Here is a 57,671-nt window from a genome sequence, read left to right as displayed (position 1 = left end):
CCTCATCCAGCGAAACCATACGCTCCGGGCGACGACGCCGGAGCTTCATCAACGCCTCATTTACGGCTATCCGAACCAGCCAGGTATAGAACTTCGACTGCCCCTGGAACTGGCCCAGATTTTCGTACGCCTTCATGAAGGCGTCTTGTACTACATCTTCCGCATCTTCCCGATTTTGCGTAATGTGCTGCGCAATCCGGAAGACATTACGATCATATCGTCTTACGAGTTCTTCGAACGCACTGATGTCACCTGCCTTGGCTGCATTGACAAGCTGCAGCTCCTCAGTAAGTGGCTCAGGGGCGTTCAACTTTTCGATGGTTGCCATCAAGCTCCCGATTCAAGAAGTTTGACTTCTCGTGCTGATCTAAGGTGACTATTGGACTCGGCCTGCCGGAGAGCGCTACCTGCTAGCATACTGGTGACGACCCTTAGACGGCAAATTGGTACTTTAGTTTTACTCCTCTTGGGCATCTTAGGGCACCTGCAGAGTCAGCCCACTGGCCGGGTCCTTGGCATATAATCCCCACCATTAGCGCGGAAAAACCGGTATTTAGGCAATTATTTCATGGCCGATCCTAAGGAAATTCAGCCAATTGTCGAGCGCGTCCTGGGCGAGGTCCTCAAGACCCATGCCACCTCCCTCCGCGAAGAGGTTGTCCAGCGCGTTCTGAAATCGATGTCCTCCCCTCAGCAGCCCAGCAATTCCGAAACCCTTAACGGCGCGATGGCCGCCGTCCAACAGGCCCATACCCAGGTCGAAATACTGGATTGCCTCATCCGGGGTGTTTCCCTCTTCTCGGGACGATGCGCCATTTGGGTGCTGCGCGCTAACAACGCCATTGGATGGCGAGCTCACGGCCTGGACGACAATGACGCAATTCGCACTGTTCCGGTGAGCTTGGGTACTGGGTTAGCAGGCAGAGCCATTCAATCCCGATCGCCGGTATTTGGCGATGCCGCGGAATTCGACCTCAATTTTGCTACCCGCTTCGGGTCTCCTGAGGACGATAAGGCGTTGGTTGTTCCGCTTATCGTTCGCGACAAACCCGTAGCCCTAATTTACGCGGATTCCCAGGGAAACTCTTTCATGGACCGCGCTGCAATCGAGGCCCTAGTCCGTACAACCGGGCTGTGGCTGGAGATCACGGCTGCCCGGAAGGCAGCTCCCGCAGCCGAAGCTTCCCAAACAGAGACATCGGAAGCCCCTTCGGCCCTTCCTGAAGCCTCAGCTGAAAAGCCCAGCACCATGCGGGCGAGTGACACTTTCCAGCCTCAGCAAAGTTCCGACGGCGGAAACCAGGCACCAGCTGCCGCCCCCCTCTCCGAAGAGGAGGTGCACAAAAAAGCCCGCCGCTTTGCTAAGCTGCTGGTGGACGAAATCAAGCTCTACAATCAAGGAAGGGTGAACGAGGGCCGCCAAAACCGCGACCTCTACGATCGCCTGAAAGACGACATCGAGAAGAGCCGCGCCAGTTATGACCGCCGCTACGGCAATACCTCTGCCGCGACTGGAAATTATTTCAATGAAGAACTAGTGCGTATCCTGGCTGATAACGATCCATCACTGCTGGGGAACAGTTTTCCGCGCTAAACTACTGGGGTGAGTATTCGGTCCCTGCTGATTGCATTCATTCTTCTGATATCTCTGGGATCTCCGCGAGGTTTCGCCCAGCAGTCCTCCTCTTCCGCCGGAACAAGCAAAACGTCCACCCATTCCAGCTCACATTCCGCCAAATCCCAGTCGCCTGCCGCTAAGAAAAAGCAACAGCAGGCTCTGGCAAGAAGGCTCCATCGCGTTAACAGAGCCTTTGTCGCCTCCGCCTCGCTGAAACCCATGGCTCGCCAGCTGCTCGAAAACCGCAGCCCCGCTGCCTACGCCGGAGTGGAAGCATACGCCAGAAACCACGCCGCCGATGATGCCGGCATGCTGGCCAATCTCGTTCTCGGCTACGCCCATATTCTGGATCGCGATTATGCCAAGGCCCTTCCCGCCCTCAAAAAGTCCCAACCACGAGCCGATGAGCTCGCCGACTACGTAGCCTATTTCACGGCCATGTCAAAGGGCGCGCAGGGTGATGCTACCGGCGTCATCTCGTCACTGCAGGATTTTGATCAGAAATATCCCAACTCCATCTTTTCCCGCGACGCTTCTGTGATCTACTCCAGTGCGCTTGTGGTCGAGCAACGCCCGGACGAAGCGGTGGCAGTCCTTCTGCAACACCGCTCTCCGCCGCGCGCCGACGTCGAACTGGCTCTGGGTCGCGCATACCTCAAGGCCGGGAATCCAGAAAAGGGATGGGAATCGCTGCGCCTGGTTTACTACACCATGCCCATAGCAGCAGAAGCGGACGCGGCCGGAACTGAGTTGCAATCTTCCGCTGCTCCCGCCGCCAGCATCGCAGACCGCAAGACGCGAGCAGATCTGCTCGCCCAGGGAAAGCGCTATCGCGACGCAGCCGCCGAATATCGCAGCCTGCAGTCCGACGCCACTACTCCCGATTTGCAATATGCTACCCAGGTAGCGCTGGGATCAGTATTGCGCCATATCGATACTCAGCAGGCTCGCTCGTATCTGGAGAGCTTGAATCTTCCGCCGGGCGAATGGAATGCTCAACGCCTGTACTTGATCGGCGATATCGCCCACAACTCTGGAGACGATGATGGATTCCTGCAATACCTCGGTCAACTGCGGCAGGCAGGGCCCACGAGTCCGTGGCTGGAACAAGCTCTGCTGACCGCCGGCAACATGTTTCTCCTGAAACGTGATTACGACCACGCCATCGACTATTACCGCGAACTGGATGAGCGCTTCCCTAAGGGCAAGGTCGCGCATTACGCCCACTGGAAATCCGCCTGGCTGAATCTTCGCCAGGGACGGAATGATGAAGCCAGCCATGCCTTCGAGCAGCAGCTTGCCAACTACCCGGACTCCGCCGAGGTACCCGCCGCTCTCTACTGGCGCGCTCGTATGGCGGAGGAGCAACAGAACGCACCCGTAGCCCGCGCTTACTACGCCAAGCTGGTAGAGCGCTTTCCCAACTACTATTACGCCGACTGCTCGCGCGATCGCCTGCGCATTCTCGGTGATGGTGATCCCACCCCCGATGTCACCCTCGTCCAGATCCCCCCGCTGCGGGTGAGCACGAACTATTTCGATTCGCCACCGGCCGACGATCTCCGCGTCGAGAAAGCCAAGTTGCTGGAGAATGGCGGCATGGTGGACTTCGCCGTTCGCGAATTGCAGGCAGCCGCTAGCGGCGGCCAGACCTGGGCGATTGGTAAGATCGCCGAGATCTATCAGGACAGCGGAGCTTACCATCGCTCACTCAATTATATGAAGCGGCAGATCCCCACTTATTTCGCCATGCAATTTGACCAGCTGCCGCGGCCCTACTGGGAGATCTTGTTTCCACGTCCTTACTGGACCGACCTGAAGCGCTATTCGGTGCAAAACGGCCTCGATCCCTTTTTGGTAGCTTCGCTCGTCAGGCAGGAATCGGAATTCAATCCTGGCGCAGTCTCACACGCCAACGCTATCGGCCTGATGCAATTGTTGCCGGGAACCGGGCGTAGCATGGCGAGGTCGATGAAGATTCGGCATTTTCGCGCGGAACAATTGCTGGTGCCACAAACCAACCTGCAGATGGGCACGCGCTACTTCAAAGACCTGGTGGATAAATTCGGAGGCCGCCTCGAGTACGCTCTCGCCGCTTATAACGCAGGCACCGATCGCGTAGAATCCTGGCTCGCCGACGGCCACTATCGCGACCCGCAGGAGTTCGTCGAGTCCATTCCCTTCACCGAAACCCGCGAATACGTGCAAGCCATCCTGCGCAACGTAACCGTCTACCGCAAGCTGTACAAAACCCCCTAACAAGTTGGGCCTTGGAATTTGGAGGTTAGAGTTTAAAACCCCTGAGCGTAGAGGCTGTGATCCTGAGCCACGCGCCCGGTGTTTTTTCTCGACCTCCGTTGTCATCACGAGGAGCACATAGTTCGACGAGAATCTGCTGTTCTGTCCGGCGCCATGCCACTCAGCATCAGGTCTTAGGCCAGTAATAATCTACCCTTAGGCGGACAACTCAAAGTCACGCTTCGCATCTTTATGCCCACTGGCGAAAGGAATTTCCGGGACCAGGCCCGGTTATTAGGTCGAAGGATATTTTGCGCCTGACTCGCGACTACGTACGCTGTCTGCTCGTGCTCTTATATTTGCTCCTGCTGTTAATATTTCTCGCCCTTCTCACCGCCTGCGGCAGTAGTCACGGAACGCTAGAGCCCGCCGACAATGCTGGCCCCTCGACCCCATCGAATCCACCGCCCGCAAGCGGTCCGGCCTCTACCACAACTTTGCAGGCAGAAACCGCCAACAACTCCAGCGCCAGCGATACATTTGCCCCGCCGCTAAACGGACTGCCGAAGCCCACCAACGTCAGCAAAGTGGACTCGCACTCGCTGCTCTACAGCGGATCAACCACCCAGATCTACGCACACCTGTTGGGTTGGTTCGGCGAATCCGGACACATGGATGTTGGCTATAAGTCCAACGATCAGGCCCAGGTGCACCGGCAGGTCGAAGACATGGTAAGTCGCGGGATCCAGGGCGCCATCCTCGATTGGTTCGGTCCCAATGAGAGCGTCGTCAACGGTACCGCTATGGCTCTGCGCACCGAAGCCGAAGCGCATTCCGGATTCCAGTTCGCCGTCACGGAAGATGCCGGCGCCCTGTTCGATGCCGCCAAGGCCAATGGCTGCGATGTCACGGCTCAGCTTCTCGACGATCTGAATTACATCAATACGCAGTTTGTCCCTTCCTCGGCATATCTGCGCGTCAACGGCCGCCCAGTGATCTTCATGTTTGGCGTAGACGCCTACTACGTCGATTGGAATCAGGTTCGCTCCAAGGTCGCCAATGACCCCATGTTGCTGTTTCGCGGCGTTGATGGCCTCACTCGGCCCATCAGCGACGGCGCATTTCAATGGGAAGATACCAACGCCGACCCGTTCCATCCCGCATCACCCAACCCATTCGATCCCGCGCTCGGGGCGCAGGACGCCTTCTATAAGACAAGTGCAGCCGGCCGCTTCGTGGTTGGTTCCGTCTATCGAGGCTTTAACGACTCGCTGGCTCCCTGGGGAATCGACCGATTCGTGCATTCGCGCTGCGGCCAGACCTGGCTCGACACCTTCGGCGAGATTGGGAAGTTCTATTCCAGCAGTTCGCAGTTGCCAGCGCTTCAGATCGTGACCTGGAATGACTATGACGAAGGCACAGCCATCGAGACCGGCATTGATAATTGTGTCTTCCTTCAGCCCAGCATCTCCGGAAATCAACTCAGCTGGAGTGTTGGCGGCGGGCCTGAAAGCACCATCGATCACTACACTGTCTTTTCCAGTGCCGACGGGCAGAACCTCGCCAAGCTCGCGGATGTACCGGTCGGCACGCACTCGCTCGACCTCAGTTCTTTCAACCTTACATCCACGACGTTGTTCATAAAGGCTGTAGGCCGTCCAAGTATTCAGAACAAAATGTCGCCCGCAATCGCGTTCCGCGCCGGTGATCAGCCGCCGGTGGTTAACATCGCGGTCTCGCAGCCGCAGCCGCTCACCATCACGGTCTCAACTGCCGGATCCACCGATCCTGACGGCTCACTCGCAAGCTCCACGATCGATTTCGGAGATGGCACCGCTGCAGCCGCGGGTCCTAGCGCGACCCATACCTACCAGAGCGTGGGCACTTACGACATCACTGCCACTGTCGTCGATAACGCTGGAGCATCCTCGGTAGCCATTCAACGCGTTTCCGCCAAAGGCACCGCGGCTGGAGTAACGATCTTCTCCCCCACTTCCGGAAGTGTTGTGAACTGGCCCACTCCCAATTTCGTGGGATCGGCCGATATGGCAAACCCCATCAAGCAAATGAATGTCCTGGTCTCCGGCACGCAGATCTATGCCAGCGACATGGACGTACTGAATACGCCGCTAAAGATCTACTCTGGCAACCAGCATGTTGAAATACAGGCGGTTGACGCGACGGGCGCCACAGCTTCGAATGCGGCCGACGCTAGCGCCGAGCCAGGAGATCCTGCGCCTGTGCCTGCAATCCAGGTAACACCGCTGCCGCAGGTCGGGGCCAATACCGTGCTGCTGTGCGGCGCGAACTGGCAAGCTCCCAATCGTTTCGTCAATGCTTATCGCTGGACGTTCTCAGATGGCAACTCGCCCGCATTCGTCCCTGGCGTGGTTCACACGTTCCCCACTTCAGGAACGTTTTCGGTGACCGAGCAGGTCATCAATGAATTCGGCGCGCCCGGCTCGATCACGCAAAGCGTTACCGTGAGCGCCGCCAGCACGGCTCGGGCCACCACCACTGTACACATCCAGGACGAGCAAACGCAGAAGCAGAACTTGCCTATCCGCCTGCCTCAGTCAAGATGATCGCTTTGCTTGTCATCATGAGCGGGTGAAGGCGCCCCGCAGTGAACTATTGAAATACAGAGATTCTTCGCTACGCGCGACCCCGGGCTGTGCCCGCGAGAAGAGCCCGTCGCGGTCGCTCAGAATGACCCCTCAAGATTTGATCAGGGCGGCGGTTGCCGCGCTGACGTTTCCACACCCTGCAATGCCTCGAGGAAACCGGCCTTCAGTACCGCGGAGATTCCTCCCGCCCTACCCCATCTTCGCCGGCTTAGGCGGAAAATCAGCGTACCCAGGAGCAACATCCTTCAGGTTGGGCGTGATGTCGGTAAAGAAAACTCTCGGATCACCTAGCACCCACTGGAACGCGCCTCCAAGCATCGCCAAAAAGAGCGGATCGGCCCAGGTCTCTTCGCGGTGCCCGAGGGACGTATAGAAAACCTTGCCGCGCGAGTATTGCTTTGCCCAAGTCGAGGGATAAGGCCGTCGCTCATAGAACGAGCCTTTCATCCCAGCCGTATCCTGGACCAGCAGAACATGAAGATCAGGAGGAAACTCCTTCATCGAGTACCATTCTTCGGTCAGCTCCCACTTGTCGGGAAAGTCCTTCATGCCGGGAAAATCTTTGTCGGGGACAATGAGCTTAGCCTTTTGTTGCTCGCCATGACCAAGAAACTCGCCCCCCAGCATCTGTATGTAGGCATCGGCATGGATCCCGTGATTCTCATAGCGTTCGGAAAGATCGGGCGGATCGGGCTGCGTGTGGAACGTATCAGCCGCCGAGTGAATTCCAATAAACCCCTTCCCATTGCGGACCGCGTCCAGAAAGACTTGCTTGCCCTCGGCAGTCATGGGCGGATTTTTGTCCGTGCCAGCCTGCGTAAGGTCGCCGCTGGTGAAAAACACAAACCCGTCAAAACTCGAAATCCGCTCTGGCGTGAAGATGCTGCCATCCTTGGAGGCGGTAAGTTCGAACTCCCCCTTGGTGGCAAGGTCAGTGAATGTGCGCTCGACCAGGCTAGTGCCCTTCGCGTCCGGTTTGACCACGGAGTGTTCGTAGCCTGACGACTTGGTGAACAGCAAGACGCGTTTCTTTCTCGGCTGCTTCGCTTTCCCTGGCGGTTTCTGGCTCCAGGCATCATCGGGCAGAGCCGATGCGAGGGCTAGGCTCAGACCGCCAAGCAGCAGGTCGCGACGATTCATCCGGCCTCCAAAAGGAATGATGGGGAGAGGACTCGATGATATTCCAGCGGCCGCGGCGCTCCAAGCCCGCTGGTTTGATCACCGTGGTGACCGAGAGAGAAGTAGGAAGTAGGCTCGGGTGAAGTAGGAAGTAAGATGAGTAGGAAATTCGATCGGGTACTTCACCCGATCACACTTCACCCGATCTGACTTCCTACTTCAGTCGTAGTATTCCAGCCCAAGATGCGTAATCAGTTCCTCGCCTTTCAAGTGGCGTAACGTATTCTTCAGTTTCATAAGCTGGATAAACAGATCGTGTTCGGGGTAAAGCCCCGGCGCGGTCATGGGTGACTTGAAGTAGAAGCTGAGCCACTCCTGAATTCCCCGCCCCCGCAGCTCCGCGCTGCGCTGCGCCAGATCGAGGAAGAGCACCAAATCAAGAACGATGGGGGCTGCGAGGATGGAGTCGCGGCACAAGAAATCCACCTTGATCTGCATCGGATAGCCCAGCCATCCGAAGATATCGATGTTGTCCCAGCCTTCTTTGTTATCCCCCCGCGGCGGATAATAGTTAATCTTCACCTTGTGGCAGATGTTCCCGTACAGCTGCGGATACAAGTCCGGCTGCAGAATGTACTCTAGCACCGACAGCTTGGACTCTTCCTTGGTCTTGAAAGAAGCTGGATCGTCCAGCACCTCGCCATCGCGGTTGCCCAGAATATTGGTGGAGAACCAGCCGCTCATCCCCAGCAGCCGAGCCTTGAATCCCGGGGCCAGGATCGTTTTCATCAGCGTCTGACCGGTCTTGTAATCCTTGCCGCAGATAGGCGCGTGCTGCTCACGCGAGAGCTCGTACAGCGCGGGAATGTCCACGGTCAGATTGGGAGCCCCATTTGCAAACGGCACGCCTTCCTGCAGGGCTGCGTACGCGTAGATCATCGAGGGTGCGATGTTCGAATCGTTCTTTTCCAGGCCCTTCTCAAATTTCGCCAGCGAACTGTGAACTTCGCTCGGCTGCAGGAAGGCTTCCGTCGACCCGCACCAGACCATCACCAACCGCTCCGCCTTGCTGGTCTTGCGAAACCTGCGGATATCGTCACGCACCTGCTCCGCCAGGTCCATCTTCGACTTTCCCCTCTTCTTGTTGGGACCATCGATGTTGCGAATGTAGTTATGGTCGAAGACCGCGGTATGCGGCTTGATCGACTCCAGAAAAGGCTTGATCTGATCAAGCAGCGTGCGCTCGAGGACGCCGGCTTTGACTGCGGCCGAGTACATGTCGTCCTCGAAGATGTCCCAGCCGGTAAAAACCAGGTCGGGAAGCGCAGCCAGTTGAACAAATTCCTTGATTTTGGGCGACTTGCCTTCGGTTCGTTTGCCCAGGCGTATTGTGCCCATCTGCGTCAGTGAGCCAATGGGTTCGGAGAGCTTCTTGCGCACCGCTTCGACACCCGCCACAAACGTCGTGGCTACCGCCCCCATGCCGGGAATCATGATTCCCAGCTTGCCCTTCGCGGGCGCGATCTCGGAGGAGTTGGTACTAGTCGCAGAGGAAAGAGTCTTGCGGCCGCTGCGCGCAGCAGACACGTGCTTCATTGCCATCGAACATCCTTATGAGTGCCAAGGTGAGGAACAAACCAATTATCTTCGCGTATCTGCAGGAGATTTGCAACGCGACCAGGAAATCACTCTGATCAATTTGCAGGACCATAAAAAGTCCATTTTTGAAACACGAAGTAGTAAGCGCACCTGAAGGAGATTCCCCATATGATCCCCAAAACTGTAAGGAGAGGCCATTTGCTGTGGGGAAATCCAAAGAGATATGGCCTTGTCGTAAGCCAAAAGTAAACTTCTAGCAGGAAAGAAAGAGCAAACGAAAATATGCAGGTGAGAGCTGTCAGCTTAATCACTAACATGGCTGGGCCGCCTCGATTGTTTTTCCGGTAATACTCTCATAGTTGGTCAAGTACTCGACACGATTCATCCTCGAAATGTGAACCTTTTAAAGCGGTTGCCGACCGCTGGTTGTGAGAACTACCATTCCCCCGAGGTGAAGCGATGATTACCGGCCTCCACGCGCTCATCTACTCCCCCGAAGCGGAGAAGGTCCGCATTTTCTTTCGTGACGTGCTCAAATTCCCTTTCGTCGATGCCGGCCATGGCTGGTTGATCTTTTCCCTGCCACCAGCCGAGTTGGGCATTCATCCAACCGAGGGTCAAGCAGCCAAAAGTGATCCGCATCACGAGCTCTACCTGATGTGCGACGACCTCCAGGCGACGATCGCCGATCTGAAACGCAAGGGAGTGAAATGCAAGCCGGTCACGGAAGCAGGATTCGGTTTGGTTACGTCGATTGAGATTCCCGGCGGCGAGCTTGGTCTTTACCAGCCCAGGCATCCCACCGCCATCGGAAAATGGGAGTAAGGCTATGGAGGTCTTGTGGCTGCGACAAACAAAGTTGGGGTAGTTACCGGATCATCCAGCGGCATCGGCTTACTGTCGGCACTGGAGTTGGCTCGCCGCGGCTATCAGGTCGTGGCGACGATGCGTGATCCCGATCGCCGCTCACGCCTGGACGAGGCGGCCAAGAACGGCCTGACACCCCGCATTGATGTGCGGCGTCTCGACATCACCGAATTTGATTCCATTCCCGAAGTTATTGCCGCTATCGTGCGCGACCATGGCCGCATTGACGTGCTGGTCAACAACGCCGGCTTTGCCCTGGGTGGATTTGCCGAAGACATTCAGCTGGAAGAGCTGCGGCAGCAGTTTGAGACCAATTTTTTCGGCCATGTAGCCACCACTAAAGCCGTGCTGCACACCATGCGTGCACAGCAATCCGGGCACATCATCATGGTTAGCTCTATTGTCGGACGGGTGGGCCAGCCGGTGATCAGCAGCTATTGCGCATCCAAGTTTGCGCTGGAGGGCTGGAGCGAATCGCTGCGCATCGAAACCCACTCACTCGGCATTCGCGTGGCTCTGGTCGAGCCCGGTTCTTTCGAGACCGACATATGGACCCGCAACACGAAAGTCGCCGAGCAAGCCACCCATCCCGATTCCCCCAATCGCGAACGTGGCCGCCGCTTTAGCGAATTCATTAAGAGCCAGGGCGGAAGCCGGCCTTCGGCTGACTGCGTTGCCAGGCTGATTGCCGATATCGCCGAGGACCCCAATCCTCGGCTCCGATACATGATTGGCAAAGACGCCAAAATCCAATGGTGGTTCCGCTCGCTGGTGCCCTGGCGGCGCTACGAAAAAATGGTGGCGAAAGCGGTGAAGATCGACTGAGCGGCACAGCCATCAGCACTCAGCAGTCAGTTAAGAACTGTCATCTTGAGCAAGGACGGGCATACCAACCCGTCCGAGTCGAAAGACCTGGTGTTTTGTTCTTCGCCAAGCTAGCGGGCCCGTTTAAGACCACGTGAATATAGCTTAGACTCGCTGTTTGTTAGCTGAATGCTGACTGCGATTACTGTGGCTGATCCATCGGCACCAGCACCTCACATAGCTGCGCGATGGCTTGGCGCTGTTCCGGCGTGATCGTCACGAATTCTACGCCGTAGCGGTTCTCTTTCCGGTGACGCACGGTGCAGTACATGCGCAGCGGCTTTTTGGCGGTGGGAAGTGAAAACTCCACTGAGATGATCTCTCCCGGTATCAGTTCCCCGGCATCAATCTCGACCGCACCTCCACCCTCGCTTAAGTCAGTGGAACGCCCACGCATGATCGTGTTAACGCCCGAGCGAAGAACATTCACCAGAATTGGCACCGAGATCGCATAGCGCTGCAGGCAACGCGTGATTGGCCACTTCAGGTTGTTACCCGGGCCAACCAGCTGCTCAATCGTAGTGGTCAGGCGGTTGTGGTTCTCTCCTTTGTGGACGAAAGCGTCCGCAAGTTCCAGTGCCCGCTCTGGAACCGTCGCCGGAAATGCCGACAGCACAATGACTCGCGCCTGCGGCTGCAGCGCCTTAATTCGCTCGATCACGGTTACAACATCGAGATCCAATACCGGGTGATCGATAATGGCAGCGTCGATGGGAATCGATTCCAGGACCTCCAGCCCTTGCTGCCCGCGCGGCGTCGTATGAACGCGATACCCAAACGCTTCCAGCAGCGAGCGCCGGCGTTCCAGTTCATGCTCCTGGTCATCGATGTAGAGCAATGATTTCTTGATGCTGCGGCCAATCTGAATGCAATGCAGTCCAATCTGGCCCTCGCGGGCCGTTCCAGGCTCACCGATCCAGACCACGCGAAACCGGCCTTGGTTATCACCGTTCTGCACTCCCAGAATGGCGCCCACCGTAACCGGATGTTGCAGCCCTCTTAGACGGGCGCCTCGGGAAGAGATGTCCAGCGTCTGCACCTGCTCCATAAAGACGTGACCATCCCCATCGATACCCCAGACAAGGGTGGTCAGACGCAGCGGTGTGCGTTCTTCGTGACGGTGGCCCATTATCGCAACCATCGTAGAACGGAGGTCACCGTACGCCAAATTACTGACGTAACACCTAAGTAAACTAGCGGAAGCCGGCGTTAATCGTAGGAAGAGACTCCGCGGCAGCGACCTGTAGAGAGCGCAGGAGGGAGAAGATCGCAATTCTCCACCTTCCGCCAAGCGCGGGCGGAAGGGTGGGCCACCCCGGCTGCTTTTCCCTGGGATCTACTGGGAATCAACAGCGGTCTTTATGGCCAGCTGGAGCGCTTCTTCTCGGGAGCGATTTGCGAACCTGGATTCGAACCTCCCGAAGCTTGTGCGAAGACGGTGTTTAAGTCCGCGGGGTTAAAAGGCTTGCTGGGATCGAGCACCGGTTGGCCGTTGGATGGATTGCGGAAGGCCTCCTCATCAAGCGGCTGTTTGATGTCGGCCACGATGGGCAGTACTACACGCAGCGCCTCAATTTCCTTCTCCAGGCGCTTAATTTCCAACTCCTTGATCCGCAGGACCTCGCGCAAGGCCTCATACACAGTCTTCATGGTTTACCTCTTTGATACGGGAACTAATGTCAATTTTGGCCAGGATCGCCGGAGAAAGGTACATTGTCACCAGATGATCTTCTAGCCCCGGGGCGTGCCGGTTTAGGTTCGCACGAAAGATAGCACGAACGGAGCTTGCAATCACAGGGCATCGTGCAAAATAATGCCATGGGCCACAACCTGATAAGCCACAGTCACTTGGACGGCTATCAGGGTCCCGAATCTTGATATCGAATGACAAGCCGAGCAGTAGTCGCGGCCTGCACCGCATACGTGTGCGCGCCTCCGGCGCCCCAGCTCCCGACTGGGACGCCCTGCAGGTCCTTCTCGCCTTCGCTTATACCATTCAACAAGAAGAGCTTCGCATTGTTCCGCAACGGCGGACTGATGCTCCTCTCCGCGCCGCCCAGTTGCTTCCCGTTCCGCCCATCGTCCACGGCGACATTGAGAGCGTGCTGCACCGTATCGCCGCCAGCGTTCAGAATTTAACTGGAGCCTCCGGTGCCGCAATCGCGCTCGGCCGCACCGATTCCATGATCTGCATTGCGCGCAGCGGTTCGCATGCGCCCGAGGTTGGCTCCTACCTCGATGCAACTCGTGGCCTTGCCGGCGAATGTGCACGTTCAGGCGAGCCTCGGATCTGTGTAAACACATCCACCGACACTCGCGTCGACCCCGTCAGTGCCCGCAAGCTGGGCATTGGATCCATGGTGTACTACCCGCTGCGCTGGCGGTCGGAGTTGATGGGCCTGCTGGGTGTTTTTTCCGAGAGAGCCTATCAGTTCCAATATCGCGACGTGCGGGCCCTGCGCTTTGCCGAAGCGCTGGTTATCGACGCGCTGAATCAGAATCCCGAAGACACAGATTTCGCACTTTCTCACGGCCCCTCCGCCACTGCAGCCGACCCCAAAGCTGCGTTTGTTCACGTCCCGCAGAGCCTCAAGACGTCAGAACTCGACCTTGGGCCGGTATTGGAGCTGCCACCCAACACCGCGCCCCCAATTACCAGCGGAGTATTCATCAACAAGCCCGTGGCCGGGACGCTGGAAGATGGCCGCTCGCCACTGGAGTCGCTGGCAAGAGTAGAGATGCCGGAGCCAGCGGAGAAACCGCCGTCACCGCCTGCGTCTGCTGCGGCATCGCCCATTCTCGAGCACGCGGAGGAAATCCTTTCCGATCCTGAACCCCAGGCAAATTGGCAAGAGGACCTGGATGACGTTAGCTGCGTGGTGCGCCATGCCCATACCGTAGGAGAAGCCGAGCCTGCCACAGCTCCAGTTCCCTACTGGACACCCAAGCCGCTCCCGGATGCCAGCGACCGCCAACTAGGCGGCCTGGCGTTTCTGCTGAGCGCTCTGGTGGCGGTGATGTTTGCTGGCGCCTGGATGTGGCGCTTGCCGATGGTCGACTGGATGCAATCGCATTTCGCTCTGCACGCAAAGAAGCCGACTGTCAATGCGAGCACCAAGACCGAAGCTGAAGGTGCCAAGCCCGACGCCGCCGCGCCCAGGCCTATGCAAACCGCGGCCGCGCTCAATCCTGAGGAGCTCACCGCCAAGGACAGCCGGCAACTGCTCGAGCATGTGCAATACTGGGCCGGGCCGGGCTATTCGCGGATGACGATCCAGCTGGAAAAATCCATCAAGTATTCGTCCAACCGGGTTCACGACCCGGAGAGAGTCTATTTCGATCTGGACACCCGGCTTCTGGACGTGCATGAAAAACAGTTCGCGGTGGACGACAGCCTAATCCGCAGCATTCGCATGGGCGAATACAAGCCCGGCATGACCCGCATTGTCTTTGATTTGAAGGTTGCTGGCTCTTACACTGCATCGCTGGCCGACAATCCCCCTCGTCTGATCATCGAATTTTTTGAGAAAGAAGCACACTCCAGGAAGACGCCGGCGCAGGTAACTTCGCCCGCCCAGGAAGTGGCGCAATGGCAAGCTTCTGCGCAGTCCATTTCCGATCCGGCGGAACATCCCGGTCGCATCAAAATCGTGGTTGATCCCGGCCACGGCGGGCACGACACCGGCTCGGTTTCCAGCGCTGGGCTGATGGAAAAGGATCTGACCTTAGACGTAGCCCAGAAACTTGGCCACCTGTTGGAGAAGGAACTGGGCGCTGAGGTGATCTACACGCGCACCGACGATCGCTTTGTGGCGCTCGATTCGCGTGTAGCCACCGCTAACGATGCTCACGCCGACTTCTTTATTTCCATTCACGCCAACAGCAGCCAATACAAAACTGTCAACGGAGTCGAGACCTTCTACTTCAACTCTTCTTCTGAAGCCATGGAAAGCGTCAAGGTCTCGCCCTTGCCCACCGGCGTGAGCGCGGCCAATTCGAGCAGTAAGGCCGCAGCCCGCCGCTTCGCGACTGATGTTCAGAAGTCTCTGCTCCGCGCTCTCTCGCGCAAGGGGAACCCGATGCGTGACCGCGGCATCAAAACCGCCCCCTTTGTGGTTTTGCGCGAAGCACAGATGCCCGCCGTGTTGGCGGAAATAGCCTTCATGACCAGCAAGACCGATGCCGTCAATCTGATGACCGATAGCTATCGGGAAAAAATTGCCGAAGCCCTCTACACCGGCATTGCCAACAACGTCCAGCGCACGCGCACCCTCGCCAAAGCCGGTCCGTCCGGCGCACAAGCAGGAATGAACTAATGCGAAGTTTGAAGTCAGAACTTAGAAGTTGGCGGGGGCATGCTGAGCCCGCCTAGCGGGCGAAGCATCTGTGTCAGCAGGCCGGGCGTCCCATTCGATCCCACTTCACCTGATCACTTGATCGCACTTCTCACTTCACCCGATCTAACTTCTTTCCTGTCCTCATTGCCGCCGTCCAGATTGCCCGATTACCATTTACTCGCTTCGGATTTCTATGACCACTCAAATTGTCCGTGAACCGCGCTGGCCCGCATTCATCGCCATGTTGGCCGATGCCCTCGTGTATCTCGCCATGCCGCCGCGACTCTCCGTTGGTCCGGATTGGCTGCTGTTGGCAATTATCTTCCTCTTGCTGATTCCCATAGTGTCTTCCTACCACCTCGGCCGCTACGATGTGACCCGGACTCTTACCTTCGTCGCCAATGCGGTGATTACAGCGGCCCTGATCACGTCTTTAGCTCTGCTGATTTCAGGCCTGCCGCAACATCGTGATCCGCCGGGCACCCTCTTACGCTCGGCAATCGCACTCTGGATCACTAATGTTCTGGTGTTCGCGCTCTGGTACTGGAAACTCGATGCCGGTGGTCCTAGCCGGCGAGAACGCAGGGATGGCGCCACGAGAAGCTCGTTCCTCTTCCCGCAGATGTTGCGGGACCCAGACTCTTCCTGGTCGCCGCATTTTGTGGACTATCTATTTCTCGCCTTCAACACCAGCACGGCCTTCTCGCCCACTGACACTGCCGTGCTCTCCCGCGGCGCCAAACTGGGCATGATGTTGCAAGCAACCATCTCGCTCATCATCGTCGTTCTGCTGGCCGCACGCGCCGTCGGCATCCTGTGAAGTACGATCTCGCTTCTCGCGATCTCACTTCGCCCGATCACCCGATCCCACTTCCTCCGATCTTACTTCCGCTGTCCGCATCCTGTGCTGCCAGCGCGACCACACGAACCACAGCAGTCCCGCGACCAACACAACCACAATCACTGCATCGAAACGATGAAACCAGGCTTTCAGCCGCGGATCGGTGTTCCACCGCTCTCCCAGCTTCAATCCGATCCAGGCCAATCCCAGGCACCACGGCCAGGATCCCACAAAGGTGTAGATGTGAAATCTCAGCTGCGGCATGCGCGCAACTCCCGCAGGCAGCGCGATAAACGTGCGAATCACCGGCAGCAGGCGGCTGATGAACACCGCGCTATTGCCGTAGCGCGCAAAGAAGCGGTCGGCCCACGCCAGTTCGCTTTCGCTGATGAGCACATACGCGCCATACTTCTCCACCAGTGGACGTCCGCCGTGGTAGCCCACCCAGTAAGCTACGGCGGACCCGAGATTACATCCCAGAGCGCCAAACGTCGCCACCCACAGCAGCTTGAAGCGCCCGACATACACCAGGTAACCGGAGAACGGCATGATCACTTCGGAGGGCAGGGGGATGCAGGCCGACTCAATAGCCATCAGCAGCATGATGCCGAGATATCCGCTTCCGGAGATGACCGCGATGATGAAGCCGCTCAGTGCGGCAATGATCTGTTCAATCATGAAAAAGTGAGGCAGGCGGTATTCAGAAGTCCTCAGAATCCTGCGTGAAGCTATAACCGGGCAAGGTTACACCCTCACCGGTCTTCTCCACTTTAATGCGAATGGTGTCTCCCGAGGCTGCAGTAGCGTCGGCGTTACGCAGAATGACATATTGTGTGAAGACTTCGTTGTAGACCTTGGTGACGAGATAGGTTCGGGAGTCAGCCTGGTTGCGCCAAACCTGTCCCAACTGAATTGCTTTGACTGCCATAGGCACTTAGAGACTAACTACCCCGAGCCGTAGAGTCAATGGAAGTGGTGGTTCCGAAGGTGCATGCCGTCGCAATCTCAGTTGCATTGAACCAAAAGCTCTGTCGTGTTTCGGAGCTCGTCCCAACTCTTTCTAGCTGCCTTCAAGTCACAGCTAACTTCTCGAAGCGCAGCGCGTCTGTGGAACAGAGAAATCTCTCACGCAGGAGGAATATGAGGAGAGTTCAGATCACCTGTACGCTCATGGCTTCCCTTCTTCTGGTGGCGATGAGCGTATTGGCTGCGGATAAGAATACGGCTAATGTCACCATCTCTGACGCGGTCACGGTTGGCAGTTCGCAGCTTGCTCCTGGCGATTACAAACTGAGCTGGGAAGGTGCTGGTCCCGAGGTGCAAGTCACCTTTACTCGTGGGAAAACCTCGGTTACCGCGCCCGCGACGATCACCGATCAAACCAACTCTTACGGCAGGACCGCCGTCATCGTTAAGCAAGAGAATGGTTCGAAGGTCCTGACCTCAATCCAACTCCCCAAACGGCAACTGATCTTGGAAGGAGAACAGACCCAGGCGGGACGCTGATCTCAAGGCTGCCAGACGCCGGATCAGCCTCTTTAGCTATGCGAAACCCGCGAGCCGCCTGAACTTTGTGCGGCTCGCTCCCTCATTTACACTGGCACCGTGTTCGCCGAGATTGTCGCCATCGGTTCGGAGCTGCTCACGCCGAACTTTCAGGACACCAATTCGCTCTATCTCACCGACAAGCTCAACTCGATTGGTGTGCAGGTGGCATTCAAGACCGTAGTCGGCGATCATCGCCAGCAAATTGCCGACGTGGCACGCGCGGCCCTGCGGCGCGCCGACATCGTTATCTTCATGGGCGGTCTGGGTCCAACCGAAGACGATCTCACTCGCGAAGCTGTGGCCGATGCGCTCGGCCGCGAACTCAATCGCGATCCGCAATTGATTACCGAACTGTACACCATGTTCGCGGCGCGCCGTCGCCGCATGCCTCCCAATAACGAAAAGCAGGCAGATCTGATCGAGGGCGCGGTAGCTTTGCGCAACCAACTTGGCACGGCGCCGGGCCAATGGCTGGAGGCCGCAGTCGAGGGCCGCAACCGCTATGTGATGCTGCTGCCCGGCCCGCCTTATGAGATCCGGCCCATGTTCGACGAGCAGTGCTTGCCGCGCCTGCGCGAAAGAATTCCGTCCCAATACATCGCCCGCCGCGTGCTGCGTATCGCCATGATCGGTGAGTCGGACGTGGATGCCCGAGTGGCCCCCATCTATAAAGCCGCCGAGGGCGTGGACACGACTATTCTTTCCTCCGGCGGCGAAATCTCTCTGCATCTCAGCACACGGGCGAGTTCGCAGGATGAAGCTGAAAGCCGCGTCGAGGACTTGGCGGTCAAGCTAGAGGATGAATTAGGCGATCACGTCTTCTCGCGCGGAGAAAGCCTGGAGCAGATTGTTGGCTATTATCTGCAACTCAAAAATGCCACTATCGCCGTCTCTGAATCCTGTACCGGCGGATTGCTGGGCGCGCGCCTGACCTCTCCCCCTGGGAGTTCGCGATATTTCCTCGGCGGCGCCATTGTTTATTCTGATGATCTCAAGACGCTGTTTGCTAATGTCCCCCCCCTGTTAATCGCGCAGCATGGGGCAGTTTCCGAGGAGGTCGCTGGGGCACTCGCCGAAGGTGTGCGTGACGAGACGGGGGCGACCATCGGTGTGGGAATCACAGGCATCGCCGGCCCAACCGGGGGCACCCCAGAAAAGCCTGTGGGCCTGGTCTTTCATGCTGTCGCAGATGATCAGGGGACAGAAGTCGTGGAACGGCGTTTCCCCGGTGACCGCGAGCGCATTCGCCGTTTTGCTACCCAGCAGGCCCTCGACATGATTCGTCGGCGGCTGATGAAAACATGATGTCTCCACTTCAAGCTGCCATTTGCGTATGCGTATCTTCATAGCTTTGGATATTCCCGAGGAGATTCGCCAGCGCATTATGCGATTCTGCGAAGGACTGCGTGCCTTCGCACCCGACGCTAACTGGGTGCGGCCGGAATCATTCCACCTCACCCTGAAGTTCGTGGGCGAGAAACCGGAGGCGGAAGTCGAAAAACTGAAGTCAGCGCTTCACGCAGTTCGAGGGCAGCCGACCACAGTGGAGTTTCAAGGTTTTGGCTTCTTTCCCAGTCCGACGTCGCCACGCGTTTTCTGGGTAGGAATCCACGGAGACGAACATCTCACTTCCCTGGCCCGCGCCATCGACGAAGCTGCTGCCTCTCTCAGAATCCCTCGCGAGGAGCATGCCTTTCATCCTCACCTCACCCTCGCCCGCGCGGGTTCAGGATCTCCACGCCCCAAGCCAGGAGAGCGCGCCAATCCCAGGCTGAAGCGGCTGGTGGACAAGCTGGCGTCGTTCCCCAGCCCTGAATTCGGCACAATGACGGCGCGGGAATTTTATCTTTATCTCAGCCAGCTCTCGCCCGGCGGAGCCAGGTACACGAAGCTCGAGAAGTTCACACTCGGCTGAGCATCTCGTTTGGTAGTTCCGCGCCCGGGAGAAAGCCCTATAATCTGCGGCTGGGCCTATCTGGCCACAGCGCCGTGATACGTATCTACCTCATCGTCGCCATCGTCTCCTACCTGCTCGGTTCCATTCCTTTTGGCTTCATCCTCGTCCGCATGTTTCGCGGCCAAGATATTCGCCAGACCGGCAGCGGAAACATTGGCGCTACTAACGTGATCCGCTCGGGAGCGAAGTGGCTGGGTGTGATCACATTGTTGCTGGACGCTGCCAAAGGGTACGCAGCCGTCATGCTTTCCCTCTGGCTCGCGTGGCAGCTGACACCACATGGTTCAATTCTCGCCACGCCCGAACAAATCGAAACCAATCAGGTCCTCGGGCAAATCGTCGCCCACAATGCGCATTTCGGATATCTGATCGCCACTGTGGCGGCCGTCTTTGCCATCCTGGGCCACATGTTCCCGATATGGCTAAAATTCAAGGGCGGGAAGGGCGTCGCCACCGGATTAGGAACGTTTCTGGCGATCGCGCCCAAGGCCGTCGGGGTAGTGATAATGATTTTTCTGGCTGTGGTTGTCGCCTCGCGCTATGTTTCGCTCGCCTCCATCATCGCCACTGCCAGCTTTCCTGTGTTTGCATGGCTGCTTTACCGCGGTAGTGCTACTCCGGCTGTGTTGGCGGCGATGTTCGTCGCGGCAGCGCTCATAATTGCCAGGCATCACCAGAATATTCGGAGACTTCTAGCCGGCACCGAACACCGCTTCGAGTTAAAGCAACGATGATGAAAGGACAGCCGTGAGCGACATAGCGGTTATCGGTGCAGGCGCCTGGGGCACCGCCCTCGCCATTGTGATGGGGCGGCAGCATGGCAAGCACAATGTTCGCCTGTGGGCCTTCGAGAAGGAAGTTTGCGATTCAATTACCCAGACCGCTGTCAATCGCCTGTTCCTGTCTGACCTCCCCATCCCTCTGTCGGTCATACCAACTAACAGCCTGGAAGAAGCACTCACCTACGCCGAAATTGTGGTGAGCGTGATGCCTTCGCATCACTGCCGCCGCCTCTTCCAACAGATGGCACCCTACTTGAAGCCTGAGATGATGTTCGTCAGCGCTACCAAGGGCGTCGAAAACGATACCTTGCTGCGGATGACGGAAGTGATCAGTCAGATCATTTGCACTCAAGGCTGGCCGAGCGCGCCCCGCATCGGCGCCCTCTCGGGTCCATCGTTTGCGCGCGAGGTGGCGCGCGGCGACCCCACTGCAATCACGGTGGCTTCGCGAAGTCCCGAATTGGCATCGCGGGTGCAATCCGAGTTCAGCGATCCCAGTTTCCGGATTTACACTAGCGATGATGTCATCGGCGTGGAGCTTGGTGGTGCGCTGAAGAACATCATTGCCATTGCCGCTGGGATCTGCGATGGCCTCGGACTGGGGCATAATACGATTGCCGCGCTCATTACTCGCGGCTTGGCCGAGATCTCGCGACTGGCGGTGGCATGTGGCGCGCGTCCGGAAACCATGTCGGGCCTGGCTGGGCTTGGAGATCTGGTTTTGACGTGTACCGGCGGGCTCTCCCGCAACCGATCCGTCGGTGTAGAGCTCGGTCAAGGGCACCAGCTCAAGCAAATTATTGCCGGCATGCACGGCATGGTGGCCGAAGGAGTGCTCACCACCAACGCCGCCATGGGCTTGGCCAAAAAGATGGGCGTAGAAATGCCCATCACCGAGCAGATGCACGCCATTCTCCATGACGGCCGCGAGCCGCGAGAAGCCATTCGCGAGCTCATGACTCGGCGTGCCACCAGTGAAGTGGCGCTCTACGTTACCTGATGCGCGATGGATTGCACGTTGTGGTGAACGCCAAAATAGAATTCGGCTTTTTGAGTTTCGCTCCATTGGTCGAAGCTAGCAATTCTTGATCTGAGGGCAGGCCCTAGTTGGTGTTCAGGTCTTGTCAGTAAGAAGGGACAAGAAAGATTTCCACGCAAGTCCAGCGTCGGCGCAGCGATCGAATCTCCATCGCCATTGCGATTGAAGTATCCGGCATTGATCTCACAGGTCAGGAGTTCGTCGAACCCGCCCGAACTGAATTCGTGAACATCGATGGTGCCAGCATCCTCATTCGCCGAACCCTCGGGCCAGGCCAGGAGATCGTGATCCGGCGTGTCGGCCACAAGCAGGAGGCTCCTTCCCGCGTCATCGGCCAAGTCGGAATCCAAAGCGAAGGGCACGTCTACGGAGTCGCCCTGCTCAATCCCAGCACCTCTTTCTGGGGGATTCATTTTCCTCCTCGCTCCGAGGCGGACAAGGCTCTGGTGCGCATTTTGCTGGGCTGCTGCGCCTGCGGCACACGGCAAGTGAGCAACCTGGATGAATTCGAGTTCGAGATCTTCGAAGCTAACCATCGTATCTCGCGTTCCTGCCCTAAGTGTGGCGGCCTCACCATCTGGAAGATGGTGGAAGCCGACGAGACCAGCGCCGAACAGACCAAAGAAACATCGCCAGAAGAGACGGCTCCGCCTGAAATTCACGTCCCGCTGCCCAGCCGCGATCGCCGACGCCAGCCTCGCACTCGGATGCGGCTGGCGGCCTGCGTGCGGCAGCCCCTTGGGGTGGAGGATGTGGTCACGGTTGCGGATATCTCTCGCGGCGGCGTGCGCTTCCGCACTTCCAAGCGATATCCCGTGGAGCAGTGGGTAGAGATCGCAGTTCCTTTTACTCCTGGTGGCGCCAATATCTTCGTTCCCGGACGTATCGTGTGGGAGAAAGACTTGGACGATAAGCTCAGGGAATATGGCATTCAGTACGTGAAGTGAATCAGTTCAGGTGAACCCTGGCCCCATCGCATGAGGTGATCTATGAAGCCGCGGAGTTTCGTCATCGCGGTAGCCACAATATTCTTCGCGCTGCACGCTTCTCTTGCCTCCGCCCAGCAGCAGTCGCCTGACGAGCAAGCCGTTTGGAAACTTGAGCAGGCATATTGGAACTACGTCAAGGCCCTCGACCTCGATAGCTACCGCAACTTGTGGCACCCGAATTTCCTGGGCTGGCCTTTGAGTAGTTCCAAGCCCGTGAAAAAGGATCACATTACAGATTGGATCTCGTTGTACACAGCCAAAGGACTGCGGCTGAAGTCCTTCACCCTGACACCCGCAGCCAGCCAGGCCGTCGAAAACCTAATTATTACTCACTATTGGCTGACCTCTCTTTGGGCGGACAACCTCGGCCACGGCGAGCCACAAACACTCAGGATTACTCATACCTGGATTCGAACCAGTGGCGGCTGGCAGATCGTCGCAGGTATGTCAGCCCCCGGCGCTCCTGCACCGTAGCCGTCCAACTCAGACTCGCTAAGCGGTCCCGAATCAGCACTCGCCCGAATCCTCTTAGCTCGCGCAATCATCGCGCTGCAACCCGGTGCTAGACTGAATTCGGAGCGAGAGGGCTCAGCCATGACTCTTTTCGCCTTACATTTCTTCTTTCCCTTCTTCGGGTTTGGTGTCTTCTTTTATTTTGTCCCCACGATCATAGCTGTGGTGCGCAGCAAGCGAGATACGTTCGGCATCTTCCTGCTCAACCTCTTTCTCGGTTGGACCATGATTGGATGGGTTGTCGCGCTCGTCTGGGCTTCCAAGCAGGACATCCCCGCACCCGCCCGCTGATGCCCTCAACAATAATCTCGAATGTCGATTTGCCGATTACAATCTACCCGATCACAAATTCCTTTCCATGGCTGACCTGACCGCATTCATCCTCGCGGGCGGACAAAGCTCGCGCATGGGCCGCGACAAGGCCTTTCTGCCCTTCAACGGCCGCACTTTGCTGGAGCACGCCATTGCGCTGGCTAAAGCAGTTGCGGAAGACGTTGTGCTGATTGGCCAGAGGGCGAAGCTCGATCCTTATGGCGTGGTGACGCAAGACATCTTTCCCGGCTGCGGACCGCTGGGCGGAATTCATGCCGCTCTGAGTTGTACCCAAACCGACCTGAACCTCATCCTCGCCCTCGATACTCCCTTTGTCCCTCCGAAGTTCCTTGCCTACGAAATCGACCACGCGCGCGCTGCCTTGTCCGCCGTGGTCACCTATCCCCGTACCTCCGACCAGTATCAGCCGCTGTGCGCAGTGTATCGCAAGCCGTTTTTGCTCACCGCGGAAGCCGCATTGCAGGCTGGGAGGTATAAAATCGAGCCGCTGCTCGAATCCGTGCCCGCCTGCATTATTGGCGATGCCGAGCTGCAGCGACTAAGCTTGTCCCCAGCGATTTTCGACAACCTGAACACCCCAGCAGACTGGGAGCGCGCCTGCCGCAATTTCGGGTTATAGTAGGCTGGGGAGCGATGGCGGACCAGCAACCCTATATCGAGTTCAAGCACGTCTCCAAGGCTTTCGGCGACAATCACGTCCTGCGCGACGTGAGCTTCCAGGTCATTCCCGGGGAGACCCTCTGCATCCTCGGCCGCAGCGGCGTTGGCAAATCAGTTTCGCTGCACCAGATTATGGGGTTCCTGAAGCCTGATTCCGGCCAAGTCATCATCGCTTACGAGGACATCACCGCCTACAGCGAAGTCGAGCTTGAGCGAATTCGCAAAAAGGTCACCATGGTCTTCCAGAACGGGGCGCTGTTCGATTCCCTCAGTGTCGGCGAAAACGTCGCCTTCCCGCTGCGTGAGCGCGGCGACCTGGAAGAAGAACAGATCTATCAGATCGTGGATGGACTGCTCGACATGACCGGCGTCAAGCACATGCGCGAGCTGTTGCCTTCCGATCTCTCCACCGGAATGAAACGATCGGTCGCCATCGCGCGGGCCCTCGCCGCCCAGCCAGAAGCCGTTCTCTACGACGAACCCACGACCAATGTCGATCCTCTAATGGCTCAATTATTAGGCGATTTGATAAAAAAATTAAAGTTTCAGTTGAAGTTGACCAGCGTCGTGGTCACGCATGATATGCGGCTCGCAGAAAAGCTCGCCGACCGCATCGTCTTCCTGCACGAAGCGCGTGTGGTGTTCTTTGGCACCGTCTCCGAGATGAAGAAATCAAACGTCGAGATCGTGCAGGAATTCCTGCGTCTTGATGAATTCGATCTCTCTCACTTCCGCATGGAACCGCCAAAACCAGGCGCTGCTGCGCCCTCCGCACCATAAGCTTTTCCACCATGAAGGGCACCAAGGGAGAAGAGACTTGAACTGCAGATCTCTCGCGGCCTACGGCCGCTCGTGATGACAATCATCGGGTGAATCCACACTTGGTGTTGTTCTTGCAGAGAAAAGGCGGTGCATCAACTACCTGGATCTTGAGTGTCCTGCATTCAGCTTACCCGCTTCCAATTTACCAGCTTACGACTCCCCTACCCATTCCCATGAATGTGCAGCGGCTCGATCTTATAGATCACTCGCACTTCCCCCGGCTGGCGGAACGGATAGATGTCTTCGCCCAGATACTTCTTGGCCATCTTATTAATGTGGTCGTCCGCGCCCTCTTCCGTGATCTCCGCCACTCGCCCACGAATTTCGATGTAGCGATACGGATTCTCCGGATCGATCACGGCGATCGCCACCCGTGGATCACGACGCACATTGCGATCCTTCTGCCGGCCCTTGGCTGAATTGAAGATTACGTACGAACCGTCATAGTCGATCCAAACCGGTGTTACCTGGGGCGACCCATCCGGCATTAGCGTGCCCAGGCTTGCGAAAGCCCTTTTGCTGAACAGGTCGGCATACTTTTCAGGGATTCTCTGAGCTACCACGGTCACCTTCTGCGCCATGAATCCAGACCTCCTTCGGATTAGAAGCCCTGGGCTACCAGACGCTCCAGAGAAATTGCGCCCTGGGCGCGGTCCCCGCCAATCAGCTTTTCCACGTACTTGGCAATGATGTCGGTTTCGATATTGACCGGATCTCCCGGCTCAAGCGAGCGCAGGTTGGTCATCTCCCAGGTATGGGGAATGATCGCCACGGTCAGGCTGTTGCCTTCGATCCGCGCTACCGTCAGGCTGATGCCCTCGATCGATACTGATCCCTTAAAGACAATGTACTTCTCCAGTTCCGCAGGCACCTCTATATGCAGCCAGTAATCCTCGGCGCCCGGAATTTTCTCCAGCCCCAGAAATTTTCCGGTGCCGTCCACGTGCCCCTGGACAATGTGTCCGCCCATGCGGCCATCGGCCTTCATCGGCAACTCCAGATTCACCAGCGCCCCTTCGCGGATGCGCGAGAATGCTGTCCTGATCCACGTCTCTTCCGCCAAGTCGCAGCCAAAGCAATCGGGAGCGACCTCCACTGCCGTCAGGCAAACCCCATTCACGGCGATGCTGTTGCCCGTCTGGAGTTCGCGGGTAACGTTCCGCGCAGCGACGGTAAGACGGCGCTTTCCTTCGACCTTGGCGATCTCCACAATCTTGCCTACTTCTTCGACTAGTCCGGTAAACATAGGCTCACCTCATTCGCGATAAGGATCTTTAAGATAGCCCTCGACTGCAAAATCTTCCCCGAAACGATGCAATTGTATGTGCCTTATAGTGGCCGCCTCGCTCACGCGCCGAAAGCCGCTGCTCGAAGCGAACGGCAGCGCTCCCATTCCCCCCAGGATCTTCGGTGCGTAGTACAAAAACACCTTGTCCACAATCCCCGATTCCAGCGCCGACCAGTTCACCAGCGAGCCCCCCTCGACTAGCAGGCTGGTGATCTCCATCTCGCCCAGCCGCTTCAGGATCACGCGCAGATCTGGCCGTCCATCGCGAATGCCCAGCGGCGTTTGCTCCACCCGCACACCGCGTGCCAGCAGTTCCTCGCGCCGCTTTTCATCGACGAAGGAACAAAAGACCAAAACATCTCTGCCTTCCGCCGCCGTCTTTACGATTCGCGACTCTACAGGCAGCCGCAGCCGCGAGTCGAGCACAATCCGTAACAGCGGCCGTCGCCGCGGACGTCCCGTGCGATCGGTGAGCAATGGATCGTCGGCCACCACCGTGCCAACCCCAGATAGAATGGCGTCGCTGGCATGACGCAGTTCTTGCACGTGAGCGCGGGCTTCTTCGCTGGTAATCCAGCCGCTAGCCGCTCCCGCTGCTCCCAAAGCGGAAACCACCCCTGATTCTCCCGGTGGTGGCGCGATTTTCCCATCCAGAGTCATGCCTGCCTTGAGCGTCACCAGTGGCGTGCCAGTTCGGATATATTTCGCGAACCACTCATTCAGCGCGCGCGCCTCCGTCTCGCACAAACCGACTTCAACCGCAATCCCGGCTGCGCGCAGCCCTTCGAAACCACGGCCACTGACTTCAGGGTTGGGATCCTGCATGGCGGCTACTACGCGAATGATTCCGGCGTGGATAATTGCTTCCACACACGGGCGAGTGCGCCCCACATGGCTGCAGGGCTCGAAGTTGACATAAAGCGACGCCCCGCGCGCCTGCGCGCCCGCCTGCTCAATCGCCAGCACCTCGGCGTGCTTTGTTCCGTCGTAGGTGTGGGAACCCCTGCCTACGACATCTCCCGCGGAACTCACTATCACAGCCCCAACACACGGGTTCGGCGAGGTCAAAGCGATTCCCTGGCGAGCCAATGCCAGGGCCCGCTGCATGAAATACAGGTCCTGTTGCGTGAAGCTCACGTCCCGCACTTCAATCTCAGTCTTGCTCATCATCCCTTGCTGCTTTTTGGAGGTGGCCGCTACCGTTTCAAACGTACAATTTCGATCTGGCATTCAATAGGGTCAAACGTTGCCAGTGCCAGACTCTACTATCCAATTGTCATCCCAATTGTCATCCCGAGCGAAGAAGATCGTTTGGGATGCGAACGGCTTTCGCAGTCGAGGGACCTGCTTCTCCGCCGTTCTGCGTAAATCGAGTCCGGCCAATACGTCTCACTCGAACAGCGAATCTACAAATTCCTCAGCATCGAAAGGAAGCAGGTCGGCGGCTTTCTCCCCCACTCCCACGTAACGGACGGGCAATCCCAATTCATTCGAAATGGCCACGCAGATGCCGCCTTTCGCGGTTCCGTCGAGTTTTGTTAGCACAATCCCAGTAACCCCGGCAGACTCCGTGAATAGCTTGGCCTGTTGCAGTCCATTCTGACCAGTCGTCGCATCCACTACCAGCAGGACCTCATGAGGCGCGCCTGTGATAATCCGCTGGGCAGTCCGCCGCATCTTTTCCAGTTCCGTCATGAGACTCGATTTGGTGTGTAACCGGCCCGCCGTATCCACGATCACGTAGTCAATATGGCGTGCTTTAGCGGCTTGGAGAGCGTCAAATAGCACCGCCGCCGGATCGCCACCGGCTTTCGTTTTGATCACTTCATTTCCCGTGCGATCGCCCCAGACTTCCAATTGTTCAATAGCAGCGGCACGGAATGTATCTGCCGCACACAGCAACACAGTTTTCCCGTCCCCACGAAACACATGCGCCAGCTTCCCGATCGTCGTGGTTTTTCCCGTGCCATTTACACCCACCACCAGGATCACCTCGGGTTCGCCATCCACAGCCGCTACCGGATCGACGTGCGCTCGCTGCAATACATTCAGAACTTCGGTTTTCAACAAACGTTTCAGCTCGGCCGCATCTGCAATCTGTTTGCGGTCCGCCTTCTCCCGCAGATTCGCAATGAGCTGAGCTGTGGTTTTGTGGCCGAGATCGGCCCCGATCAGCGTCGCTTCCAGGTCGTCCAGCGTGTCGCGGTCGATCTCCTTGCCAACCGTGACCACTTCTTCAATGCGCTCGCTCAGGTTCTCCCGGGTTCGCGAGACCGCCTGCTTCATGCGCTCGAATAAACCGGGTTTCTTGGGCGCCTCTTCCGTACTGCCAAAAAGGGTCTGGATCATAAAGCCAACCTGGCCCACAAACTGCAAAGTGTTAATGCGGAATTGTCTTGAACGGGTGTGGCTTCCAGCCGCTCTCTAAGCCAACCCCTCTAGTCCTCAACAGCCGTGCGAAGCCGGCAACAACGACGAGCGCCAGCTCGTGATGGCAAAAATCAATTATATCGGGAGGGCGGTCAGACCAGAGGAAGCGTCACAATGGTTGGAGGTGAAAGCAGTCTGCTACACCACGCTCGCGCCCGCCGCGGCTCCTTCTGCCACTGCTGGTGCTAAGGGTTGCGGAAGTTCTTGGGAGACTGTTGCCGCACGCCGGACGCGCACTTCGCCACGTTCAAACAGCTTGGCCAATGCTTCCACACAGGACACATCAAAGCGCGTCTTGGAAAGCGTCTTGATGATACGCACCGCATACTCTGGATCAAATGCCGCTTGATAGGGACGGTTGGTAGTCATGGCATCGAAGGTGTCAGCCACCGCGATAATGCGCGCCGCCAATGGAATCTGCTCCCCTTTCAGGCCGTACGGATAGCCCTTGCCGTCCAGCGACTCGTGGTGCAGCTCGATTCCGGGGATCATCTCTGCCAGCAGCTTCACCGGCCGCAGGATGTTGGCTCCCCGCACCGTGTGCGATTTCATCACATCGTATTCTTCCGGAGTCAGTGCACCCGGTTTCTTCAGAATACGATCTTCGATTCCAATCTTTCCCACATCGTGCAGCTGGGCGGCGATGCGTACCTTCTCGATTTCCTCAGCCGAAAGCCCCAGCTCTTTGGCAATCAGCACCGAGAAGCGTGTGACCCGGTCAGAGTGGCCGCGCGTGTACGGATCCTTTTCGTCGACCGCGCCCGCCAGCATCTGAATGGAGCCCAGAAACAGCTCACGGTTTTCCTCGGCGGCTTTCTTCAGATCTCGGATCAGCCGCTCCAGATCATCGCTCATGCTGTTGAAGGTCTGAGCCAATTCCCCAATCTCGGTGCGGCTCATCAGATTGACGCGCTGGCTGAAGTCGCCGCGAGCAATCGCCCGGCTCGATTCCGTCAGCACTCGCAATGGAGTGGTCAGCCGCCGCGTCGCCACGATGCCTACCAGGCAAGCCAATAGCACCGACGCCAGCGCCAGCCAGCGCGCCGTGCGCTGCATTTCGTACACTCCACGATAAGCATCATCCTGGGGTTTCTGCGCGATCACCGCCCATTCCATCGTGGGCACGGGACTGTATGTCCCCAGCATCTCGGTGCTGTGGCCGTTCTCGTTGATGGCGAAATGATAGTTAGCTGACCAGCGTGCCTTGCCCGCCGAGTCCACGAAACTCTTCACGATGTCGAAGCGGGTCATATCCTGTCCGGTGGCAAAATGAGTTGAATCCGGCGCGGCCACCAACCGTCCCTGCTGGTCCACCACGTAGGTCAGCATGTTGGCGGTGCTGACATCGTTCAGGTTGCGAATCGCAAATCCCAGATCCACTGCCGCTCCCAGCATCCCGTTGAAGCGCCCGTCCGCGACCAGAGGCGTGCTCACCAGCACCACCACATGCCGGTTCTTCCCCGACCCCAATGAAAGCGCTTGCCCCTTGTACGCGCGCCCATCGCGCGCGGCCGTAAAGGCGCGCTCCATCTCATGCTGCAGAAATTCGTCGGGAGAAATACGCCCAACCGCCTGCCCTTTGGCGTCGCTGTTCAGCAGAGTGACATAAGCCAGATCACTGGAAGAGGAAACGAATCGCTCCAGCAAGGCTCGCAGTTCGGGGGCATTCACGCTCTCCCCGCCGACATTGCCTCCACTGGTGATCTGGATCGCGGAGGACAGATTGCTCAACATGGCATCCTGGCTGTTGAGCTTTTGAGCGATTTCATTGCCCAGGGACAGGGTAATCCGGGTCTGCAGCAGCCTTTCATTGGAGATAAGCCGTTCCCGGTTAATGCCAACCACTTCGTGGGAATAGAAGTACATCGGCACCACGCTGATTGCGATCAGCACGCCTACGATCAGGTAGAGAATCGGTATGCGAACTGTCGCCAGCCGGCTGGCCAGCGTCTGTTGTCCCCTCGAAGGAGCGTCCAATTTCTGTCCTTGCCCGCTCCCGGGGAACTGCGTAGACGCAGGGGAGCAGATTGCGCGATTTTATCCCGAAGTCTCGGGGAGGGTGGCATGCTTTCCGGCTTCTGATTGTTACGGAAGTACTTAGCCTTGATCCGGGAGGGACGGCATTTGCATCACAGCAAGCTGTCCCAGCCGGCCCACCAGGAAATCATCGCTTGCGCGCTATGCTTATTCCGCTGGATCTCCTGGCACCAGCCCGCAGGCACCAAAGGCCGTGCCCCCCGGTGTGAGCCCAATGACGGATTGGAGGAAGTGCCCGCTGGCACCTAAGAGAAGACTGATTGCTGACGGCTGATTGCTTCAGCCCTAGTCCGTGTACGACCCAGGTACCCCGGCCTTACGCGCCTCCTCGCGCATGTCGTCGAGCTTCTGCTTGGTGTCCGCGAGATCCTTCTTCTTCTTTTCCAGATCCGCCTGGTATGCACGCTCATCCTCGAACCACTTCTTGGAGTCGCGCAGTTGCTGTCCGGCATCGGCATAGTACGACGCTACGCGCAGTGAGTGCTCGCGCTCCATCAGGTCTAGCTCTTTCTCCAGGTCGGCGACCGACTTCTTCTGCGCCTCTACCTTGTCTTTCCAGGCCGCCCATTCCTTCTGGTCTTTGTTCTCTTCCTTCTCCTGTTTGCCAGCAGCCTTGTCGCCGGTAGCCTGGGCGTCTGCGTTGCTGTCTGACGACTGGTCGCCACTCGCCGCCGCCGTCGCTACCGAAGGTACAGTCGAGATATTGTCCTGCGTTGGGATGTCGTCGTTCGTAACCACCTTGCCTGTGGCCGGTTTCTTCTGCTTGCGTGTTTCCCTGGCGACATCACCTAGCGACTGCGCTGCCGCCATGCTCCACAAACCGAATACCACCAGGGCTGCAATGACGAGCTGAATTTTTCTTCTCATAATCATTCCTCGACCTTGATCCAGGACGAATTCTACTCCGCTTTCGAACTCACCAAGAGTCCACGAATCAGAAGTCTAAAGTTCAAAGTACCAATGCCAAACCGAGTTGCCAAAAAATAACGACGCAATGGCCATGCTTCCCAGAAATACTCCAAATGGGATCTGATAATAGCGATAAATCATGCGCGCCGATTGCCAGGCCCGCCGCCGCGCTACCGCCGCCTGTTCATGATTGCGTTCCATGCGCCGCCGAGTGCGTTTCAACCACACAAAAAGGATCGTCCACAGTCCAAAAAGCGATCCCACCAGTGATGCCGCAAAGATCGTAGCCACTGTGAGCTTGACACCCAGAAACGCACCCACCATGGCCATCAGCTTTACATCGCCCAGCCCCATACCTTCCACGCCTCGGGCATGCAGGTAGATGACACCTACACCATAGATAAACGATGCTCCCACCGCCGCCCCTAACAGCGAATCCGCTAACGACAACAGCCGCCATGGTGCATGCCATCCCTGCGACAGCCTCAGCATGCTGGGAACGAATCTCATCAGCAAATCATGGACCGGCACTATCAGGCTGAACAGAATCCCAAGCAACAGCCCCGGCAGGGTCAGCGCATCCGGCAGCAGCTTCCATTCCGCATCGATGAAGATCAGCGCAACAACCAAAAAAGAAAACACGCAGTACTTCAGCGTTCCCAGGCTCAAACCAAATTGCGCGTAGCAAGCCAGCCACAGCAAGCCCAGCAGCAGTTCCACGGCTGGATAGCGTGGCGAAATGGGCGTGCGGCACTGCCGGCAGCGGCCTCGCAATATCAGCCAGCTGGCCAGCGGGATGTTGTCATAGGCTCGGATCGCGCTCTTGCATTTCGGACAGGCTGACCCCGGAAATACGATCGACTCCCGCCGCGGGATCCGGTGAATACAGACGTTCAGAAAACTTCCGAACGCCAATCCAAAGAGAAAGATCGCTAGCCCGAAGAACACACCCATTCCTGCCTATCCTGGTTTCTCTGGAGACCCCAGAATTATATGTCGGTTATTGGCGGCTTCATTATGCCTGCCAACGCTCCCGGGATCACGGCGGTACATGATCTTGCGTGCCAAACCGAGTCCGTTCAAATCCTCATTTGAGCGACCAGCCTTTGCCCGCTTACAATTCCGCACGCTCGATTACAATTTGCCACGGGGGTAGCACGGTGCCCAAGTTCCTGATTGCCTTCCTGCTGTTATTGCTGGCACTTCTGCCAGCGTGCACTTCCGAGCCCAGCAAGCCTGCCGAGCATCCTGCGGCGCCTAAAGCTCCTGCGCAGCCAACGCTCTACAGCGGCCGTGAAGCCATCACCAAGATGTATATCGCGGCGCGTAACTGGGCGCCTGACTGCAAGCCGTTTCGCCTGGAATCCCAGCCCACCAAAGAAGCCAATGGACAGGACGGCAAATCCGGCATCTGGCGCGCGGGCTTTGCTTCCGCCAACCGTCGCGCCCTGAAAACCTTCGTTTGGTCAGGCATCAAATCGGAAGATGCTCCCGAACCAGGAATCACCTTCAGCAGCGAAGACAGCTACAATCCTTCCAACGCTTCCACACAGATCTTCGATATCGCGTTCCTCAAGACCGACTCCGATGCGGTAGCTAAGACTGCTGACCAGCACGGCGGAGACAAGCTGCTAAAGAAAGAACCCACCTCCAACGTGAATTATGTGGTGGATTGGAACCACGCCGAGAACAAGCTTCTATGGCACGTGATTTACGGTCCCAACAGGAATGAACCCAAACTGAAGATTGCGGTGGACGCCTCTACCGGGGAGTTCCTGCGAGCGGAGAAGTAGACGAAGGCTGATTCAATTCGCTGGAATTGACAGGCGGAGCCGGCAGCCTCTTCAGCGCCTCCTTGGCCTTTGGCGCGAGTTCCCCGCTGGGGAGGATCTTCAAGTAGGTCTGATAATTCTTTCGTGCTTCTTCGTTTTTGCCGAGCTTCTCCAGCGCCTGGGCCAGTCGGAACGTAGCTAGCGCATCGTTCGGCTTCCACTCCAGCGCCTCCCGGTAGCGGCTTTCCGCGGCGTGATAATTCTTCTCTTTATAGTAGTAATCGCCTACCTCAATATCCTTCGCGGCGCGATGCGGATCCCACTTCTGCATCTCCTTGACGTCATCCGCACCGGGGCTGCTGTAGCGGTCGGGTATGGGACCCAGATCGCCCTCACCATCCTTGCTGGAGCTTTCATTCGGACCATTCTGTGGACTGGATCGCGGAACCTTCTGCCCCTCCGGCAGTGGAGGCTGTGTCTGCTTCTGTGCTTGGCCCTGATTGCTCCCACCCTGATCACCACCCGCACCGTCCTGCTGACCTTCCTTGTCCTTTCCCCAGCATCCCTGCTTGATCACCGCATTGATGCAGCCGCTCGACATCTGGTCGTGCAGATGCCGCTTCGCCCGCTTCATGGCGCCCGGCTTTTGGTCGGAATCCTGCTGGTCGTCAGCCGGTGCAGCGGGAGGATTCTGTTGCTGGGTGTTCGCTGCAGGAGGAGGACTGCTAGGCTGGGGCGCGTCGGGCAGGTCACTTCCCTGCTGTTGCGCAACCAATGAAACCGGCGCGCTAAGAACCAGGAACACCATTAGACACAACGGCCACGAGGGGCGGCACATACTCAGCTAATTCTATCCGATTATGGCTGTCCGGGTTGTGATCACAAGCCGCCATCTGGGCTGTCATCACGAGGCGGCGAAGCCGCCGAAGGATCTGCAGCGGGGTGTGTATCGCCTGATTGTTTCTGCTGACAGCTGATTGCTCGCTTACAACCTCTCAGACGATCTGCGGCGTCGCCGGAGCAGCCGAAAAGGCGTAGTCGATGGCGTCGGCCTGCTTCCTCTGATTCGACTGTGAGTCCAGCAGAATCTTCATGAAGTCTTCCCGGCTCAGCGCGCCCGACTCGCGAAACACTTGCAGCAGACGCTCCAGCACCTGAGCTGCGCGGAAATTCTCCGCCCCCGGCATGTAATAGCTGGTATCTCCGTTAACAGGCTTGGCTGGTGCCACCGCCACTATAGGCTTCAGTATTTCGACATCCTGATCGACATTGGGCTTCAGTGACTGATTTGCGAGACGAGCCAAGAATTTGTCGAGTGCCTGCCTGTGCTCTGGCTGCATGCTCGTGAACTCTATCCCCATCCCTAGACACGCATGCGAAGTACGCACAACCCCGCGCCCCTTCACATCGGAGCCGCGGTCGCGAAAAATAAACTCCACCCGCGAATCGACCACCAGCGGCGTCCGCGTGACCACGTAGCAGCCGCTCGTGCTCACGTCGTTCATCTGGCAATACATGGGACTGCCACCGCCTTCGCGGCAGACCTGGACAACCACTTCGCAACTGAAACGATCGTGCCGCCGACGCAGTTTCTTGCCACTCTTCGAGTCAGCTTCTCCGCGGCTCGGTAGCTGGCTAGTCTCCAGAGAACCATCTTCCGCCGTCCGGAAGAAATCAGTGGACGCCTCCGGCACCGATACGCTCCAACCGAACTTAGCCGGCTCCAGCGCGCGGATCGCCAGCCTGCCTGCTTTCGGCGTGTTCTTCTCTCCCACCCAGATAACTTTGAATCGGCCCTTCTTCTGGCCACACTGCACGGTCACAATCCCGCCAGACCGCGGCGCGTATCGCATGCCTTCAAGCATCGCGCCCGACTTGCTGATTTCGACCGTTTGCGCTGCTTGTGCGAACGGCAGACCACTAGCTTCCACTCCAAACACCCACACAGGGATAGAAACGGGAACACGCGGCGCGTAGCGTCGGCCCATAAAAACAAGGCTCCTCTCGAAAGCACGAAGTCCGATCGCGGGACTGAGAGCGAAAGGCGTAAAACTTCCGCTCCTTCCTTCTCACTTCACCCGATCACACTTCTGACTTTTCTTTAATCCTCAGACACGAGAGTAACCGCCGCTTCCTGGAATCAGCAAATTACGTTTGTAATCAATAGGGTGGATCGCTGGTCATTAAAAGATAAAGAGGCCATCTCAGGGATGATGGCCTCTTCCATGGGGGCCTAAACCGACGAAACTATTCGTTCTTGGCTTGCGTCGGCGGCTGGTCACTTATGTTGGTCATCAGCCGTACATCGACGCGGCGGTTCTCCGCCCGTCCTTTTGCGGTCTTATTGTCGCTCGCGGGCTTATCCTCACCCAAGCCAATCAGAAAGATCTTATGAGCAGGAACGTCGTACTTGGAGGCCATGTACTGCACCACCGCATCCGCACGCCGCTGGCTGAGCTGATAATTGTAGTCTGCCGGCCCGACCGAATCGGTATTGCCGTCAATTACCAGAATGTAATTCTTCGCACTTCCCATCTCGCCGGCCAGCTGATCTAGCGCTTCCTTCGCCTTCGACGTCAAGTTCGACTTGTCGAACCCGAAGTGCACCGCCGTCTCTGCCACGGGGCGGTAGTTGTCCAGATTCGCCACCGTGTTGGCCAGCGAATTCACGCGGTTTGAGGCTTGATTCGCTGCCGTCTGTGCCTGATCCGCAGCTTGCCCAGCTGCCAGCGCCTTCTGATCGGCCGCCGCCGCTCGCGTCTGCACGTCCTTGATGCCTGCCTGGGAACGCGCATCAACATCCTTTATCGCATTCGTATTCTTAGCCGTCAGGTCATCCAGCTCGTTGACCTTGTTGATCGTGGGCTGCACTTCCTGCCGCACATACTTCTTACTCGTGCAGCCTACCGTCGCGCTGACGCTCAGCGCGGCTACGACTGCTATCACAGAAACTCGGTTCATGGGCGCAAACTCCTTCAGTTCTCTTGCCAACGGTTATTCTCGATTCCTTTAGTTGTAAATCCCGGGCCCTTTAGGTTGCTTGATGACTACCAAGTACCCCTCCTAGCAAATAGCACGCCATCTGCCAGCTGCACTCGTTCACGTATCCCTTCACAACCGACCATAAATCAGCGACTTAGAAGCCAGCAACGATTCGCCTCCCTCCTCTGGCATTGTTTCGGCCAGGCACATCTGTAACTTGAGCGTAAAATTTTTACGCAGCAAGTGTTTTGCTAACATGAACATATCCGGATGCTCCATCTGCCGTTCTGGCCTGCCGCTGGAAGCCCCAGAAGGCAGTTTTCCATAATTCGCTGCATGGATCTCTTCGCCAAAATTCGCACCCTGCCTACCGCTCCCGGCGTGTACCTATACAAAAATGCCGCCGGTGAAGTGATCTACGTGGGCAAGGCCAAAAGCCTGCGGGCCCGGGTGCGCAACTACTTTACCGACGAAGCTGTTGCCGACTCCAAAACCGGCAGCCTCATGCGCGACGCCGTTGACATCGAGTACATCGTCGTCGCCAACAACAAGGAAGCGCTCGCTCTTGAGAACAATCTCATCAAGCAGAAGAAACCTCGTTACAACATCCTTCTGCGTGACGACAAAACCTTCCCCTACATCAAATTCACGCTCGCCGAGCGCTACCCCAGGGTCTATGTTACCCGCCGCCTTAAGAAAGATGGGAGTGAATACTACGGTCCCTACTTCCCTGCCAATCTGGCGTACCGTATTGTGGACCTGATCCACCGCCACTTCCTGATTCCGTCCTGCAACATCGATCTCAGCCGCTATCACCCGCGCCCTTGTTTGCAGTTTTACATCGGACGTTGTCTGGGTCCATGTGTGCAAGGTCTCACCACCGACGCGCGCTATCAGGAAGCCGTCCGCGACGTGAAGCTCTTGCTCGAAGGCAAGCAGACCGAGCTCTCGCGCTCGCTCCGCCATCGCATGAATGCCGCCGCCGAAGCCGAGCAGTACGAGCTCGCCGCCAAGTACCGCGACCTGATTTCCACGGTTGAGCAACTGCAGGAAAAGCAGCGCATGGCCGCCGTCGAAGGAGAAGACGCCGACGTCTTCGGATATCACTACGAAAACGGCATGCTGGCCGTAAACTTGTTTCATATGCGCGTCGGCCGTGTTCTCGACCGCCGCGAATTCTTTTGGGACAAAGTGCCCGGCATGGAGACCGGCGAATTTGACCCTGGCGAGTTCTTCTCCACTCTGCTCACCCAGCTCTACATCGATCAGAAATACGTGCCTCGAAATATCTACCTGCCGGTGGACTTCGAAGACCGCGAGGTCCTTCAGGAGCTGTTGAGCGAGACTTATGGTCACAAGATCGAAATTCAAATCCCGCAGCGCGGAGAAAAGCGCTCCTTGATCGACCTGGCTGGAAATAATGCCAAGCAGTCCTACGACCAGCGTTTCCGCGTCATGAAGCCACAGGCCAAGGTGATCCAGCAGGCGTTACAGGATGCGATGACCCTCCCCGAACTGCCCCGCCGCATCGAGTGTTTTGACATCTCGCACATCCAGGGGGCGGAAACCGTAGCTTCGATGGTGGTCTGGGAAGACGGCCAGATGAAGAAGAGCGACTATCGCAAATTCATCATTCGCAGCGTTGACGGGGTGGATGACTTCGCCTCTATGCGCGAGGTCGTAACCCGCCGCTACAAGCGCGTGCAGGACGAGAAGCAGACCATGCCCAGCCTGGTGCTGATCGATGGCGGCATCGGCCAGTTGCACGCGGCCGCGCACGCGCTGGAGTCACTCCAGATTACCAGCCAGCCGCTAGCGGCAATCGCCAAGCGCGAGGAGATTCTCTACATTTACGGGCAGGAGGACGAGCCACTCGCCCTCGATCACCATTCCCCCGTGCTGCACCTCATCCAACAGATCCGCGACGAGGCTCATCGCTTCGCTGTGACCTTCCATCGCAAACGCCGGCAGATTCGCGACCGCGAGAACGAATTGGAAGCCATCCCCGGCATCGGACACACTACCCGCAAGCGGCTGCTCGAACACTTCGGCAGCGTTCGTGCCGTGAAACAGGCCGACGCCGCCGCGCTCTCCGCGGTAGTGAACAAAAACCAGGCCGAAGCCATCCTGAACTACTTCCGGGGCCAAGAGAAGCAGATCGGCTGATCAGACGTCTCTGGGAGGTGTCACCTTGAGCCCGCAGAGCGGGCGAAGGATCTCTGGATTAGCAGTGAATGTCGAGTCGCCAGTCTGAACTTCACCCGATCGTGCTTCTTACTTACCGCTTTCTCTGCTGAATCTGCGACATCAGATGCGTTTTCACGCTCGCTGGGAGGCTCGAATTCATCAGCGCCTCGCGGGCTACCGACGCCGGCAGGCTCTGCGCGATCTCCAGCGCCAGCGCTGCAGGCGTCCTGACATTTTTGAGCAACGCTATCCGTACCTCGGTACGCAGCGACCACTTCGGATGCTTGCCCACGGCGTTGACAAATTGCGCGCTCACATCACTTCGCATCAGCGCGCGAACCACTCCGACCTCGGTCAGGTAAGGATTGGTTAGCGCAGCTTCCGAAATCCGCGGATCCTTATCGCTCAGCAACGCAGCCGCTATGCGTGTCGATCCACGGCGCGCCAGCGTAATCCGCTCCCCGGAAGTCACAGTCTCCAGGCGCGCGATGAGCGCGTCTTCCACCGCCATCTTGATATCCTGCGGTGCGAGTGGCGTCAGCGCAACATGCATCAGTTCGAAGGTGTAGAGCGAGCGGATGATCGGAATAGAAACATGTCGCGGAGTCCGCGGATGCGACACCAGCCCCACTACCACCTTCCGCAGCTTGGCCACGTTGCTGTTGCGGGAAAGGTCCTGCAGCACGCCGCCGGGCAGGTCACGCCGCGCGAGCAGCGCCACCGCCAGATCTTCGGTCAAGCCAGGACTTGCAGCCGCCCACCTCAGGTCCTGCTCGGACTGGCTGTGAATCAGCTGCTCCAGGTTGGGAAGCTCTTCCATCATCGAATCATCAGGGTGCCCAATCCTAGCCATCCTTTGGCTAGGGTAGGAGGTCGAGGCGCAGCCTCGACGAGATCCTTACCGCTTATGAGAGATCAGCGCTTCTCGTGTCATCATCCTCGCCATCTCCAGGGCGCCCAGCACCGCGTCGGCAACTGTATCGCCCACCGCCGCCTGCGGCCACTCCAGCAACAGACCCTGCTTAAACGCGCGCCTCACCTGTGGTGAATGCTCAAACACGCCGCCAACCATTCCCACATCGACCGGCTGGACTGAACTCCACAAACGGCCCATCACAACCAAAGCCAGTTGCGCCAGCTCGCCGCCAGCTCGGCTTAGAATTTCCGCCGCGACCGGATCGTTTTGCTCCCCAGCCTGCACCACGTGAGGAAAAAGCTCAGCAAAATTCGGCGGCGGGACTTGGTTGCCAAACCTGACCAATTCAACTGCATCGGGAAGTCTCCAAGTCTGCAGCAGATGATCCAAAAGTGTGGTGCTGTGGCCGGCGTCGAGCGCTCTCACCACACCCGCTACCGCCTGGCGGCCGATCCAATGACCCGATCCCTCATCTGAGATGGCGAAACCCCAACCGCCCGCCCGCGCCGTCTCTCCCCGCGAATTGCGCCCGTACCCGATCGAGCCAGTACCAGCAATCACCACGACGCCGGGCGCGCCCCGTAACGCCGCTTGCATGGCAATCACCATGTCGCCGACCACTTGAATTTCAGCCCGTGGAAGCGCGGTACTGGCCACGCGCCGCACCATCGCGTTCACATCTGGATGGACTGCTCCCGCTACTCCCAGGCATGCCGCAGTGATTTTGAGAGGGCTCACCCCGGCTTGCGTGCACGCTTCCGAGATCACCTCTTGCAAATTGTTCGCAGCTTCCGTCTCGCCCAGCCGGATCGCGTTGCTTCCCCCAGCACTCGCCCGGGCCAACACAGACATCTCATCACCCACGACACAAGTGGTCGTGGTCCCGCCGCCATCGATCCCCAAATAAAACGCCATGCCTGCGGCTAGTTCTATCATAGGTGCAACCGCAGTCAGGAGTGCTGGAGGTCCATGTCCATGCTTGGCGCAAATTTCGAGGGAATGCGCAGGATAGGCGATCTCCCCGGTCCTCGGCGAATCGGCAGCACGAGGTAGGAGCGCACGTCTCGTCCGTTCAGGTTGAACGCAGCTCGACAGCCGGATGACCGGTCGTCAGAATTGAAGGCGGAGGCCCCTCGTCCGCCAGAGGGGCCTCGCAGTCAAATTAGCGGTTAATTTTGCGGCGAACAAGACCAGCCAGGCTGACCAGGCCGGAACCCAGAAGCAGCATCGACGAAGGCTCCGGAACCGTGATGGTCGCCGAGCGGACCAGATAGTCGTTGTTCGTATTTGTCGATCCGGCCTCCCAAGCCTGCGCTATGAAAAACAGGTATTTGTCATTATTGAAGCCGGTAAGCGTCAAATCCGGCTCAAAGGCAGCCCCAGACATGGTGCAAAAAGAGCCGGGGCCTACGAGTCCCGTGGCGAATGAACAGATTTGAACTGCGCCCGTGCCGTCAGCGCTATTACCGGCGTACAGTATGCCCTGCTCATAGAGTAGAGGGTCTGTCTGGTTGTTCTTGTCGAGTGAAGACACTCCCACAGACACCCAACTCGAGCCCGTCGGCAGCGTCAACCTAATAACCTCAGACACTGCATTTCCATTTTGGTTTAACTCATTGACATCGCCTCCGCCGGTAGTGCAGGCAGGAACCCCTTCGCTGCAAACGCCCAAACCATGGTCAGCAGGATTGTCGTTCCGCCCCCACAGAAGCGCAGAGGTAGTGAGAGGGATTGCACCGTTGGCGAAGCCATCGATGACGATTCCGCCAATTGTGGTGGTGGAGCTGCCCAGCGAACCGTTGCTGGGTGGTGTGAAGTTAACGAATGTATCGGCCTGGGCCCCAATTGCAACAAGCAGGAGCATGCAGGCAAGCACACTTGCAATGCGAACCATAGTTCTCAACCTCCGTGTTTTCCCGAAAATGGGTGATAGTTCTGGCGGACTCCCATACCCGGGGGAGGCTGAGGTCCAGTTCGAGATCAACTAGAGCAATCTAATGCCCAAGTGTTTGGAAAGCATTAAGTCATTGTAAATAAATTAGTTAAATGATTTTTTCATACAGCAAATCTCCGCGGCGGTGCAATATATTTCACTGTGGAGCCAACGGATTACTACTTCTGGGGAACTAGTTAATTTAGGCTAGTAAAGTGGAGATTGCGTGCACCCGGGAGTGGGCAAACTGCCAGCATCCAAAAGGAAGCCGCCCCCCATTTCTGGTTTCGAGCTTAACCTCGAATTGGAAGTGGAAGGTTCCGGGCTGCCTTGTTTGCGACGTGGGCCAATGACGCGGTTTTCAAATTACGACTTACAACTTACCAGCTTACACTTTCCATCTCGTGGGCTCATCCGCGTTACGCTCTTCGGCCGCGAACTCGAAACAGTGCAAAGAAAAAAGGAGCCCCATACGGGACCCCTTTTTGAAAGGTTTGGATCTTTGGCCTTATCTCATTCTGCGGCGAAGACCGCCTGCCAGGCCGAGAAGACCAGTTCCAAGGAGAAGCATCGTTGCAGGCTCGGGCACAGCTTTGATTTCTCCAGAGGATAACGTGCCGCTGGTGGTGCAGACAGCCACGGCGGGCGAGCAAGTTGCAGTCGCATCAAGTGTAGGGCCCGTCAGGTCTGGTGTGAAATCGGCCGGGCTGTAATCGCCACCAACCTTAAACAACGCGGCAAATGCAATGCCAGTTTCGCCGGTTACGTGGAAAACTCCCGGGCCATCAAATTGCGGGGTCGAGGTGTTGTCCTTAACGATGGGAAACGCCCACCAGCCTGTCAGGGTTGACGCTCCCAGCGTGAATGTGGTGTTGAGTTGGTTTCCCGGCACAAACGGCATCGTGAAATTCCCACCCCCGATGGATGTCAGGTGGGGCGTTCCAGCAACCGAGAACTGATAGGTCAATGCGGTGCTGGTGGCGCCAACGACAAGGAACCCAGCGCCTGCCAGGGTATCGCTTGTGATGTTCAGGCCGCCAGATCCATCTGATGCGAAATTGATTGTTCCGCTTGTGGAGAGTGATAGCGAAATTCCATCTGCAGCGGCTGGAACGGCACTCAAAGTAGCCAGTACGGCTAGGCCGATAAAAACCAACATCTTGCGGTACATCACTTACGCCTCCTCTTTCATTTGTTGGGGGTTGTGGGTTAACTTCTGTGGATAGGGGCGTACATATCGTGTTGAACAGTTGAGCAAGTGACGGGCCAGCTTGCTTGGAAATAACCCCGCTTGTGAGTCAACAAGTTGGCTATTGGTGCTCGTAAAACACTACGCCCAGGAGCGCAGAAAATTGCACATCGGAGGGAACCGTTTGGGCACCTCGGGACGCACTCTTTAGGGCCCATGCTCGTGATCGTTGAGTCGGTAAGGCAGAATTACTCGGCAACGTAAACTTGAGGGGAGTATGCAAGTGAGGGAAATGCCGGGTTGACTCCGGTTTAGATCAGGTCCTCCTTATTCCGGTTTTCCATCTCGCGGGCTCATCCGCGTTACGCTCTTCGGCCGCGAACTCGGCAACCCGCATTCCCGGATCTTGTACAGCAGCGCCCGATAGCTGATACCCAGGCCGCGCGCCGCTTTCTTGCGATTCCAGTTGTTCGCCTCCAGCACGCGCAGGATCACCTTGCGCTCGAGTTCCCGCGTTGCCTTGCGCGTAATTTTCTTCAGCGAAACCGGACCATCGATGGGGATGTCCGCATCCCAGGTCTCCTGCTTGCGGGCCATCATCTCGCCGGTGATCGCGTCCTCGCTTCCGAGAATCACGTATCGCCGAATCAGATTCTCCAACTCACGAATATTTCCCGGCCAGTGGTAACGCTGCATCTCTTCCACTAAACCGGGCGAAATTGGTTTGGCGCGGCAGTTGTATTTTTCGTTGTAGATTTCCAGGAAGTAATTGACCAGGATCGGCACGTCCGCCGCCCGCTCCCGCAATGGCGGCACCTGAATGTTCACTACGTTGATGCGATAGAAAAGATCCTGGCGGAAATTCCCCGCTTCGATCTCGTGTTCCAGGTGACGGTTGGTGGCGCACACCACCCGTGCTTCCACCCGCTTGTCATCCTGCGCACCGATCCGACAGAACTGGCCGTCCTGCAACAACTGCAGCAACTTGGATTGCAAGCTGGAGTCCAGTTCGGAAATTTCATCGAGAAATAGAGTGCCGCGATGTGCCAGCTCCACCCGGCCCGGCTTGGAACCGATAGCCCCGGTGAATGCCCCCTTTTCATAACCGAACAGCTCGCTTTCCAGAAGCGTACCCGGGATAGCCGGACAGTTCACCTTGACAAAAGGTCCTGACTCCCAGGGTGACAGTTTATGGACCAGGCGGGCAATGATGTCCTTGCCCGTACCGCTTTCTCCCTGGATCAGCACTGGAACGTTGGCGGTGGCGATCTTTTCAATGCGTTGACGCACGGCCTGCATCGGGTGAGAGCGGCCGAAGATCACTAATTCTGGCGGGAGCGAGCCTAGCGCACGGCTCAGGCTCGAATTGGCTGCGGCTGGTGCTGCCATTCCTAGATTTCCCAGGAGACTGGATTTCGGGGGAAACGCTGGAGTTCGTTGCATCCGAAGCACCAAAGATTGCACACCCTATGAGAGGCTGTAAAGACAATCGTCTCAGCCACACCCTCTTAGGTCTCTTGTACTGCTGATACAAGGACTTACGTGCAGCAAGCTGCAGCACACCCGCCGCTCGCAAACTAAGATGGCACGGAACGCCTGTGAAAACAATTTCACATTTGGGAAGTAACTTTCCTAAGGTAATGCTTTAGCTTAAGAGGGGATGGCCCGATTAAATTTCAGCCCCATCAGGTGGTATCGCTCACCGTGGGTTATGCGCACCAACCGCGCCTTGAGGCTGCGGATGGATTGGGCGGAAAAGCTATCGGCAGGCAGCGGCGCCACCGGAATCTCCAGCGATAAACTCGCTGATTTTGGAAGACTTCGGCGAGTCGCTAGCAGTATTCCTCCAGCGCTTATATTCAGCGCCGTAGCGAACTCAAGGAATTCCTTGCCGTTCTCGTCGGTGCCGCGGACGAAGACCGGGATTGACAAGGGCAGACGCTGGTACTTGCGTCTTTCGACACCTTTAGCAGGGCTTGACATGCGCTGTCTCAATCTTGCCTGGGCGCACACAATGGGCCAAATATCCTAATCCGCACCAGCCTCGTGGAAATCTCGTCCAACTTTTTGGCTGGCTTAGATTTACCTTCAATTTTCCTGCCTGTAAACAGCTATTCTGTACTTGCATCTGCCTAGTAAATGCAGCAATCTTTTGCGTTCCCATAGGAACTACGTTGCAATTTGTTTTCTTGACACTGATCGGCAGGTTACATAACATCGCATAGCTCGAATGGCTAAGCTCGGCTAGCGGCGGGTTCCTTTCCTCCCCTTTAGTTCCCAAGCAAGCGAGACTTTGATGGCGAACGCTCAACCAAATGCCGCAGTGCGTGTAGAGACCACTCCCGGGCTCGAGGTTTCTCCTTCTGTTTGCCCGTCATTGCCTGATCCTGAGATCTCCGCAACCGATACTCCTCCCCTGGACTTGCGCCAAGCCTATGAAGAATTGCGAGTGCAATACCAGCGTTGCTCCGCGGCTCTGGCCACTGCTGCTCACGATCTGCGCACCCCCTTGGCTGTGGTTTCCGGATACATCGAACTGCTCATCAGCGGCAAGCTCGGCTCGCTCAATGAGAAACAACAGCGCGTGCTGGAGGACATGCAGGTCAGTGGCATACGTTTGCAGCGCCTGGTGACTGACTTTCTCACCTTCGCTTCCTTGCAGACCGGCGCCGTAAACCTCCGCCTCGAACCCCAGGACATCAACGCCTGCCTGCAGGAACTCAGCGGATTCTGGCTGCCCCGCTTTCAAGAAAAGGGAGTGGCCTTCTATTTTCTTTCCAATCCCATCATCGAGCCCTTCCCTTTCGACTACGACAAGATTCAGCGCGTGGTGTCCAATCTTCTCGAAAATGCCCTCAAGTTCACGCAAACCGGCGGGACCGTCTGGCTGCACGCCGAGCCACAACTCTGGGAACGGCGCAGCAGTCACAAACCGCACCCCGATTTTCAGGAGCGCCGCAAGCGCACCGTCCTCACCGCCAATGCCGTGCGCGTGAGCGTATCCGATACTGGCCCGGGTATTTCCCCGGAATATCACCAGGAAATCTTTGGCGAGTTCTTTCAAGTGCCGGCTTCAGGCGCCGATGATCTCGGTATGGGTCTCGGGTTAGCTATTGCGCGCCGCCTGGTGCAGGCCCATGGTGGAAAAATCTGGGTGGAGAGCGAGCCCAATTGCGGCTGCAAATTTTCCTTTCTTCTCCCCTTGAAGCGCGACTAGAGAGGCCTAATCGAGATGGCGAAGTCCCCCTCTATCATGGTGGTTGACGACGAGCCGACGATGCTCCGCTACTTGCGTACCCTGCTCGAAGTCGAGGGCTATCGCGTGGAGACGGCCACCGATGGCTCGGAAGCTGTGCAGCGTTTGCAGGCCGGTACGGTTCCCGATCTCGTTCTGCTCGATGTCCTCATGCCCGTGTTGGATGGTCTGCAGACACTGGAACAATTGCGCTCCATGCATCCCCAGCTCAAGGTGGTCATGCTCTCTTGCGTGAGCGATACCCGCAAGGTGGTTCAGGCTATCCGGCTAGGAGCCCAGGATTATCTCACCAAGCCATTTCAAAAAGCAGACCTGGACGCGGTAATCGAGCAATGCCTGGGCAATCGCGACAAGGTCCCCCACCTCCACGGTGAGATTGAGGATTTGGGCGACGATGTCTTTTTCGTCGCCGCCAGTCCGGCCATGAGGAAGATTCGCTCGCAGGCGAAACTCGTAGCCAACGTGGATATCCCCGTGTTGTTGCTGGGCGAAAGCGGCACGGGCAAGGAAGTTGTCGCCCGCCTGATCCATAAATACTCCCCGCGGGCGCATCGCACATTCCTGAAGGTCAACTGCGCCGCCGTTCCCGCCGACCTGCTGGAGAGCGAACTGTTCGGTTACGAACCCGGGGCTTTCACCGGCGCCACTCACTCAAAGCCGGGCAAATTCGAGCTCTGCAACAAAGGCACGATCCTGTTGGACGAAATCGGAGAGATGCCTCCCCAACTCCAGGCCAAACTCCTGCACGTTCTGCAGGACCAGCAGTTCTCGCGGCTGGGCAGCCGCACGGTGATCAAGGTAGATGTGCGCATTCTCGCTGCCACTAACATCGATATCCCGACGGCCATTGCCGACAAGAAACTGCGCGAAGATCTTTTCTACCGTCTCAACGGCTTCACCATCAATCTTCCGCCGCTCCGCAATCGCCGGGAGGAAATCGGCCTGCTGTTGAAACACTTCATCAGCCAGGTGGCGGAGCATTATGGACGCGCGCCGCTGCCGGTCACACCCCATCTACTCGAAGCCTGCGAGCAATATCACTGGCCGGGTAACTTGCGCGAGCTGGGCAATTTCGTGAAGCGCTACCTGATTCTTGCCGACGAAGAGATGGCCATCGCAGAGCTACAAATGGCGAGTGCTGTCGACAAGTCCAGCATGGGCGAGGTCGGTTCCTCTTCACGGGACGGCCTGAAGGGAATCGTCCGCGGAGTAAAGGACGAAGCGGAAATCGAAGCTATCACCAAGGCCCTGGAACAAACCAACTGGAATCGCAAAAAGGCCGCCCTGCTGCTGAAGATCAGCTACAAAGCTCTGCTCTACAAAATCCGCCAATACGACATCCAGCGCGTGGGTTCATCGGTCAACTAGCCTGGCCCTGCCAAATATTGCAATGTCATGCTGAACAACGGCCAAATCCGACGTCCCCAGCAAACCCGCCTTTGGTTTGCTGGGATGGCTGGAGGCCCGAGTTGAAGGACTCTGCGGTTGATTCCAGGTCGAGCGTGCCGGTGCCGTGCCGCAGGTTCACACCGCGCTTTTCGGCGCTGATCTGGGGTTCCGCTGATTGGTTAGCGCGCCACGTGGCAAGCTGTCTTCTCCTGCTCAGCCGTTTCCACGTCCGTGGGGTGCTTCTCCTTCGATTCTTTGTAAGCGGCGTAGAACAGCATCAGCCCCATACCCACAAACACGGTCAGCGCGACCAGCCCCATAAAGAGGATTGGCATAAACCACCACCACGGCGAGTCTGCTGCCGCAGCACACTAAAATCGGTGATGCGGGTCACCGGCTGAGGTGACGCCAGCTCTCTCCTTCACATCTCATCCAGTCATACTTCTCACTTCCATCTGGGGTGTCATCCTGAACCCGAGAAGCGGGCGAAGGATCTATGCATTTGAACTAGCGACCAGCGCCTTATTAAACTTTGTGAGTTCACCCGGTCTCAGTTCCTACTTCACCCGATCTCATGATCCGCTTCGGCATCCTCGGCTTCGGTCTGCACGCTGTAAAACGCCTGATTCCCGGCTTCCGTGCGGCTAAGCGCTGCCGCGTCACCGCTCTCTCCCGCCGCGATCCGGAGAAAGCCCGGGCTTCGGCCACACAATTTGACATCCCGTACGCTTTTTCTTCCGCTGAAGAATTGTGTCGCTGTCCCGAAGTGGACGCGGTCTTCGTCACCACTCCCAACGCCTGCCATCGTGATGACGTTCTCCTCGCCCTGCGCTGCGGCAAACCTGTGCTCTGCGAAAAACCGATGGCCATCGATGCCGACCAATGCCGCGAGATGGTTGAAGGTGCCCATCGTGCCCGCCTGCTGCTCGGTGTGGCCCAGGTGTTTCGCTTCCACGAGACTCTCGCCTGGATGCGGGCTCGAATCGCCGCCAGCGAGATTGGCAAACCTGTATTCGCGCGCTCGGAATTTTTCTATCCTGGTCGCAGTCACCCTCGAACCTGGCTTACGGATAAATCCATTGCCGGCGGCGGTCCCGTTGCCGACGTGGGCGTCCATTGTATCGATGCTCTTCGCTTTGTATTGCTGGACGAAGCCGTCCGGGTGCACACCCGTGGTGTTTCGGACGCGGAATCAGGTGATGTGGAGTCCGCGGCGATACTGAGCTTGCTCTTCCGCAAAGGCACGCTCGCGACGGTGATGGTCTCCACTCGAACCCAATATCGCACTCCTATGGAATTCATTGGCGAAGAAGGCGAGATTTTCGCCGATGATGCACTAAGCGTCGAGCATCCGGTCAGAGTCGAGCTGAGTAGCAATGATCAGGTGATCGCCTGCGAGGAACTTTCCAACCACTTCTCCTATACTCGACAAGTCGATGCCTTCGCCGCTTCCCTCGAAGAGCGCATTCCCTTCCCCGCTACCGGAGAAGATGGCTGGCAAAACCAACTCGTCCTCGATGCCGCCTATCGCAGCATGCAAAGCGGCCAGATGGAAACGATCCAGGTGCTGTAGCCGCTTCGTGCTAGGGTGTGATCTGGCGTTTCAAATTGCCCAACTACAATTTACCCGCTTACCATTTCTGCGCTCTCCCGCGCCCCTCGCTCTTCCACCTCGGTAACGATAGCTTCCACTTCTGAACCCTGCTCCATGGCGGTATGCTTGACCCGCATCAGAACAAGTTCCTCGTCGGAGCCCGTCTCCAGGATCATCAGCACAGCTGGTCCAGCGCCACTCAGTACCACTCCCAGAATCCCATCCTGGCCTGCCAATTCGCGCATCGCGGGAAGCAGCGGACATAGCTTTTCCCGATAAGGCTCGTGCAGGCGATCGCGCAAAGCCGCACCCATCATCCCCGCATTTCCCTGCTCCCACGCTCCCACCAGGAGCAACGACCGCTGCAGATTGCTCACCACATCGCTGCGCGGATACACCTCCGGAAGCACGTTGCGCGCAGCTTCCGTAGAGAGCGGATTGGGCGGAAGCACAGCCAGGATCGGCCACTTGACTGGCGTCGAAAATCTCACCGCCTGCACCGCCGATTCTTCCGTTTCCCTGCACGAGGGCATTGCCGCTGCCACCAGCCCGCCAAGCCAGCAGGCGGCTACGTTATCGGGATGGCCTTCGCGTACCGCTGCCTCATCAAGAATCCGGCTCTCCTGCCAGCCCAGTTTCCCAAAGTGATTGGCCAGAGCGATGGCTGCAAGCCGCGCCGCAGCCGACGACCCCAATCCCTTCCCCAATGGAATCTGATTACGTATGTGCAACGAGAGCGGCACTACCTCCTTGCGATTCGCGGAGAGAATCTCGGTATAGGTTTCCAAAATCAGATGCCGGCGCAGGTTTCCGCACAGCTCTCGATCGCGGCCCTCGGCCGAAACCGCAAACACTCCCGCCGGCCTCGCTTCAATCTCCAGATGAAGATTGAGTGCGACCGCCACAGCATCAAACGCCGGCCCCAGATTCGCCGAGGTCGCCGGCAGCCGCATTGTGACCAAATCACTCACTATCAACTATTACTCTCCAACACTCGCAGAACCTCATCCGCCTTCGCATCCAAAACCACTGGTGCCCTTTGATGCTGCCGCAGTTCCCGCTCCAGCTTCCTGCCAGAATCCTCGCCTTCCAGCAGCGATCCCTGATGAAACTTGAAGGTGTACTCCGGATCCTTCAGCACATGTCCGGTCAAAATCAAAACCGTCTTCTCGTCCGGCTTAACGTGCCCCTGCGCGACCAGTTTTTTTAATCCCGCAAGCGTCGCCGCGGAGGCCGGTTCGCAACCGATGCCATCCTCGCCAATTTCCGCCTTGGCAATCGCAATTTCCGCCTCCGAAACCTGCTCCACCATCCCGCACGTCGCTTCCAGCACTCGGACCGCCTTCTTCCAGGAAGCAGGATTACCGATACGGATTGCCGTAGCCATCGTTTCCGCGGCAACGGAGATCAGCCGCTTTCCTCCGGTCTCCCTCACCGTTCGCACCAGCGCATTCGCGCCTTCTGCCTGGATCACGTGCAGCCGCGGCAGACGTTCGATCAGCCCGAGCTTCACCATCTCGAGCAGGCCCTTTCCCAGCGCCGAGGAGTTTCCCAGGTTTCCGCCGGGCGCCACGATGTGATCCGGCACGCGCCACTCCAGCTGTTCCATCAGCTCCACGGCGGCGGTTTTCTGTCCTTCGATCCGGTACGGATTTACGGAATTCAGCAGATATATCGGGTAGCGATGGATCACCTCGCCCAGCACCCGCATGCAGCCATCAAAATCGGCGCGCAATTGGCAGGTCAGCGCTCCGTATTCCAGCGACTGCGCCAGCTTTCCCCAGGCTATCTTCCCTTCCGGGATCAGCACCAGGCTGCGCATACCGGCCCGCGCGGCGTAGGCCGCCATGGAGGCCGATGTATTTCCTGTGGACGCGCATGCCACCCAGCGAAAACCTTTTTCCCGCGCCACCGACAGTGCCGCCGTCATGCCCGTATCTTTGAACGATCCCGTGGGATTCATTCCCTGATGCTTCGCCAGCAGACCGTTCACACCGGCACTGCGGGCCGAGCGCGGCAATTCGTAGATGGGCGTATTACCCTCGTGTAGTGTAACCACCTCGTCGATGCGCGCCACGATGGGCAGCAACTCACGAAAGCGCCAGACTCCACTCAGGTCGGCGGGCGCCAGCGATGTCCTGCGCCGAACCCATAGCGCTTTGAGGTTGCCGCCCGATTCCAGATCCCGCCGATCGTCAAAGACCCTGCAATTGACCTCCAGCAGATCCCGGCAGTTGGTGCAGCGGAAGTCCGCAGCCAGCTCAGACTGTTCCTGACCGCAGCCAATGCATACCAGACGCGCGGTTTCAGTCATGCTCGCATTTGCAGCTCTGGCCAGTTTCATTCGCGCCCCGTCTAAGGTCACACAGTCTTCTCGACCGCCGGCACCCTGGCGCTTGAGAGGAATTCGTCATGCACAGCCTTCACCACCTCGTCGGCTCCGGAGGAATTCACGGCAAAACAGATGTTCAGTTCGCTCGCCCCCTGCGCCACAGAAATCACGCTCTGGTTGCGCGCCGCCACCGCTGTAAACAGCCGGCTCAGGATGCCTGGTGTCCCTCGCATCGCCTCGCCCAGCACACAGATCACCGCAACCTCTCTCTGGACGAAGATGGGATGGATCACGCCGTGTTGCAGCTCCACCCGGAACAGCCGCTCAATCAGCTTCACCACATTCTCCGTATCCGCGTCGCGCAGCACCAACCCCAGGGCGTTCTCGGAAGAAGATTGCGTCGAGAACAGCACATCCACGTGCTCATGGCCCAGCCGCAGGAACAGGCGGCCGAAAAGCTCCGCAAACGGCGTATCCTGGCGCGCCCTCAAGTTGATCAGGCTCGCCTGCTTGACTACCGTGACCGCCTTCACCGGAGAGCCGTCGCCCGCAACCTTGGAGGTGATCTTGGTCCCTTTCACCTCCGGGCGGAATGAATTCTTGATCCACACCGGGATGCCGCGGTCCATCACCGGCCGGATCGCCTTATGGTGAATCACCTTGGCTCCGTAATAAGAAAGCTCTACGGCTTCCGCAAAAGTGATCTCCGGCAGCGTGCTGGCATCGGGACACACGCGTGGATCAGCGGTGAGAACTCCATCCACATCGGTCCAGATCCAGACCTCGTCGCAACCAATCGCCGCTCCGAGGATTGTTGCGGAGGAATCCGATCCTCCACGCCCCAGGGTGGTGGGCTGACCCTTCGCCGTGGCCCCGGCGTAACCCGTGACCACTGGCTGTTTCCCTGACTGCACCAGAGGCAGCAGCATGGCTTGCGACTTCTGCTCGGTCCCCGCCATATCGGCGCTGGCATCACCGAAATGATCATCAGTCACCAATACCTGCGTCGAATCCACATACTCCGCGTTCAGGCCCATCTGGCGCAGCACAGCTACGAATATCTGCGCCGACATCTTTTCGCCCATGGGAGCGGCGACATCCAGAATTTGCGCCGTAGAAGAGCGCAGCATCAGCAGCGCAGAACAAAAATCGTGTAGCTGACGCAACACTGCGCCCACCCGTGACTCCACCTGCTCGCGTTCTTTTCCTACAAACAGCTCTCGTATCACTCCCTCATGCCGCTCTTCCAAGGCTCGCAACTGAGCTTCGACAGTAGCTTGTTCCCCTTGCCTCGCCGCGGTGACCGTCTTCAGAATGTGATCCGTAACCCCCGCCAGGGCCGATACCACAGTGACCACCTCGGACTTCGGCACGCATTCTGCAACCCTACGCGCAGACTCCCGTATCCTCTCGGCATCGCCGACTGAGGTGCCGCCGAATTTCATGACAATCAGGCTCATGCCTGGATTAACTCCCTGCTGAGCTTAACCTGCCCGACCGACTTTCAGTAATGAGAAACCGTGCACTTCGGCAGCCCACCGGCCCAAGCGCGGCCTGGTCCAGATCCTCGTGTTCCTGCCATCCGCCGGATATCAGCCCCCGTCCGAGTCGAAGGACGTGGCAGTTGCTAGCAATGAGAGTCAGTCGATTCTGTGGCCAAGTCTCTCCATGGCGGTTGCATTGGAGGGCGGCTGGGTAGGAACGGATGTCTCGTCGGTTCAGCTTGGCCTAGCTCCTTCTCACTTCACCCGATCACCCGATCCTAACTTCCTCCGATACTAGAACTCGATCGAAAGAAATCTCTCTTCCCTTCCACCACTGTTCTTCAGCCGGTGCCGCCCCGCCTCCAACCACGTCACTCCTCCAGCAGGAACCGCGATTCTGCGCGCCTCGCCCGGTGTTGCGACGTCCACGAGCTCCAACGGCGTGATTGCAACGATCAGCGTGTCGTTACGGACGCTTGCTCTTTGAAAAGACTGCTGCGGGTCCAGCGTCGTTCCCGCCAGCGTGATCCTGCCCATGCTCACCGCCCACAGCGGCGGCATAGGTTTTGCATTCGCGCATCCGCACAGCGCGCTCTCGGCATCGCCACCACACTCGCATCGGCTCGTGGCCCCTCCCCGCGGCTTCAGCGTGATCACCACAGCTTCCACTGTCAGCGAAGAATCGTTCACAACCGATCGCACCGAAAAGCTATGAAAGAAGCGCGCGTCCCCCGCGGTGAGTTCCTGGCGCACCTTCTGTCCGGAGGACATAACGAACCTCGGTGTCGAGTCTTCCAGCGCCACCCAGACCACGTCGTGCACATTCTGAAATAGCGGAGTGCGGAAGTGGGGAGCCAGTCTCAACCGGTAAACGTCAACGTAGTTGTTCTCCAGTACCGGCTCGTACCGAGCCACCTGATAGGGCAACTCGGCCGTTGTCTGCGCAAACCCGGTCCAGGCAATCGCAAAAAGAAGGATGCCGAAGCGCCTTCGCATGGGAACAGCCGTGAGTTGTCTGGATTCTATTACCGCAGGTGTTGTCCTTCCGGTTTTCGCTCGCGAGTCCATCTGCAACCTTTGTATTCTGCGGCCGAATCTAAGATGGTTTAGATGGTGTGCTGATCCGCACTCAGAACGTGAATCAGCCGGATCTCGCGTTCCTAAAGGAGACTGTCGTGCGCAAGCTGCTCATGGTCGCCGCTTTCGGTGTGTACTCTCTGTTGCGCTTGCCTCTCTATGCACAGCAGATCGATGCCGCTTTCGGTGTCAGCACCCTCGTCGCCCCATCTTCCTCCAGTGCATCCGGAGATCACGCCGCCCAAACCATCAGTGGCGGAGCTTATCCCGGGTTCAGCGGTGATTTCCTCCTCCGGCATGCTTTTGGTGTTGGCGGCGAGCTCTATTGGAGAGCCAGCCAAAGCATCTATCAGGGATTCCAGCCGTTTCGTCCCATTCTCTGGGACTTCAACGGTGTATGGGCGCCACCCCTGGGACGCAGCGCCGCGGCAGAACTTGAGGGCGGCATCGGCGCCCAAAGCGTTCGCTTCTACAATTCTGACTTCCTATGCGGCTTTGCGGGCTGTACCAACTACACCAGCAGTAACCACTTCATGGGTCACTTTGGTGGGGGGATCCGTTTCTACGTGCATGGCAATCTCTTCGTGCGGCCTGAGGCCCACGTCTATCTGGTCCACAACAACATCGAGTTCAGCAGCAGCCATGAAGAACGCTTCGGCGTTTCTATCGGCTATTCGCTGAATCGGGAGCGCTAGCGCCCCAAAAGCAGAAATCCCGGGACTTTCCCGCTTGCCCTCTCCATGTGCAAGAGATTGCACAGCCGCGTAGGTCAAACCTCGTATTTTCAGCGTGATTTTTGGTCACACACGTGCACCCTGCACCAACGTCGCTCCCCCAGATTGCGGCAGTCGAGCGGTCCGAGGGGATACAAATGTCTTGGCTCTTCATCAGCGTCCTTCTGGCGTCGGTGCTTTCATTCTTCTGCCTAGCCTGGCTGCTGGCGCTTGATCAAATTCACTCCCGGAATCGCCGGCCCCGCGTCTCGCGTCATAAACGTAGCCACTTTCGATCCCAATCCATCGAGCATCACACAACCCTGCTTCGTCTGATATACCGGTGACCCATGCCTCTGAGCTTCCCACTGTGCCGATACTTGCGTGAAATCGCCCACCACTGGCCGGATTTCCAGTTCACCACTGCCGATGGCCGAGTCTGGGCCTACCTGGACGAAAGCATCAATTCCATCGTCCCCCGCATCGAGGCCCGCAAGCATATTCTGCTGCGCTCGGAGCGTACCCGGTTGGCGGAAATTCAAGGCGCCATCGTTGAACTCGATACGTTCGACCCGCCCATGGTCTACAGCAGCCGCAAGGATCTGGTGAGAGCTTGGCTGGAACTCCACGACAGCTTCAACGTCGAACTTACCCAGCAGGAGTGGGACACCCTCTTAGGCATCCGCGGCGCCACCTGGGACTGATTTCTGCGCGCATGCGTAATGATGCGGGTAGGAGCTTTGGGCAGCTAAGCAACTTGAGGGTGCCTCATCCCAGCCGGTTCTTTGGCTAGGGTGGCGTAGTTGATCTTGTCTTGCCAGAAGACTACGTGGGAACGGACGTCCTCGTCCGTTCAGGTCGAGCGCAGCTCGACTCGACACGCCGCTGGATCTGCAGTTTTTCTCTCTGAGCTTTTAAACTGATTAGCTGAATACTGATTAGCTGAATACTGATTACTGACTGCTATCAATTGAAGAACTCCGGCATCGACGGCGCACTCGCTGAATTTCCTGGAAACGAATTCACCCCCAGCGCCTGCAGAATCAGACGCAACGTACTCTCATGCTGATAAACGGTCGTCGACTGGAAGCCTTGCTTAACCTTCGGTCCCACCAGGATCGCGGCGATGTGTCCTCCGCCGTGCTCCACATCAAGTATCTCGCTCTCGTCGTACACGATAATGAGCAATCCGTCCTGCTGGAACACCGGGCTGGCTAGCAGCGGTGCGATGTTGTTCCGCAGCCAGTCATCGGAGGCCGCCTGTGAGCCATTGTGAGAATCGTCGTTAACGTTCGGCACGATAAAGGAGAAGTTCGGCAGTGTATTGTTCGCCAGGTCAGCCGCGAATTGCGAAAACGGCACCAGATTGGCCGCTTGCGAAGGATCGGTGGCTACATCGGTGAAATACGCAAATGGATTGTGACGCTTCACGTACAACCCAGTGTCGCCGCCGGCATAACCACGTTGCGGGAGGCTCTCCGCGTACGACCTCCAGCTCTTCCCTGCCGCGGTTAATTCGTGCGCAAGATTGTCTACATCCACATTCGTCGCCAGGGTGTCATCATTGGTGATGATCTGGCCGGTGGTGAGCATGAAGTAATTTCCGATCGAGGGATGTATATCAGCGAAATATTGCGTGGCCAGTGAGTACTTCGCAGCAAGCGAATTTATGTATGGCATCGCCGCATTCCCGATCACGTCCGAATAGCTTTGGTTCTCTTCAACGACCAGGAATACATGACCGGTGGCAGGAACGCTGGCACTCGTGGTCGTCGTCGGACCGGGACTGCTGTGCGTTCCAGCCGATCCTCCGCAAGCCGCCAGCTCTGCGACGATTGCGATTATCGCCAATAGCCCGGAAATCCTCACCCGCCCCCACAGCAAGAAAAACCTCTTTATGATTCCAATTTCCCTCTGGGAGTTGTGTGGTAGCTCTGGGAAGAAGTCGGCGGAGGTTCTCGCCCTCGCGAACCAGAAAGAGGTTGCTCCGCACGGCTTCCCACCGGGTTTGGCAAGGCCGCACCCGTTTCCCCGCCATCGGCTTCGGATTCACATCCGAATGGCGTGAGGATAGCGCTAGAATAGCTGCGCAACAGACAATCGATAGAAACGATACTGAACCGGCTGACTCTCTATGGGCCGCTCTGTCACGCATCTCAACCTTAGACGTTGCGAGCTTCTCGCGGCAGTTGTCGCCGCGGTCATTGCGTCCTCCTTTGCCTACGAAATTTGCGCTGAAGCCGCGGACTCAAGGCCGGCGAGTGCCATCAACCTCGCAGGCGAGCCAGTCGATCCCCTGCAGGCAAGCGGGGGGAAAATTGCGGTCTTGATTTTTGTGCGCACGGACTGCCCTATCTCCAATCGTTACGCCCCCGCGATCCAAAAACTCAGCTCGCAATACGCCGCAAAAAGCACATTTTGGCTGGTCTATCCTGCGAAATCGGAAAGCCCGGCTTCGATTCGGCAACATCTGCAGCAGTATGGGTACCGGCTCTCCGCCCTGCAAGATCCGCAGCATGCGCTCGTGAAGCTGAGCCATGTGGAAGTGACGCCCGAAGCAGCCGTCTTCAATGTAACCGGGGAACTCGTCTATCACGGTCGCATCGACAATTGGTACCAAGATTTCGGCCACTCCCGGCAAGCTCCAACCACGCACGATCTGGCAGACGCGATTTCCGCCGCCATGAATGGCAAGCGGCCGGCGGTGACCTCCACCCCCGCTGTGGGTTGCTACATCTCCGATCTTCAATGAACTCCATTGGCCCCAGGATCGCTGCAGGCCTCGCCGCTGCGGCTTTGGCCCTGGCTGCGGCTGCCACCCTGGCGCAGCTTACAAGTCTCGCGGGATCGCCACCCCAGTCGGACCAGCCAAACGTCACATTCACCCACGACATCGCTCCCATCATCTTCCACAACTGCGCAGGATGCCATCATCCGGGCGGAGCAGGCCCCTTTCCCTTGCTCAGCTATCAGGATGTCAGGAGCCACGCGCGGCAGATCGCTGAAGTCACGCGGTCTCGATTCATGCCGCCGTGGCAACCCGAGCCAGGCAAGCTGAAATTTGATGGCGAGCGAAGATTGTCAGATGAACAGATCACGCTCCTCCAGAAGTGGGTCGAGGGTGGTGTGCTCGAAGGGCCTCGGGGTGAACTGCCCTCGCAGCCTCGGTTTGTCGAGGGATGGCAGCTCGGTAAGCCCGACCTGGTTCTTCGTGCGCAGAAGCCGTTTCGCTTGCCTGCCGCAGGAGGAGATACATATTGGAATTTTGTCTTGCCCATCCCCATAGACCGCACTCGCTGGGTCAAAGCGGTCGAAATCCGTCCCGGTGATAAGCGAGTGGTACATCACGCCAACATGCTCGTCGATCGCCTGGGGCGCGCCCGCGAAATGGAAGCAGAGCCCGGCGCTGGCTTTGGAGGGATGGAAACCC

Annotated in this window: 55 protein-coding genes (1 of these 55 running past the window's edge); 26 read left to right on the top strand and 29 right to left on the bottom strand. The window is 57.8% G+C overall.

The genetic code is table 11. From position 1 onward, the window contains the following. A protein-coding gene (locus VEG30_03750; GenBank protein ID HXZ79018.1) for a sigma-70 family RNA polymerase sigma factor crosses the window boundary here: on the bottom strand, positions 1-328 show its 5' portion. 305 nt of this gene lie to the left of the window's left edge; only the first 328 of its 633 coding nucleotides appear in the window; the start codon lies at positions 326-328; the stop codon falls past the left edge of the window. Between the two features lie 240 nt (positions 329-568). Here VEG30_03750 and VEG30_03745 point away from each other — a divergent pair, with 240 nt between their 5' ends. The 3 genes from VEG30_03745 (at position 569) to VEG30_03735 (ending at position 6,441) form a co-directional block, all read left to right on the top strand. Next, positions 569-1,594 carry a GAF domain-containing protein gene (locus VEG30_03745; protein HXZ79017.1) on the top strand — a complete coding sequence of 342 codons (1,026 nt, stop codon included), beginning with the start codon at positions 569-571 and terminating at the stop codon, positions 1,592-1,594. 243 nt (positions 1,595-1,837) lie between these two features. Next, positions 1,838-3,877, top strand: a complete 2,040-nt coding sequence (locus VEG30_03740; protein ID HXZ79016.1) for a transglycosylase SLT domain-containing protein — start codon at positions 1,838-1,840, stop codon at positions 3,875-3,877. 290 nt (positions 3,878-4,167) lie between these two features. Next, positions 4,168-6,441, top strand: a complete 2,274-nt coding sequence (locus VEG30_03735; protein ID HXZ79015.1) for a PKD domain-containing protein — start codon at positions 4,168-4,170, stop codon at positions 6,439-6,441. A 231-nt stretch (positions 6,442-6,672) separates the two neighbouring features. Here the strand turns inward: VEG30_03735 and VEG30_03730 are convergent, their stop codons facing one another. Together VEG30_03730 and VEG30_03725 are read right to left on the bottom strand one after the other, a co-directional pair. Next, a complete protein-coding gene (locus tag VEG30_03730; protein HXZ79014.1) occupies positions 6,673-7,623 on the bottom strand; it encodes a ThuA domain-containing protein in 951 nt (316 codons plus the stop codon). 198 nt (positions 7,624-7,821) lie between these two features. Further along, positions 7,822-9,096 (bottom strand): inositol-3-phosphate synthase, encoded by a 1,275-nt coding sequence (locus VEG30_03725; protein ID HXZ79013.1) that lies wholly within the window; start codon positions 9,094-9,096, stop codon positions 7,822-7,824. 564 nt (positions 9,097-9,660) lie between these two features. On the opposite strand from VEG30_03725, the gene VEG30_03720 reads away from it, so the two are divergent. Both VEG30_03720 and VEG30_03715 read left to right on the top strand, forming a co-directional pair. After that, positions 9,661-10,026: a VOC family protein gene (locus tag VEG30_03720; protein ID HXZ79012.1), complete on the top strand. Its 366-nt coding sequence runs from the start codon at positions 9,661-9,663 to the stop codon at positions 10,024-10,026. A gap of 15 nt (positions 10,027-10,041) precedes the next feature. Beyond that, complete coding sequence (locus VEG30_03715; protein HXZ79011.1) at positions 10,042-10,893, top strand: SDR family oxidoreductase; 852 nt, start codon at positions 10,042-10,044, stop codon at positions 10,891-10,893. A gap of 181 nt (positions 10,894-11,074) precedes the next feature. Here the strand turns inward: VEG30_03715 and VEG30_03710 are convergent, their stop codons facing one another. Together VEG30_03710 and VEG30_03705 are read right to left on the bottom strand one after the other, a co-directional pair. Further along, on the bottom strand, positions 11,075-12,061 hold the full coding sequence (locus tag VEG30_03710) for a response regulator (protein ID HXZ79010.1): 987 nt from the start codon (positions 12,059-12,061) through the stop codon (positions 11,075-11,077). Between the two features lie 230 nt (positions 12,062-12,291). Next, positions 12,292-12,582 (bottom strand): hypothetical protein, encoded by a 291-nt coding sequence (locus tag VEG30_03705; protein HXZ79009.1) that lies wholly within the window; start codon positions 12,580-12,582, stop codon positions 12,292-12,294. Between the two features lie 224 nt (positions 12,583-12,806). Here VEG30_03705 and VEG30_03700 point away from each other — a divergent pair, with 224 nt between their 5' ends. Continuing rightward, positions 12,807-15,248, top strand: a complete 2,442-nt coding sequence (locus VEG30_03700; GenBank protein HXZ79008.1) for an N-acetylmuramoyl-L-alanine amidase — start codon at positions 12,807-12,809, stop codon at positions 15,246-15,248. 214 nt (positions 15,249-15,462) lie between these two features. Beyond that, positions 15,463-16,089, top strand: coding sequence for a hypothetical protein (locus tag VEG30_03695; protein ID HXZ79007.1), 627 nt, complete (start codon positions 15,463-15,465; stop codon positions 16,087-16,089). A gap of 24 nt (positions 16,090-16,113) precedes the next feature. On the opposite strand, the gene VEG30_03690 is transcribed toward VEG30_03695, so the two are convergent. Both VEG30_03690 and VEG30_03685 read right to left on the bottom strand, forming a co-directional pair. Further along, positions 16,114-16,788, bottom strand: a complete 675-nt coding sequence (locus VEG30_03690) for a DedA family protein (GenBank protein ID HXZ79006.1) — start codon at positions 16,786-16,788, stop codon at positions 16,114-16,116. Between the two features lie 22 nt (positions 16,789-16,810). After that, on the bottom strand, positions 16,811-17,038 hold the full coding sequence (locus tag VEG30_03685; protein ID HXZ79005.1) for a hypothetical protein: 228 nt from the start codon (positions 17,036-17,038) through the stop codon (positions 16,811-16,813). Between the two features lie 212 nt (positions 17,039-17,250). Between VEG30_03685 and VEG30_03680 the strand changes: the two genes are divergently transcribed. From VEG30_03680 to VEG30_03635, 10 genes are all read left to right on the top strand, one after another. Further along, a complete protein-coding gene (locus tag VEG30_03680) occupies positions 17,251-17,616 on the top strand; it encodes a hypothetical protein (protein HXZ79004.1) in 366 nt (121 codons plus the stop codon). Positions 17,617-17,715: 99 nt separating this feature from the next. After that, complete coding sequence (locus VEG30_03675; GenBank protein ID HXZ79003.1) at positions 17,716-18,963, top strand: competence/damage-inducible protein A; 1,248 nt, start codon at positions 17,716-17,718, stop codon at positions 18,961-18,963. Positions 18,964-18,991: 28 nt separating this feature from the next. Continuing rightward, on the top strand, positions 18,992-19,573 hold the full coding sequence (gene thpR, locus VEG30_03670; GenBank protein ID HXZ79002.1) for an RNA 2',3'-cyclic phosphodiesterase: 582 nt from the start codon (positions 18,992-18,994) through the stop codon (positions 19,571-19,573). Between the two features lie 74 nt (positions 19,574-19,647). Beyond that, entirely contained in the window at positions 19,648-20,349 is a 702-nt protein-coding gene (gene plsY, locus VEG30_03665) for a glycerol-3-phosphate 1-O-acyltransferase PlsY (protein ID HXZ79001.1), read from the top strand. 13 nt (positions 20,350-20,362) lie between these two features. After that, a complete protein-coding gene (locus VEG30_03660; GenBank protein HXZ79000.1) occupies positions 20,363-21,397 on the top strand; it encodes an NAD(P)H-dependent glycerol-3-phosphate dehydrogenase in 1,035 nt (344 codons plus the stop codon). 263 nt (positions 21,398-21,660) lie between these two features. Next, positions 21,661-22,383 (top strand): PilZ domain-containing protein, encoded by a 723-nt coding sequence (locus tag VEG30_03655; protein ID HXZ78999.1) that lies wholly within the window; start codon positions 21,661-21,663, stop codon positions 22,381-22,383. Positions 22,384-22,425: 42 nt separating this feature from the next. Then, positions 22,426-22,899 (top strand): nuclear transport factor 2 family protein, encoded by a 474-nt coding sequence (locus VEG30_03650; GenBank protein HXZ78998.1) that lies wholly within the window; start codon positions 22,426-22,428, stop codon positions 22,897-22,899. A 120-nt stretch (positions 22,900-23,019) separates the two neighbouring features. Continuing rightward, a complete protein-coding gene (locus tag VEG30_03645) occupies positions 23,020-23,229 on the top strand; it encodes a superinfection immunity protein (GenBank protein HXZ78997.1) in 210 nt (69 codons plus the stop codon). Between the two features lie 67 nt (positions 23,230-23,296). Then, the gene (locus tag VEG30_03640) at positions 23,297-23,890 is read left to right on the top strand and encodes a molybdenum cofactor guanylyltransferase (protein ID HXZ78996.1); all 594 of its coding nucleotides are present in this window, start codon (positions 23,297-23,299) and stop codon (positions 23,888-23,890) included. A 14-nt stretch (positions 23,891-23,904) separates the two neighbouring features. Then, positions 23,905-24,711, top strand: coding sequence for an ATP-binding cassette domain-containing protein (locus VEG30_03635; protein HXZ78995.1), 807 nt, complete (start codon positions 23,905-23,907; stop codon positions 24,709-24,711). Between the two features lie 203 nt (positions 24,712-24,914). Here VEG30_03635 and VEG30_03630 read toward each other — a convergent pair whose 3' ends face one another. From VEG30_03630 to VEG30_03600, 7 genes are all read right to left on the bottom strand, one after another. Next, positions 24,915-25,334, bottom strand: a complete 420-nt coding sequence (locus tag VEG30_03630) for a PPOX class F420-dependent oxidoreductase (GenBank protein HXZ78994.1) — start codon at positions 25,332-25,334, stop codon at positions 24,915-24,917. Positions 25,335-25,354: 20 nt separating this feature from the next. Beyond that, positions 25,355-25,999 carry a riboflavin synthase gene (locus VEG30_03625; protein HXZ78993.1) on the bottom strand — a complete coding sequence of 215 codons (645 nt, stop codon included), beginning with the start codon at positions 25,997-25,999 and terminating at the stop codon, positions 25,355-25,357. Positions 26,000-26,008: 9 nt separating this feature from the next. Continuing rightward, positions 26,009-27,211, bottom strand: coding sequence for a bifunctional diaminohydroxyphosphoribosylaminopyrimidine deaminase/5-amino-6-(5-phosphoribosylamino)uracil reductase RibD (ribD, locus tag VEG30_03620; protein ID HXZ78992.1), 1,203 nt, complete (start codon positions 27,209-27,211; stop codon positions 26,009-26,011). A gap of 219 nt (positions 27,212-27,430) precedes the next feature. After that, complete coding sequence (gene ftsY / locus VEG30_03615; GenBank protein HXZ78991.1) at positions 27,431-28,390, bottom strand: signal recognition particle-docking protein FtsY; 960 nt, start codon at positions 28,388-28,390, stop codon at positions 27,431-27,433. A 219-nt stretch (positions 28,391-28,609) separates the two neighbouring features. Further along, positions 28,610-30,448, bottom strand: coding sequence for an HD domain-containing phosphohydrolase (locus VEG30_03610; GenBank protein HXZ78990.1), 1,839 nt, complete (start codon positions 30,446-30,448; stop codon positions 28,610-28,612). 345 nt (positions 30,449-30,793) lie between these two features. Beyond that, entirely contained in the window at positions 30,794-31,375 is a 582-nt protein-coding gene (locus VEG30_03605; protein ID HXZ78989.1) for a hypothetical protein, read from the bottom strand. Between the two features lie 75 nt (positions 31,376-31,450). Continuing rightward, positions 31,451-32,371, bottom strand: coding sequence for a prepilin peptidase (locus VEG30_03600; protein ID HXZ78988.1), 921 nt, complete (start codon positions 32,369-32,371; stop codon positions 31,451-31,453). Positions 32,372-32,577: 206 nt separating this feature from the next. On the opposite strand from VEG30_03600, the gene VEG30_03595 reads away from it, so the two are divergent. Continuing rightward, positions 32,578-33,210 carry a hypothetical protein gene (locus tag VEG30_03595; GenBank protein ID HXZ78987.1) on the top strand — a complete coding sequence of 211 codons (633 nt, stop codon included), beginning with the start codon at positions 32,578-32,580 and terminating at the stop codon, positions 33,208-33,210. Here the strand turns inward: VEG30_03595 and VEG30_03590 are convergent. The 3 genes from VEG30_03590 to VEG30_03580 form a co-directional block, all read right to left on the bottom strand. Further along, on the bottom strand, positions 33,179-33,997 hold the full coding sequence (locus VEG30_03590) for a tetratricopeptide repeat protein (protein ID HXZ78986.1): 819 nt from the start codon (positions 33,995-33,997) through the stop codon (positions 33,179-33,181). The two genes, VEG30_03595 and VEG30_03590, sit on opposite strands and share 32 nt — an antisense overlap. Positions 33,998-34,184: 187 nt before the next feature. Then, positions 34,185-35,177, bottom strand: coding sequence for a PilZ domain-containing protein (locus VEG30_03585; protein HXZ78985.1), 993 nt, complete (start codon positions 35,175-35,177; stop codon positions 34,185-34,187). Positions 35,178-35,436: 259 nt separating this feature from the next. Then, entirely contained in the window at positions 35,437-36,150 is a 714-nt protein-coding gene (locus VEG30_03580) for an OmpA family protein (protein ID HXZ78984.1), read from the bottom strand. A gap of 357 nt (positions 36,151-36,507) precedes the next feature. Here VEG30_03580 and uvrC point away from each other — a divergent pair, with 357 nt between their 5' ends. After that, positions 36,508-38,337 (top strand): excinuclease ABC subunit UvrC, encoded by a 1,830-nt coding sequence (gene uvrC, locus VEG30_03575; protein ID HXZ78983.1) that lies wholly within the window; start codon positions 36,508-36,510, stop codon positions 38,335-38,337. Between the two features lie 112 nt (positions 38,338-38,449). On the opposite strand, the gene VEG30_03570 is transcribed toward uvrC, so the two are convergent. The 6 genes from VEG30_03570 to VEG30_03545 form a co-directional block, all read right to left on the bottom strand. Continuing rightward, positions 38,450-39,181, bottom strand: a complete 732-nt coding sequence (locus tag VEG30_03570) for a hypothetical protein (protein ID HXZ78982.1) — start codon at positions 39,179-39,181, stop codon at positions 38,450-38,452. Positions 39,182-39,256: 75 nt separating this feature from the next. After that, the gene (locus VEG30_03565; GenBank protein ID HXZ78981.1) at positions 39,257-40,210 is read right to left on the bottom strand and encodes a BadF/BadG/BcrA/BcrD ATPase family protein; all 954 of its coding nucleotides are present in this window, start codon (positions 40,208-40,210) and stop codon (positions 39,257-39,259) included. A gap of 226 nt (positions 40,211-40,436) precedes the next feature. Then, positions 40,437-41,168, bottom strand: coding sequence for a PEP-CTERM sorting domain-containing protein (locus VEG30_03560; protein ID HXZ78980.1), 732 nt, complete (start codon positions 41,166-41,168; stop codon positions 40,437-40,439). Between the two features lie 547 nt (positions 41,169-41,715). Further along, entirely contained in the window at positions 41,716-42,378 is a 663-nt protein-coding gene (locus tag VEG30_03555; protein ID HXZ78979.1) for a PEP-CTERM sorting domain-containing protein, read from the bottom strand. A 345-nt stretch (positions 42,379-42,723) separates the two neighbouring features. Further along, the gene (locus VEG30_03550) at positions 42,724-43,785 is read right to left on the bottom strand and encodes a sigma-54 dependent transcriptional regulator (GenBank protein ID HXZ78978.1); all 1,062 of its coding nucleotides are present in this window, start codon (positions 43,783-43,785) and stop codon (positions 42,724-42,726) included. 261 nt (positions 43,786-44,046) lie between these two features. After that, a complete protein-coding gene (locus VEG30_03545; protein HXZ78977.1) occupies positions 44,047-44,379 on the bottom strand; it encodes a PilZ domain-containing protein in 333 nt (110 codons plus the stop codon). 313 nt (positions 44,380-44,692) lie between these two features. Between VEG30_03545 and VEG30_03540 the strand changes: the two genes are divergently transcribed. Both VEG30_03540 and VEG30_03535 read left to right on the top strand, forming a co-directional pair. Then, positions 44,693-45,613: a HAMP domain-containing sensor histidine kinase gene (locus VEG30_03540; protein HXZ78976.1), complete on the top strand. Its 921-nt coding sequence runs from the start codon at positions 44,693-44,695 to the stop codon at positions 45,611-45,613. Positions 45,614-45,628: 15 nt separating this feature from the next. Then, positions 45,629-47,020 (top strand): sigma-54 dependent transcriptional regulator, encoded by a 1,392-nt coding sequence (locus tag VEG30_03535; protein HXZ78975.1) that lies wholly within the window; start codon positions 45,629-45,631, stop codon positions 47,018-47,020. A gap of 200 nt (positions 47,021-47,220) precedes the next feature. On the opposite strand, the gene VEG30_03530 is transcribed toward VEG30_03535, so the two are convergent. Continuing rightward, positions 47,221-47,376 (bottom strand): hypothetical protein, encoded by a 156-nt coding sequence (locus VEG30_03530; protein ID HXZ78974.1) that lies wholly within the window; start codon positions 47,374-47,376, stop codon positions 47,221-47,223. A 239-nt stretch (positions 47,377-47,615) separates the two neighbouring features. Between VEG30_03530 and VEG30_03525 the strand changes: the two genes are divergently transcribed. Then, on the top strand, positions 47,616-48,614 hold the full coding sequence (locus VEG30_03525; GenBank protein ID HXZ78973.1) for a Gfo/Idh/MocA family oxidoreductase: 999 nt from the start codon (positions 47,616-47,618) through the stop codon (positions 48,612-48,614). A 50-nt stretch (positions 48,615-48,664) separates the two neighbouring features. On the opposite strand, the gene thrB is transcribed toward VEG30_03525, so the two are convergent. The 4 genes from thrB to VEG30_03505 all read right to left on the bottom strand — a co-directional run bounded on the left by thrB (position 48,665) and on the right by VEG30_03505 (position 53,447). Further along, positions 48,665-49,606, bottom strand: coding sequence for a homoserine kinase (thrB, locus tag VEG30_03520; protein ID HXZ78972.1), 942 nt, complete (start codon positions 49,604-49,606; stop codon positions 48,665-48,667). Positions 49,607-49,608: 2 nt separating this feature from the next. Continuing rightward, positions 49,609-50,979, bottom strand: coding sequence for a threonine synthase (gene thrC, locus VEG30_03515; GenBank protein HXZ78971.1), 1,371 nt, complete (start codon positions 50,977-50,979; stop codon positions 49,609-49,611). Between the two features lie 17 nt (positions 50,980-50,996). Then, a complete protein-coding gene (locus VEG30_03510) occupies positions 50,997-52,427 on the bottom strand; it encodes an aspartate kinase (GenBank protein ID HXZ78970.1) in 1,431 nt (476 codons plus the stop codon). A gap of 318 nt (positions 52,428-52,745) precedes the next feature. Continuing rightward, on the bottom strand, positions 52,746-53,447 hold the full coding sequence (locus VEG30_03505) for a hypothetical protein (protein ID HXZ78969.1): 702 nt from the start codon (positions 53,445-53,447) through the stop codon (positions 52,746-52,748). Positions 53,448-53,626: 179 nt separating this feature from the next. Between VEG30_03505 and VEG30_03500 the strand changes: the two genes are divergently transcribed. Together VEG30_03500 and VEG30_03495 are read left to right on the top strand one after the other, a co-directional pair. Beyond that, positions 53,627-54,223, top strand: a complete 597-nt coding sequence (locus VEG30_03500; GenBank protein ID HXZ78968.1) for a hypothetical protein — start codon at positions 53,627-53,629, stop codon at positions 54,221-54,223. Positions 54,224-54,591: 368 nt separating this feature from the next. After that, complete coding sequence (locus VEG30_03495) at positions 54,592-54,945, top strand: hypothetical protein (GenBank protein ID HXZ78967.1); 354 nt, start codon at positions 54,592-54,594, stop codon at positions 54,943-54,945. Between the two features lie 262 nt (positions 54,946-55,207). Here the strand turns inward: VEG30_03495 and VEG30_03490 are convergent, their stop codons facing one another. Then, entirely contained in the window at positions 55,208-56,092 is an 885-nt protein-coding gene (locus VEG30_03490) for an alkaline phosphatase family protein (protein HXZ78966.1), read from the bottom strand. A 283-nt stretch (positions 56,093-56,375) separates the two neighbouring features. Between VEG30_03490 and VEG30_03485 the strand changes: the two genes are divergently transcribed. Beyond that, positions 56,376-56,993: a redoxin domain-containing protein gene (locus tag VEG30_03485; protein ID HXZ78965.1), complete on the top strand. Its 618-nt coding sequence runs from the start codon at positions 56,376-56,378 to the stop codon at positions 56,991-56,993. Continuing rightward, on the top strand, positions 56,990-57,671 hold a 682-nt coding region (locus tag VEG30_03480; protein ID HXZ78964.1), incomplete at its 3' end, for a cytochrome c. The genes VEG30_03485 and VEG30_03480, both read left to right, overlap by 4 nt.

It is taken from the genome of Terriglobales bacterium, from assembly GCA_035624455.1.
In the GTDB taxonomy this organism is placed as follows: domain Bacteria; phylum Acidobacteriota; class Terriglobia; order Terriglobales; family Acidobacteriaceae; genus DASPRM01.
The sequence above is the reverse complement of the archived record's forward strand: the minus strand, read 5'-3'. Positions and strand labels throughout refer to the sequence as shown.

Bases quoted from the DNA above. Each gene is read 5' to 3' on its own strand.
- VEG30_03710 (HXZ79010.1), bottom strand. From the start codon at position 12,061: ATGGGCCACCGTCACGAAGAACGCACACCGCTGCGTCTGACCACCCTT.
- VEG30_03565 (HXZ78981.1), bottom strand. From the start codon at position 40,210: ATGATAGAACTAGCCGCAGGCATGGCGTTTTATTTGGGGATCGATGGC.
- thpR (HXZ79002.1), top strand. From the start codon at position 18,992: ATGCGTATCTTCATAGCTTTGGATATTCCCGAGGAGATTCGCCAGCGC.
- VEG30_03600 (HXZ78988.1), bottom strand. From the start codon at position 32,371: ATGGGTGTGTTCTTCGGGCTAGCGATCTTTCTCTTTGGATTGGCGTTC.
- VEG30_03545 (HXZ78977.1), bottom strand. From the start codon at position 44,379: ATGTCAAGCCCTGCTAAAGGTGTCGAAAGACGCAAGTACCAGCGTCTG.
- VEG30_03690 (HXZ79006.1), bottom strand. From the start codon at position 16,788: ATGATTGAACAGATCATTGCCGCACTGAGCGGCTTCATCATCGCGGTC.
- VEG30_03505 (HXZ78969.1), bottom strand. From the start codon at position 53,447: ATGCGAAGGCGCTTCGGCATCCTTCTTTTTGCGATTGCCTGGACCGGG.
- VEG30_03535 (HXZ78975.1), top strand. From the start codon at position 45,629: ATGGCGAAGTCCCCCTCTATCATGGTGGTTGACGACGAGCCGACGATG.
- VEG30_03555 (HXZ78979.1), bottom strand. From the start codon at position 42,378: ATGTACCGCAAGATGTTGGTTTTTATCGGCCTAGCCGTACTGGCTACT.
- VEG30_03745 (HXZ79017.1), top strand. From the start codon at position 569: ATGGCCGATCCTAAGGAAATTCAGCCAATTGTCGAGCGCGTCCTGGGC.
- VEG30_03640 (HXZ78996.1), top strand. From the start codon at position 23,297: ATGGCTGACCTGACCGCATTCATCCTCGCGGGCGGACAAAGCTCGCGC.
- VEG30_03570 (HXZ78982.1), bottom strand. From the start codon at position 39,181: ATGATGGAAGAGCTTCCCAACCTGGAGCAGCTGATTCACAGCCAGTCC.
- VEG30_03590 (HXZ78986.1), bottom strand. From the start codon at position 33,997: ATGGTGTTCCTGGTTCTTAGCGCGCCGGTTTCATTGGTTGCGCAACAG.
- VEG30_03550 (HXZ78978.1), bottom strand. From the start codon at position 43,785: ATGGCAGCACCAGCCGCAGCCAATTCGAGCCTGAGCCGTGCGCTAGGC.
- thrC (HXZ78971.1), bottom strand. From the start codon at position 50,979: ATGAAACTGGCCAGAGCTGCAAATGCGAGCATGACTGAAACCGCGCGT.
- VEG30_03625 (HXZ78993.1), bottom strand. From the start codon at position 25,999: ATGTTTACCGGACTAGTCGAAGAAGTAGGCAAGATTGTGGAGATCGCC.
- VEG30_03605 (HXZ78989.1), bottom strand. From the start codon at position 31,375: ATGAGAAGAAAAATTCAGCTCGTCATTGCAGCCCTGGTGGTATTCGGT.
- VEG30_03725 (HXZ79013.1), bottom strand. From the start codon at position 9,096: ATGATTCCCGGCATGGGGGCGGTAGCCACGACGTTTGTGGCGGGTGTC.
- VEG30_03680 (HXZ79004.1), top strand. From the start codon at position 17,251: ATGAGGAGAGTTCAGATCACCTGTACGCTCATGGCTTCCCTTCTTCTG.
- VEG30_03580 (HXZ78984.1), bottom strand. From the start codon at position 36,150: ATGAACCGAGTTTCTGTGATAGCAGTCGTAGCCGCGCTGAGCGTCAGC.
- VEG30_03630 (HXZ78994.1), bottom strand. From the start codon at position 25,334: ATGGCGCAGAAGGTGACCGTGGTAGCTCAGAGAATCCCTGAAAAGTAT.
- VEG30_03485 (HXZ78965.1), top strand. From the start codon at position 56,376: ATGGGCCGCTCTGTCACGCATCTCAACCTTAGACGTTGCGAGCTTCTC.
- VEG30_03560 (HXZ78980.1), bottom strand. From the start codon at position 41,168: ATGGTTCGCATTGCAAGTGTGCTTGCCTGCATGCTCCTGCTTGTTGCA.
- uvrC (HXZ78983.1), top strand. From the start codon at position 36,508: ATGGATCTCTTCGCCAAAATTCGCACCCTGCCTACCGCTCCCGGCGTG.
- VEG30_03495 (HXZ78967.1), top strand. From the start codon at position 54,592: ATGCCTCTGAGCTTCCCACTGTGCCGATACTTGCGTGAAATCGCCCAC.
- VEG30_03585 (HXZ78985.1), bottom strand. From the start codon at position 35,177: ATGGGCCGACGCTACGCGCCGCGTGTTCCCGTTTCTATCCCTGTGTGG.
- VEG30_03695 (HXZ79007.1), top strand. From the start codon at position 15,463: ATGACCACTCAAATTGTCCGTGAACCGCGCTGGCCCGCATTCATCGCC.
- VEG30_03530 (HXZ78974.1), bottom strand. From the start codon at position 47,376: ATGCCAATCCTCTTTATGGGGCTGGTCGCGCTGACCGTGTTTGTGGGT.
- VEG30_03720 (HXZ79012.1), top strand. From the start codon at position 9,661: ATGATTACCGGCCTCCACGCGCTCATCTACTCCCCCGAAGCGGAGAAG.
- VEG30_03645 (HXZ78997.1), top strand. From the start codon at position 23,020: ATGACTCTTTTCGCCTTACATTTCTTCTTTCCCTTCTTCGGGTTTGGT.
- VEG30_03740 (HXZ79016.1), top strand. From the start codon at position 1,838: ATGGCTCGCCAGCTGCTCGAAAACCGCAGCCCCGCTGCCTACGCCGGA.
- VEG30_03635 (HXZ78995.1), top strand. From the start codon at position 23,905: ATGGCGGACCAGCAACCCTATATCGAGTTCAAGCACGTCTCCAAGGCT.
- VEG30_03650 (HXZ78998.1), top strand. From the start codon at position 22,426: ATGAAGCCGCGGAGTTTCGTCATCGCGGTAGCCACAATATTCTTCGCG.
- VEG30_03525 (HXZ78973.1), top strand. From the start codon at position 47,616: ATGATCCGCTTCGGCATCCTCGGCTTCGGTCTGCACGCTGTAAAACGC.
- VEG30_03540 (HXZ78976.1), top strand. From the start codon at position 44,693: ATGGCGAACGCTCAACCAAATGCCGCAGTGCGTGTAGAGACCACTCCC.
- VEG30_03510 (HXZ78970.1), bottom strand. From the start codon at position 52,427: ATGAGCCTGATTGTCATGAAATTCGGCGGCACCTCAGTCGGCGATGCC.
- VEG30_03685 (HXZ79005.1), bottom strand. From the start codon at position 17,038: ATGGCAGTCAAAGCAATTCAGTTGGGACAGGTTTGGCGCAACCAGGCT.
- VEG30_03705 (HXZ79009.1), bottom strand. From the start codon at position 12,582: ATGAAGACTGTGTATGAGGCCTTGCGCGAGGTCCTGCGGATCAAGGAG.
- ribD (HXZ78992.1), bottom strand. From the start codon at position 27,211: ATGATGAGCAAGACTGAGATTGAAGTGCGGGACGTGAGCTTCACGCAA.
- ftsY (HXZ78991.1), bottom strand. From the start codon at position 28,390: ATGATCCAGACCCTTTTTGGCAGTACGGAAGAGGCGCCCAAGAAACCC.
- VEG30_03730 (HXZ79014.1), bottom strand. From the start codon at position 7,623: ATGAATCGTCGCGACCTGCTGCTTGGCGGTCTGAGCCTAGCCCTCGCA.